Source organism: Pseudomonas sp. DF5 (assembly GCF_058148225.1).
Window position 1 is genome coordinate 114,210 of sequence record NZ_JBYVYM010000003.1, and the last position, 56,374, is coordinate 170,583.

Sequence of the window (56,374 nt, forward strand, 5' to 3'; positions counted from 1 at the left end):
TCGGTTTCGCCCAGTGCCTGGCGATGATCCCGGGAACCTCGCGTTCCGGTTCGACGATCATCGGCGGTTTGCTGTTCGGGTTGTCGCGCAAGACGGCCACTGAGTTTTCGTTTTTCCTCGCCATGCCAACCATGGTCGGCGCGGCAGTGTACTCGGGCTATAAATACCGCCACCTGTTTGTACCGGCTGATTTCCCGGTGTTCGCCATCGGCTTTGTCACTGCGTTTATCTTTGCAATGATCGCTGTCCGGGGCCTGCTCAAGTTCATCGCCAGCCACAGCTACGCGGCGTTCGCCTGGTACCGCATCGTGTTCGGCCTGGTGATCCTGGCGACCTGGCAGTTCGGTTGGGTCGACTGGACCGCGGCCAAGCCATGAGCGACGCCGCCGCACGCAACAACCCCGGGCGCAAGTCCGGGGGAGCGATTCAAAACCTGCGGTTGAAATTGCTGGTGTTCGTTGCGCTGTGCGCAGTGCCGTTGTTTGGCTCGGTGTCGCTGTGGCTGCGCGGGCTGTCGGTGATTCCCCTGGCCGCCTATGGCGTCGTCAGCGTGCTGGCGTTTTTCCTGTACTGGGGCGACAAGTACAAGGCCCGCGCCGACAGCTGGCGTACGCCGGAGAACGTCTTGCACGCAGTGGAACTGGCGGGCGGTTGGCCGGGTGCCTTGCTGGCCCAGCAAGTGTTTCGGCACAAGACCCGCAAGGTTTCGTTTCAACTGGTGTTCTGGCTCATCGTGCTGATGCATCAGGTGTTCTGGATCGACCAGTTGTTTTTGGGTGCCCAGCTGTTCGCGCTGTTCGCGCTGTTCTAAAGCTGTTTTAAAGCAGTAAGCCGATCTGCGTGCGCTTGGGCAACTTGCTCACCACCAGTTGGTGGGAACGTTGCAGCAAGCCTTGCAGCTCCTCGGTGCCCAGCGGGTAGGGCGTTTCCATGATGATCCACTGCGCCCGGGCCAGATATGGCGCCGGGTGTATACCCGGTCGGTCGCAATGACCGAGGAACAGGTCCTTGTCGACCTTGAAAGCCAGGGACTGGCCCCGCAGGTTCTGCAAGGCGAACATCTTGTTCCCGGCAATCGAAAACACCCTCACACCCCCCCACTTGTAATCCTCCCGCGCGCCGGGCAGCGCCAGGCAGAATTGCGCGACATCCTCTTCGCTCATTGGTCTTGCCTTCATAACAGTCGGTCCCCACAGGCATTGAATGATTCGATCAAATGGTCGATCCAGGCGCGTACCGCCGGCATTACCCCGCGCCGATGAGGGTAGACCGCTTGCAGCCAACCGCCCGGCAATGACCAGTCGGGCAGCAGTTGCACCAGTGAGCCGTTTTCCAGTTCCTGCTCGCAGTACATCATCGGCAACACGGTGAAACCCAGCCCGGACAGGGTACATGCCTTACGCACGAGAAAATCGTCGATGCCCAATCGAGCTTCGAATGTCATTTCACAGGCCTTGCCCTGCTGGTCGAGCATCCGCAGATGCACTAGCCGATCGGCTTCCAGTGCGCCCAATATCGGCACGTTTTTCAAGTCGTCCGGGGTCTTGATCTGCCGCTCGCGAAGAAACGCCGGGCTGGCGACCATGACAGTCTGCGCCTGACGTAAGCGGCGGGTGACCAGCAGTGGGTCTTCATCTCCCAGTTCCCGCACTCTCAAGGCGACATCGACGCCTTCGGTCACCAGGTCAACCCGGCGATTGAGCAGCAGCATCTCCAGCTGAACCTGCGGGAATTTCTCAAGGAACTTGCTGATCACCGACGGGAACATATCGTGGGCCAACCCCACCGGGCAGGAAACCCGCAGTCGGCCGCGGGGTTCGCTGGACATGCTGGCCACTGCTTCGTCGGCCATCTCGGCTTCCAGCAGCATCGCCTGACAGTGCCGCAAGTAGCGCTCGCCCACGGCGGTCAGGTTGAGTTGGCGGGTGGTGCGTTGCAGCAGGCGCGCGCCAAGGCGTTCTTCCAGTTCGGCGATGCGTCGTGATAGCCGGGACTTGGGAATCCCGAGCAAACGCCCGGCCGCTGCGAAGCCGCCGGCGTCGACCACCTTGGCGAAGTAGTAGAGGTCGTTGAGATCTTGCATGATTTAAATCCAACTGTCCTATCAGTGGGACGAACTATCGCATTATTGCCGGCTAATCAGCTATTGGTTTCGTCGGTAGGATTGTCTCCATCAGATCGCCGGGTGGCGATCCTCACCTTGGAGATCCCACATGAAATTACTGCATATCGATTCGAGCATTCTGGGTGACAACTCGGCTTCCCGTCAGTTGAGCGGCGAAGTCGTCAAGGCCTGGCAAGCCGCCGAGCCTGGCGTCGTGGTGACTTATCGCGACCTGGCCGCCGATGCCATCAGCCATTTCTCCGCCAGCACGTTGGTCGCCGCCGGCACCGCCGCCGAACTGCGTAACGCCGCGCAACAGCATGAAGCCGATTTGAGTGCGCAGGCCCTGACAGAATTCCTCGCCGCCGATGCCGTCGTGATTGCAGCGCCGATGTACAACTTCACTATCCCGACCCAACTCAAGGCCTGGATCGACCGCATCGCCGTAGCCGGCCAGACTTTCCGCTACACCGAAGCCGGTCCTGAAGGCCTGTGCGGCGGCAAGAAAGTGGTGATCGTTTCGACGGCTGGCGGTTTGCACGCTGGCCAACCGACTGGCACTGCTCACGAAGAGTACTTGAAGGTGATGTTCGGCTTCCTCGGTATCACCGACATCGAGTTCGTCCGCGCCCATGGCCTGGCCTACGGTGATGAAGTACGCAGCAAAGCCATGAGCGAGGCTCAGGCGCAAATCAGCGAACAATTGTTCGCCGCCGCGTAAGGCTTGCGTAAAGACGTCAAACGGCGCAGGCAATACCCCTGAAACTCTGTATTCTGGTCATCATGATGGCCAGATGCGGAGTTTTTTGTTTCTGGCGGCGATCAGTTTCTGGCCCAGGTTATGCAGTCGAGGGTTAATATCTGCGGTCAGGTAATAAGGTGGGGCATCCCATGGTGCGTCTTTGTGCAACATTACTGATTTGCCTGTTCGGCAGCCTGAATTCAGTGCACGCCGCGCCTGCGCCGTATCCTCACTGGAGCGTCGGCTTCCATGAGATGACGTTCCTCGATCCGCTGGACTTGCAGCCGATGCGCGCCATCGCCTTTTATCCATCCAGTGAGAGGGAACATTCCAGCAAGCTCGAGGGTTACACGGTCGAAGCCGGTGAAGACACCAAAGTCGCCATCGGACGCTTCCCGATGTTGATGCTGTCCCATGGCAATACCGGAACCCCGCTGGCCCTGCACGATCTGGCCACCTCATTGGCGCGCAAAGGGTTTGTGGTGGTGGCGGTGATCCATCCCGGCGACAACTCCAAAGACCACAGCCGCCTCGGCACCTTGAGCAATCTTTACGGGCGGCCGATCCAGATTTCCGAAGCCATTACCGCGACCTTGGGCGACCGTATGCTTGCGCCCTTCGTCAATGCCGATCAGGTCGGGGTGATCGGTTATTCGGCAGGCGGCGAGACCGCGTTGATCCTGTCCGGCGCTACCCCGGACCTGGACCGTCTGCGCCGTTATTGCCATGAGCGTCCGGACGACCACGATGCCTGCAACACCCAGGGCGAGCTGATCGTCGACCGCGATGACTTGCAGCCAGTGCCAGATCCGCGAGTACATGCCTTGTTGCTAATGGCGCCGCTGAGTCTGAAGTTCGGTCGCCAGACCCTGGCCGACGTGCATGTGCCGGTGCTTCTATACAGCGGCGATGGCGACAAACTGGTGGCGTTCGACAAAAATGCCGCAGCCCTGGCGCGCAAGCTGCCAACCGCACCGGACTTCAAATTGCTGGCCGGGGCAGGGCACTTCGTGTTCCTGGCACCGTGCAACGAAGAACAAATCGCCGCCATGCCGGCGCTGTGCACCGATGCGGATGGCGTCGACCGCAAGGATATTCACCGCAATCTGATCTCCGAAGCCGGACGTTTCTTTTCCCATGCTCTGGGCAAACCCACCCGCGCCGGCATGCAAACCGCCGATCAATAAATTACCTGGAACCCCTGTGGGAGCGGGCTTGCTCGCGAAGAGGGCCTGTCAGTCGATATCAATGTTGGCTGACCCACCGCATTCGCGAGCAAGCCCGCTCCCACAAGGGATTTACCGCAGGTTCAGGCGATGGCGCGGTGTTTCAATAACAAAGTCAAACCGAGTCCCGTTACTGACAACAACGCCGCACAAAAGAAAATCCACGCATACCCCAGGTTCAACGCCACTGCACCCATCAACGGCCCGGCAATCGCCAGCGCCAGATCGAAAAACACCGCGTAAGCACTCAAACCCGCCCCGCGACTGGAATTGGGCACCTGCTTGATCGCTTCCACCCCCAGCGCCGGATAAACCAGCGACAGGCCGAACCCGGTCAGGCCTGCGCCGATTAAGGCATAACCGGTCGAGGGCGCCAGCCACAACAGCACCAGTCCGACGGTTTCAATGCTCATGCAGGCAATGGCCGAGGTGAAACCACCGAAACGGCTGATGCTGGAAATGAACAACAGCCGCGACAGAATGAAACACACGCCGAACACCGTCAGGCAGTAAGCCGCACCAGTCCAGCTAAGACTGGCGTAATACAGGGTAATAAAAGTGGTGAGCGTGCCGTAGCCGATAGACGCCAGGCTCAGGCTCGCGCCGAAAGGGGCAATGCGCCCGAATACCGCCCAAAACGGCAGCCGCTCGCCGCGAATCACTGGCACCGAGGGTTTGTTGCGGATCAACAGCAGCGCCAACAGGGCCAGTAACGACAGCATGATCCCGAGGCTGGCGAAGCCCAATTCAGCCACCATCACCACGCCCAGCGGCGCGCCAATGGCAATGGCGCCGTATGAGGCAATCCCGTTCCAGGAAATCGAACGCGCCGTGTGCTCGACACCGACCTGGCCCATGCACCAACTGATGGTGCCGACCCCGATCAACCCTTGAGCAATTCCCAGCAGCAACCGGCCAACGATCAGGATGATCAGGCTCAACAACGGCAAACTCTGCAGCAGGGTCGACAGCAGCGTCAGCACGCCGCTCAATACAATCCCCGACAACCCATAAACAATCGCCCGTTTGGTGCCGACGCTGTCCGACAAGCGCCCGGCCATCGGCCGGCTGAGCAGGGTAGCCAGGTATTGCGAACCAATGGTCAGGCCCGCGACGATAGCGCTGAACCCCAACTGCTCATGCACATACCCCGGCAACACGGCAATCGGCAGGCCGATGCAGAGGAAGGCGATAAAGGTATAGAAAACGATGGAAACGATCTGCAGGGTGATCGCCATGGAGCTTTGCGGGGGCAGTTGCTGCACAGACATGAGAGCTCGTTCGCGGGCGGCGGTAGGAGAACTGCATCATGGCGCGGGCGTGAAATAAAAGAAAGCAGGCTAACGATGTGGATTGCAGATCAGCATAGGCCTTCAGTATTTACACCGTTTGTGAGGGACTCATCGCGAGCAGGCTCGCTCCCACAGTTGATCTGTGTCGCTCACAGGACCCAATGCGCGAGCGATCGTTTCAGCATCACGGTCCTTTGGAGTTGAAATGCAAAAAGCCCCGTCACCAGGACGGGGCTTTCCATTTGCAGCCAGAAGCCGCCTTACATCAACACACCCTGACTACGCAGGTAGTCGTCATAGGTGCCGCTGAAGTCGATCACGCCATCGGCACTCAACTCGATGATACGGGTGGCCAGGGACGATACGAACTCGCGGTCGTGGCTGACGAAAATCAGCGTGCCCGGGTAGTTCTCCAGCGCCAGGTTCAGCGCCTCGATGGACTCCATGTCCAAGTGGTTGGTCGGTTCGTCCATTACCAGTACGTTCGGCTTTTGCAGGATCAGCTTGCCGAACAGCATGCGACCTTGCTCACCACCGGAGATGACCTTGACCGACTTGAGGATCTCGTCGTTGGAGAACAGCATGCGACCGAGGGTACCGCGAACCAGTTGCTCGCCGCCCTGGGTCCACTGGCCCATCCAGTCGAACAGGTTGCAGTCGTCTTCGAAGTCGTGCGCGTGGTCCTGGGCGTAGTAGCCCAGCTCTGCGGCGTCAGTCCATTTCACGGTGCCGGCGTCCGGGGTCAGTTCGTTGACCAGGGTGCGCAGCAGGGTGGTTTTACCGATACCGTTCGGGCCGATGATCGCCACGCGCTCGCCGGCTTCAACGGTGAAGCTGAAGTCCTTGAACAGGGTCTTGCCGTCGAAGCCTTTAGCCATGCGCTCGACGATGACCGCCTGACGGTGCAGCTTTTTGGTCTGCTCGAAACGAATGAACGGGCTGACACGGCTCGAAGGCTTGACCTCGGCCAGCTGGATCTTGTCGATCTGCTTGGCGCGGGACGTTGCCTGCTTGGCTTTCGAGGCGTTGGCCGAGAAGCGGCTGACGAACGATTGCAGTTCCGAGATCTGCGCTTTCTTCTTGGCGTTATCCGACAGCAGTTGCTCGCGGGACTGGGTCGCCACGGTCATGTACTCGTCGTAGTTGCCCGGGAACAGGCGCAGCTCGCCGTAATCCAGGTCAGCCATGTGGGTGCACACGCTGTTCAGGAAGTGACGGTCGTGGGAGATGATGATCATCAGGCTGGAGCGCTGGGTCAGCACGTTTTCCAGCCAGCGGATGGTGTTGATGTCCAGGTGGTTGGTCGGTTCGTCGAGCAACAGCACTTCAGGATCGGAGAACAGCGCCTGCGCCAGCAATACGCGCAGTTTCCAGCCCGGCGACACTTCGCTCATCGGGCCGAAGTGCTGCTCGATGCCGATACCCAGGCCCAGCAACAGCTCGCCGGCACGGGACTCGGCGGTGTAGCCGTCCATTTCGGCGAATTCGGTTTCCAGCTCGGCCACGGCCATGCCGTCTTCTTCGGTCATTTCCGGCAGCGAGTAGATGCGATCGCGCTCGGCCTTGACCTTCCACAGCTCTTCGTGACCCATGATCACGGTGTCGATCACGGTGAATTCTTCGTAGGCGAACTGGTCTTGACGCAATTTACCCAGACGCACGTTCGGCTCAAGCATGACCTGGCCGCCGGACGGATCGAGGTCGCCACCGAGGATTTTCATGAAGGTCGACTTGCCGCAGCCGTTGGCGCCGATCAGGCCGTAGCGGTTGCCCGCGCCGAATTTGACCGAAACGTTTTCGAATAGCGGCTTGGCGCCGAACTGCATCGTGATGTTAGCTGTGGAGATCAATTACTTTACCTATCAATGGGTTGCGAGCTGCGCATTTTGGCGTTTGGGCCATACCTGGGGCGTTTTGGAGTTTCTCCATCTCTCCCCAGTCACCGCTAGACTTCAACCGGCGCGCATAAGTCGAGAGCAGCATCTGGACGCTTGTCCAAGCTGTTGGGCAATAAAGGCGGGATTCATGCCAGACATTCCGCATATTGTCGCATAAGTGTGACGGCAGTTGTACGGCGCGCGATAACGTGTCGCGAGCTTCTTCAGATTGGCCCCGCTGCTTGGGTCTACCTGAGGGGATGGTTCATCCTGGTGGGTGGCGAAACGCTGCGCAAATCCTTGATTACACGCCAATGTTATTTTTGTTCAGCGTTGTGTTAGGGACACCGGGCGCTGCTCTGGGTAAAGTCGGCAGCGCTTGCCCGGCCAGGTGTGTTTCAGAAGGATTGCTGAATGGCCAGCACTTGGTCAGGGTGGGCACCTGTTCAGATATTGGTTGCCCCTGCCCGGTGATTCATTCTCTACGACTAGAATAAAAAGTGTCTTCTAGTCACGGATGAATCAAATGAAGCTGATTTTGGTAGTGCTTATCGTTGGTTTGTTGGCCTGGAAACTTTCCCCTGAGCTGCAACCCTGGGTTGAAGCCAAGCTACCGCATCCGAAAGTAACCCCTACAGTCGCGACTGCGCCGAAGCCTGTTTCTGCGCCATTCAAATGTGACGGACGCCAATATTGCTCGCAGATGACCTCGTGCGCAGAGGCCAAAAACTTTCTGCAAAATTGCCCGGGAATGAAAATGGACGGCGACAACGATGGTGTGCCCTGTGAGTCGCAGTGGTGCCAATGACTTTTTTGTCGCGGGGCAAGGGGGAATAAACGAGCCTGACGGCTACAACGCTTGTAATAAGTTGTTCGTGATTGTTCCCGAAAAAATAGTCTCTACTGGCCCGATGAGAAAGACCGGGCCCACGCCATCCCATTGAACCGTTACGGTGCCGCCATCACATTCAACCTCAACGGAATGGTCTAACAAGCCACGACGAATTCCGCTGACAGCGGCGCCACAAGAGCAAGTGCCTGAACCAAGCGCAATCCCAGCCCCACGCTCCCAAATGCGCAACCGAATGTGTTGTCGGTTAATGATCTGGACGAAATGCACGTTCGTCCTGAGGGGAAACAGTGGGTTGGTTTCAATGGTTGGTCCGATTGTCGCTATATCAATGGCTGTCAGATCGTCTACAAAATAGGTGCAGTGCGGATTTCCCATGCTACAAGCTGCCGGGTCGCCGGCAAGTGGCAGAACCGCAGTATCCATTTCCAGAGCCAGGGGAATATCCGACCAGCCGAAAAGCGGCTCGCCCATGTTGACCGAAATTGCGCCGGTTGAAGTTCGTTCGCAAGTGAGCAGCCCGCGGTGGGTTCGCAGCACTATCGAATCAATATGCAATTCGCGCATCAGCAGATCCGCGGCCCCCCGTGTTGCGCTGCCACAAGCATCCAGCGCGGAGCCATCTGCATTCCAAAACATCAGGCGCGCATTGGCATCATCGCAATCAAGCACCGCTGCGAGTTGATTGAATCCGACGCCTCGGTTCCGGTTACCCAGTCGCCGAACCATGGCACTTGTTATTTGGTTGGCCGAGTTTCGCGAGTCCACAATGACGAAGTCATCGCCATTTGCATGCATTTTATGAAAACTCAGCGGCATAAATAGATCCTGGGTGAACTGGCGTTTGAAATCGATCTAGCCCCATTCGCATAACCTTTGCAAGCCGTGAGCCGGTAAAGAAAACACCAGCCCTCAAAACCGATAACGATTGATCGACTCTTGAATTAGTATTCCATCCTCTACCCAAGGAACATGGAAGTGAGAAACAAATTCGCAGCAGGTATGTTCTGTTTTCTGACGATTGTGACGGCTCAATACGCTTACTCCAGCGCTACGGATGAGTCCGCCGAAAACGCTTCATTACTCTGCAAAATTCTCGATGGCAATGACGCCTTGACCCAGGCCTCCGAATTCTCGGCCGAGGATCGGACGGTCAATATCTCGGTAGACCGTTCTCCAGAGGAAGCCAAAAAGCTTTGCCCGGAAATCAGCGCCATCGTCGAGTATCACGAGATGACTTTTACGCAAGGCTGGACTGTGCAGATCACCTCTCCAGACAGCGGTTATGACGTTGTTGCTATCTGCCCGCTGTAATGATGGTGGTTGTCCTGCACGCCAGTGATCAGGTGCAGTGGAATGTGCTGTTGCTCATCAACGCATGTGATTTCGAAACTGCCCACTATTTGAAGGTGTCGCTCACTCAGCCCGGTCGACTCTTGTTCCTTTGCCTTAGCCATTCTCGCGTGGTTCGCTGCGATTTCGTTGAGAGTTGACACGTTACATCTCCCGATGACTGACCAAGCGTTTCGCTGGAGTCCTTAAGCGTTAATGTGATTGCCGCCGCGTCAGAATTACGTCGTTCCGGGGCTGCTACGGCCGGCATGTGCAAGCCCTAAGCCAGACATGGACGCGTATTCCGCGCCACGCTTTCCATGCGACGAATGGTGTCGCCCGATGTCGTGACGGGTGACCACCCCTTCAAATTGGCTCGATCAGTTCAGGGCCATCGTTGTGCACATTGCCCACGGCTTGATCAACCTTGAACCACTCGAATGTCTCGGCTGGCTCGCCCTGCGACAGCACTATCTGCTCGGCGCGTTCTTTCGGCGTGGCCGGGTCCAGCCATTCCCGGGCCAGCTCGGGGTTCAGCGTCACCGGTTGCCGATCGTGAACATCTATCATGCCGCCCTTGCTGTCGGCGGTGATGATTACGAAGCCGTCATGTTCATCCGGCTGATGTTCATACCGTGGATACTGACCAATCGCCGCGCACAGGATCGGTGCGCGATCCTTGCGGCGGATGAGGTAGGGCTGTTTTTTCGGACCGCCCTCGTAGACCCATTCAAACCAGTTATCGATGGGGACAATTGCCCGGTGCGGCCATATCGTTTTAAAGAATGGGCCGTGGCTGACCTTCTCGACTCTGGCATTGATCGGCATCGGATGTTCTTCGGACCAGTGCGGCCGCCAGCCCCAGCGAACCTTGTCGGCATGCAACACGTCGCCTTCCTGATGGAAGAGGGCGAGTTGAGTGGTCGGCGCGGCGTTGTAGAGCTCGAATGGCTGATCACCGGCGTTGTTGATCAAGGCGTTGGGCATGCTCAGCGCCTTGACGAAGTCGTGGATGCCTCGGTACTGCGAAAGTCGTCCGCACATGGCTGAACCCTCATGCCTAATTCTGAGCTTAGACGATCCTTTAAACCGATAGGGCGTTAAGGCTGCATGAGCATTTCGGCGGCATGAGTAGACACATTTTCACAGTTGAAGGTTAACTATTGGTTACAAAGTGTGGCTAAAATGACATCTTTCGCTCCCATGTCGATTTGTCGGCATGGCTCAAGAACGCGCCATCGGGACGCAGTTGCTCACTTCTGACGTGTGACGATTTCAGTGAAACTCATTATTGCTGCTATCTATGTTATCTCCATCGCGTATGTCCACTTGCGTGGCAAGGTGCGCCACAAACCAGGCCGCCAACTAAGCGACCACTCGACGTTTCTGGCGCCGATCAATTGCTTCCTTTATATGTTCTCGAAAATCCCCAATCGGCCTTATCTCAATCCGGCGGACTTTCCCGACCTGAGTCCTTTGCAGGCTCATTGGGAAGAGATTCGCGCTGAAGGCCAGAACCTGCTCAAGGCAGGGGAGATCAAGCGCTCGAATCAATACGACGACGTCGGTTTCAACTCGTTTTTCAAAAGTGGCTGGAAGCGTTTCTATCTCAAGTGGTACGGCGATAGTCACCCCTCGGCTGCAAAACTCTGCCCGCGCACCACTGAACTGGTGCAAAGCATTGGCTCGATCAAGGCTGCAATGTTTGCAGAACTGCCACCGGGTTCCAAACTGGTCCGCCATCGCGATCCATATGCCGGCTCGTACCGTTATCACCTGGGGCTGGAAACGCCGAACGATGCCGGTTGCTACATCAATGTCGACGGTGAGAGTTATCACTGGCGCGACGGCGAGGCAGTGATGTTCGATGAAACCTTCATTCATTACGCCGAAAACACCACCCAGCAGAACCGCATCATCCTGTTCTGCGATGTCGAACGGCCGATGAAGTATCGCTGGGCGGCGGCGTTCAACCGCTGGTTCAGCCGTACAGTGATGGCGGCGGCGGGCGCTCCGAACGATGCGGGCGACAAGACCGGTGCTATCAATCGTTTGTTCTCCAGGATCTACAAGATTCGCCTGCGCGGTAAAGCGCTCAAGAAGCGTAACCGTGCTCGCTATTACCTGGAAAAGTGGGTGATTTTTGGTGGGCTGCTGGCGGTTTTCGTTTTGATCTGAGTTTTGCGTGGTGGCGCATGGCGCCTTCGCGGGCTTGCCCGCTCCCACAGTGTCTGTGACGGATATATAAATACTGCGAACGCCGCCAAGCCTGTGGGAGCGGGCTTGCCCGCGAAGAGGCTGGTATATTCACCGCAAAGCTTATGAATTCCACGGTGACGGTTCAGCCACGAGAATGCTTCGTGGCTTTTTTGTCTGTGCTCGTCTTGGCTTTTGCTGACGTTTTACCGGCACTCCTGGCACCGAGGCTGCGTTTGAGTAGTTCAGTCAGATCAATCACATCCGCGGTCTTGCGCTCCTCTTCGCCGGTAACGGCTTCGACGGTCTCGATCCGGCCTTCATTTGCCTTCTGCTCAACCAGCGCCATGATCTTGTCTTCGAAGCTGTCGCGGTATTCCTCTGGCGTCCAGTCGGCACTCATGTCCTCCACCAGCCGTTTGGCCATCTCCAGTTCGCCCTTGGCCAGGTCCGGCTTGGTCACTTCACTGCCCAGCTCCAACTGATCCAGACTGCGCACGTCGGCCGGCCAGCGCAGCATCACCAGAACCAGGGCTGACTCCAGCGGCATGAGGGCCGCCAGATGCTGACGCGTATGCAAAACCACGCGGGCGAGGGCGACCTTGCCGGTTTTGTTGAGGGTTTCGCGCAACAGCGCATAGACCTTGCCACCACGTTTGTCCGGCGCCAAGTAATAGGGTGTGTCGATGTTTTGCAGGGGGATTTGCTCGCTGTCGACAAAGGCAAAGATGTCGATGGTTTGGGTCGACTGTGGATGAGCCGAGCGAATTTCTTCTTCACTGAGCACCACGTAACGCCCCTTTTCGTACTGGACGCCTTTGACGATGTGCTCCTGGGTGATTTCCTTGCCGGTGACCTTGTTGATGCGCTTGTAGCCCACCGGCTCCATGCTGCGGCTGTCGAGCCAGTCGAAATCCACCCCGTGGGAAGACGTTGCCGAGACCAGCGCCACGGGGATATGCACCAGACCGAAACTGATTGCGCCTTTCCAGATTGCCCGTGCCATCGTCGTGTTCTCGGTAGCCCATTGATGTTCAGGTGACCTGTTGTCCGGGGGAAAGTTTCAGCCAGCTGCGACCCGGTTTTGCGGGCTGATCGGCGGCGCAGTAAACGGGTGTTACATCTTCTGAAGGAGGTTTTAGTTAACAAATCCGGACCCTGGGCGTAGCGTGGTTCTATTCATCCATGAAGCGTCGCACGCTCTTTTAGAGAGGTCTCCATGAACCGATGTGTGTTCGGCGTCATCGCACTGGCATTGAGTGGCGTGCTGAGCAGCGTGGCCTTGGCCGACGCCGCGCCGCCATCCTCGCCCTTGCTGCTGGCCCAGAACCTGCCGGGCAGCACCAATAACAATCCTTACAACAACCCGATCCGCCGGGCCAATCCCAACAGCATGCAAGGCACGCGACCCGGCATCCCGGTGATCCGTGGGCCGAGTACGGCGCCTGTGCCGCGACCACCGACCCTGGAGAATGGCGGTATCGGCAACCGCTATCCGCAGGATCGCGAGACTCCTGCCAGTCCACCGACATTCATCCCCAATCCACATCATCGAGACGCAGACACCAGCAACCGTTAAACGGCAGGACAGAGGTCTTGCCAGCCATTTTGACGACAAAAGGAATCGTACATGTTGCGTAAAACCCTCTTCGCCACACTCTGTGCCAGTGCCCTGATGACTGCTGTCGCGCCCGTTTTTGCGGCACCCGTCCAGCAACTGAAAAGTGAGGAGGGCACCCTTGAGGTCACGCCGATCGTTAAGGGGCTGGAGCATCCCTGGGCGCTGGCGTTTCTGCCTGGCCGCCAAGGGATGCTGGTGACGGAACGGCCTGGCAACCTGCGAGTGGTCAGTGTCGATGGCAAACTTTCGAGTCCGCTCGGCGGTGTGCCTCAGGTCTGGGCCAAGGGGCAGGGCGGCTTGCTCGATGTGGTGTTGTCGCCCGACTTCAAGCAAGACCGCATGGTCTATCTGTCTTACGCCGAAGGCGGCGGCGAGGGGGGCAAGGCTGGTACGGCGGTCGGTCGCGGACGGTTGTCGGAAGATCTGACAGCTATCAAGGATTTCAATGTGATTTTCCGTCAGGAGCCCAAACTTTCGGTCGGCAATCACTTCGGCTCCCGTCTGGTGTTCGACCGCGACGGTTATCTGTTCATCACCTTGGGCGAAAATAACGACCGACCCACGGCGCAGGACCTCGACAAGCTGCAAGGCAAGATCGTGCGGATCTACCCGGACGGCAAGGTGCCGAAGGACAACCCCTTTGTGGGGCAAAAAGGCGTTCGCCCGGAAATATGGTCCTACGGCCATCGCAACCCGCAAGGCGCGGCACTCAACCCCTGGAGCGGCACACTCTGGGAAAACGAGCACGGCCCCCGGGGTGGGGACGAGGTCAACATCATCGAGCGTGGCAAGAACTACGGCTGGCCGCTGGCAACCCACGGTATCAACTATTCCGGCCTGCCGATTCCGGAAGCCAAGGGCAAGATCGTCGAAGGTACTGTGGGCCCGCACCACGTCTGGGAAAAGTCCCCTGGTCTTAGCGGCATGGCGTTCTACGATGGCGATCGCTTCAAGGCCTGGCAGCACAACGTGTTTATCGGCGCGTTGGTGGGGCAGGAGCTGATCCGCCTGCAGTTCGACGGCGATAAAGTCATTCACGAAGAGCGGTTGTTGGGTGAGCTGAACAAACGGATTCGTGATGTGCGGCAGGGGCCGGATGGGTATTTGTATGTGCTGACCGATGAGGATGATGGCGAGTTGTACAAGGTTGGGTTGAAGTAATACACATAGCTGGTAAGTCAAGACACAGAACCTGTGGGAGCGTGGCTTGCCCGCGAAGAACGATGACGCGCAGTACCTGAAAAACCGCGGTGTATCCTTCGCGGGCAAGCCACGCTCCCACAGGGCTTGCGTTTTAACCCGCCGGCATTGGGGAAAGCTCCTTCGGTACAACGATGCATTTCTCCAGCCGCAGTGCGTCGGTATGGTCCTGGTAATAGGCGTGAATCAGCGCGAAACGCCGGTAACCGCTACGTTCATACAGAGTAATCGCCGCCGGGTTGTCGGTACGTACTTCAAGTCGCAGGTAGGCGCAGTCGTGCTCAATGGCGCAAGCCTCGATATGCTCGAGCAACCGCGTGCCCAGTCCGCTGCCGCGAGCCTTGGTAGCAATCGCGATCGAGTACAAGCGTGCCCGTGAAGTACCCCGGTGAAACAGCACCAGCGCATACCCCACCAATTGCTCGCCACATTGGGCCAGCAGCAACTGCCCGTGAGCCCGATTGATCATCCATCGAAAACTGCGCCGGTTGAGCCTGTCCGTGGTGAAGCATTGCTGTTCGAGTGCCAACAGCGCCGGCAGGTCTTCATTAGCTGCCAGGCGAAAAACAGGATTCATATGACCGCCGTAAAAGTTGCGTAACGAAACGGGACTTTCGAAAAAGTTCGTGCTTAATAGGAAAGGTCTTGTTCTCCAACGGATCAATCACTATGTCAGCGGTACAAGGTCATTGGCGCGAAGTATCCGAACAAAGTTTGCCGACGGCAATAACTTCTGCACACTATTTAAATACCTCGATCAGAATTTCCAGCCCGTTGATGATAATCGTCGAGCGCAAGGAAGACTGGGCGTCCTACTTTCCCAGTGAGGACATCATCACCGCTCAGGAATACCTTGAACAGACTCGCGGCAACGAGCAGGGCAAACGGGTCCAAGTGATCAACCTGTGCCGCAGCTACAAGTACCTCGGGCATGGTTATTACTGCTCGCTGCTGGCCGAAGCACGGGGGCACAAAGTGATTCCGTCGGTGCGGACCATCAGCGAATTGACCCGCAAATCCCTGTATGGCCTGGCCCTGGACGACCTGGATAAAACTCTGGAAAAGGCCCTTAGCAATCATATTTACAGCGACACCGAAGGTTTCACCCTGACCCTGTACTTCGGCCAAACATCGATCGAACCATTACAGGATCTGGCTCGCCAGTTGTTCGAGGTTTTTCCTTGTCCGATATTGTTAGTTGAGTTTCGTCGAACTAACGGTTGGCACATCGAAGGTGTAAAGTCCGGTGGCCTGTCCAAGTTGCGTGAAGATCAGGAAGATCAGTTTGCTAACGCGCTGGACAGTTTCAGTCGCAAGATCTGGCGTCTGCCGCGCTCCAGGCGATTTGCCCGTTATGACCTGGCCATTCTGCATGACCCGCAAGAAGCATTGCCGCCCTCCAATCCCAAGGCTTTGGACAACTTTGTCAGGGTCGGCAAGACGCTGGGTATCGATGTCGAGTTGATAGGGCGCAAGGACTACGCCCGAATCGCCGAATACGACGGGCTGTTGATCCGCGAGACCACAAGCGTCGACAACCACACCTACCGCTTCGCGAAAAAAGCCGAGAGCGAAGGCCTGGTGGTGATGGACGATCCGGCGTCAATCCTGCGCTGCACCAACAAGGTTTACCTGACTGACTTGCTCAAAAGCCATCAACTGGGCATGCCTGCCACTGAAATCCTCTACAAGGAACGACCGGAAGATTTCGAGCGGGTAGGTGAGCGTCTCGGGTTCCCACTGGTGCTGAAGATCCCCGACGGCTGTTTCTCAAAGGGCGTCATCAAGGTTGAAAGCCAACAAGCCTTGCTCAAGGCCACGGCGGAACTGTTCGAACATTCGGTGTTGCTGCTGGCCCAGGAGTTTTTCTACACCGAATACGACTGGCGCATTGGCGTACTCAACCGCAAGCCGATTTTTGCCTGCCAATACTTTATGTCCAAGGGCCACTGGCAGATCTATAACCACAAGGCCAAAGGCCAGGACATCAACGGCGAATGTCGCACCCTGGCGGTTCACGAAGCGCCGCGTGCGGTGGTCGAACTGGCGGTGAAAACCGCAAATCTCATCGGTGACGGACTCTACGGTGTCGACCTTAAACAGTCCGGCGACAAAGTGGTGGTCATCGAAGTCAACGATAACCCGAACATGGACGCCGGCATTGAAGATGCATACTTGCAGGATGATCTGTATACGCTGGTGCTGGAAGAGTTCGTCCGGCGACTGGAGCTTAAACGCCGCGGTCAGGCTTGGTGAGCCCCTGCACCACCAGATACAACAACGGCCCGACTGACACGAAAACCGCCGTCACCAACAAATAAGGAACCACCGACAATCCCGACTGCCCGCGCTTGCGTGCATCCCGGTACATCCAAATACCGGCAAGCGTTGCCAACAGGTACAAATCAATGACCACCTGAGCGGTATCGGGCCGCGACATCAGACTGATACCGAAGTTGAGCAACGATTGTTCAGCCTGCAGCATCACCGAAACGGTGTAGCCGGCGAAGGCGATCAGGGCAATGAGGGGCAGGGCGACAGACTTCATGGTTTCCTTCCTTGGGACGATGAGCAGAATCGCCAGCCTACAGAGCCCGTTGAAAATTGGCCATTGACTTGCCATCAGCGTCCGGCTAATTTCCAGCCATGACTTCCACCGTATTGCGCTGCCAGCCAAGCATTATTACCGCCATTCCTTATTTGGCGGGCTAGCTCACGACTGCAGCACCCAACCCGCCCTAGAGGCGGGTTTTTACTTTCTGTCTCTTGGGCTCCGATCAAAGTCAGGAGACGACCATGAACAGTACCCCCGCCCAGCAGAGTTTGCTTGAGCATTACGTGAAAAAGATCCTTGCCGCGCCGGTGTACGAACTGGCGGTGCGCACGCCGTTGCAAGCCGCGCCGGCCTTGTCTGAGGCATTGGGTAATCAGATCCTGCTCAAGCGTGAAGACTTGCAACCGACGTTTTCCTTCAAGATCCGCGGGGCCTACAACAAGCTGGTGCACCTGAGCGATGAGCAGAAGGCCCGAGGTGTGATCACTGCCTCGGCGGGCAATCATGCCCAAGGCGTAGCGTTGGCGGCCCGCGAGTTGGGGATTGCCGCGACCATTGTCATGCCCTGCACGACGCCGGAACTCAAGGTAATGGGCGTACGCAGCCGGGGAGCCGATGTGGTGCTGCACGGCGAGAGCTTTCCGTTTGCCCTCGCCTATGCGCTAGGCCTGGCGCAGCAAACCGGCCGCACCTTTGTCTCGCCCTTTGACGACCCGGACGTGATCGCCGGACAGGGCACCGTCGCCATGGAAATCCTTCGCCAGCACCAAGGCGCGCTGGACGCAATCTTCATTCCGGTAGGTGGCGGTGGCTTGATCGCCGGTATCGCCGCGTACATCAAATACCTGCGCCCGGAAGTGCGGATCATCGGTGTCGAGTCGGAACATTCCGCCTGTTTGCAGGCGGCCTTACAGGCCGGTGAACGGGTTGTGCTGCCAACCGTAGGCACATTCGCCGATGGTGTGGCCGTCGCTCAGATCGGCGCCCATGGTTTCGAGGTCTGTCGGTTTTGCGTCGATGAAGTGCTGACCGTCAGCAACGACGAACTCTGCGCAGCGATCAAGAACATCTACGACGATACCCGCTCGATCACCGAACCTTCCGGCGCCCTGGCCGTGGCCGGGATCAAACAGTACGTGGCGCGAACTGGTGCCCGGGGTCAGACCCTGGTGGCCATCGACTCCGGCGCGAATATCAACTTCGACAGTTTGCGTCATGTGGCCGAGCGCGCCGCGTTGAGCGGCGCCCTGGCATAAGGGATGGGCGGATTATTCCTGAACGGCTTTCTCGACGTGGCTCGATGCCGACCAGATCCGGTAGCGCACTTCGATGTCTTTTGGCACGTAGAGCACGATCGGCAGTTTGCTGTTGTAGCGCAGCTTGAAACCATCACCGACCACTGGTACGAAGTCTTTCTTGCTCTTGCCGTCAGGACAGGCCATCAATGTGCTCATTGGGCCGGTGACTTTTTCCAGCCGGTAGAATGGGTAGCCCCAGCCTTCGAGGTTCTTTTCCTCAAGCATGCCGCCCAGGCGCTGACGGTTGCAGTCGACGGTAAGGGTCTTGCCGGCCAGGATCTCGACTTGATAGGCGTCTTCCTGTGTTTGCGGGGCAAGGTGAATGACCTGGCGGGTAAAACCGCTCTCCGGTTTGGGGTACGGCGCGACGTCTTCGAGTGTTGTGGCTTGGGCTACGGACGACAGAACGCCAACTATCAGCCCGACGGTCGTGTTAAAGGGCAAAGTACCCATAATGCCTCCTTGCGTGTGTGCGGGGTCAGCAGATACTGAATGGATAGGCCGCATTCTCGCGGCCGCCCTCTGCCAATGCAAACCCGCCATCAGAGATGGGTTGCAAAATGCAAGTATCGAAAACAGTCCTTTCTTGCATTTTGCATGGCGCGATGTGTTGCCATCTCCACCAACTCCTTGATTTGCCGACGAGCCGCAGGGCGAAATTCCGGGCATGTTTTATGCTGAAGCTGTCTTGAGCTGACCACGGTCCCGTTGAGTCAGCGCTGAAACAAAAAAACGGTCGGACGTTGGAACGATGAAGCCCGCAAGGAAGAAAAGAACGGGTGATCTGAGCTCCGACCGACATTGATTTTTGATTGGCATCTCACAATACCGAGAGGGTGGCCATGTTTCTTTCTGCCTTGGAACTACGCAATATCGTTGAAAGCAGTTTTCTTCCGAAACGCTGCCAATGCACGCTGTCGCCGGACCTGTTGATGACCGTCAAGGTGTATTCGGACCGCGAGACTGACCATCTCGACCTGTGCGTCACCGGCATAGACGCCCATCGCCTCAACGGCTGTCGGGAGATCAATAACCTGATCGCCGAGTTACGCACCGACCTTGAGCACAAGACCCATAGCCAAGTGTTCAGCTCGACATCAAAAGCCCATTAACCGGCTGTTTCACCCAGTTCGAGCGATACGCGCCGGGTCTGGACAAACCCCAGACCCAGTGCCAACTCCACCAGGATCGCCAGTAAAATACCCGGCCCGGCATGGCCATCGAGCCATTCGCCGAAGCCCAGCGCTGCCAGGCCGAAACAGCCCACCATAAAGCCGCTACACATCGCACTTCTCGCCGCCGATGGCGGTGCCTGCCGCACGAGATAAAACATCACCCCCAGCGCACCGAACAGCACCGCACTGCGCCTGGCCACAAAACCCGCTGCGGGCGAATACTCAATACTCCAGATCGCCAGCAACCATTGCGGCATCAAACCCCACACCAGCGCCAGCAAAAAGCAAAGCGCGGCGGTGAACGTCGACAGCGTGCGAAACGAGAACGGCATGGCGAATCCTTTCGGCAGTAGAGGGGGACGCCGAAGCATAGCCTCAGAATCCCCGCAGGCCTACCGTCAAGTGCCGAATCAGAATCGTCTGTCAGCTCTGATAACTGCACGCGTCAGAAAGTTTTCGATAGGTAATTTCTGCTGGCTTGCCCGAGGTGCTATCGATGTACTTCATGTCCGCCGTGACCACTTCGCAGTCCAGCGTCGACGGTTCGGTCATGGAAATGACCTTGCCCACATTCAGAGGCATACCGTAGTGATAAGGCACGGCCTGGGAGGACGACGTATCGTTGGCCTGAGCAAAACCGGCGAATGCGGTGCAGGCGAGGGCGGTGGTCATCAGCAGTGTTCGCATGTTCATGATGGGTCTCCAGTGCAGAGGGGAAGCCAGTTCGATGCAAGAGCGTCGAACCTGCCGCACTGGGCGTCAGAGGGTGCTGAGGGAGTGCGGTCCAGTAAAGTTTTGGACCGCAGGATTAATCGAAGGTTAAGTAGCGGGCTAATGGTTGTTGCGAGCCGGTTGTATGGTCATCTATTCGAGGCGCACAACCTTGAATCCACGTCGATCTGGAGGCGTCTCTATACCAGCGGGTCCTTCCAACTGCCCCCTTCCAGCAACATAGTCATAGACCAGAAACTTCGCCGACACTTCATACCCGATATTAGGAATGACCAGCCGGATCTGCTCTCGTCCGAGGTACAGCCAACGTGGTAGCGCCTTCTCGGCAAAATCGATTCGCTCGACGGTGTGAGTGACAGGGTTCTTGCGTAAAACGACGCCTTTTAGATACGGCGAGCCGTATGCGAAGGCGAATATCAGGCTGGAAGAAACACACTTTGCCAGGAAGACTTCGCCGAAAAAGTCGAAATCCGGGATGTCGGTAAAGGCCGGTTGGATTTTGCTGTCGAGTTTCACAAACAGGCGCTCGCCTTGCGCATTCGTTTCCGCCAGCAAGGACACCTGAGTTCTATCGGCCAAAGGGCAGGTGAGGATTGTCTGGAGTGGTTGCGCGTAGGCCGGGGCGGCTAGCAGTGCCGCGATGATGTACTTCCATGGTGTTTGCATTCGGGGAAATCCCTTCGGTTGTCGGGTCCTACGTTACTGCCCGTGAGTCGTGATAAATCCTAAGAAAGCTTCGTCCCGTTCCTACAGGCTGGGGCGTGTTGTCGTCTTTCGCCGGCCGGTTTCCAGCGGTTACTGTTTGGCGTCGCTGCAAAATCAGCGAACAGGTTTGGTCACCTGTTAACGTCGCACATATTTGTGCCCTCATTCGCACTGCGGACTTCTACGTCTCGTATTGCGTTGTAATGGCGGCTGTGTGCGGGACGCCTTCGGGCGAGCCGATTTGGCGTTATCGGTTGACCAAGCCTGTGCACAGCCGCCACCCATCGTTTGGTCACGGTGCTGGCGATTACTAATTAATGCCGAGTAATTACTATGCCAACGAAAAATCCGTTTCCCGAGCGCTACCGTTCAATCAAAAGCGGCGTTACCGACTCAAATCCCTTGGTGATCGACACAGAAGCCAATCCCCAAGACATCCTCGAATCCGCCCTACAGCGCATCCGCGCCTCCAGCCAGTTACTTGAAACACTCCACTGCCTATGCTTCAAGCACGGTGACGTTCAGGACATTCCGCACATTACCCATGCGCTTTATCTGCTGACTCAGGATGGTTGCGATCTGTTGACGGTTGCTCAGCAGCGGATGATGGGGTGGAAGGCGCCGGTCTGAGGTAGGGCTGTAAGGAAGGGGAGTAGCGTTACGATTTTGAATTGACTGAATGATCAATTCGTCCTGTTCTACTGCTTTGCTGTCACCTGATTGATGCAGGCTCAATCAGGTGACCTTTCAATAAGTCTTCATCGCTTCATAGTTTGTCAGGGAAGAACGACAGTGAAGGGCGGGTTGCTTTCCATTCGGTCAGAGTTTTTTTCGATTTCTCGATCTGCTCATCTGTCATTTTAGCAGCGATTTCAGGACGTTCGTCTTTTGCAAATTCTTGCATGCCGCCTCCACCATCCAGTTCAAGTATCCAGGAAACAGATGCATAGGCTGTTACTAGATCTTCTTTAAAACCGTATTCTGGCGACTGACCTGCCAAGTAGGAACCATAACCATACACAGCGCTGACATATCCAGTCATTGCAGCTTTTTCGTTCCAATACCTGAATTGCTCCCAATCCTTTTTCCGACCCTGAATCGCAGCGTACGCCAGCATGCCTTGAGGGTTACCACCCTCCGCAGACGCCTTCATCCAGTGTTCGACCATATCCGCTCGCTTTGACGGTGTCAGTAAGAAACCTTTTCCTTCACGGTATTCGGCCGCTAGATAGTATTGTGATAATGCAAAGCCTCCCTCTGCGGATTTCTCAAACCACTTATCATCTCCGGTAATCCGATATATCAAATACATCGCCTCAGCGTCACCTTTTTCAGCTTCTTTCATGGCAGCCTCTAAAGCACTTCGGGACCATTCGAGTGGCGATTTTTTTTCAACTGGGCAGTTGTTCATCTTAACGCAAAGGTCATTGTCACGTTGAGATAATCTTATCATTGCATATATGTCACCTTGGAGGGCAGATGCTTCATACGCACTTTGGGCTTCTGGTGTTATATGTTTGTTATTTTTGCGCAAAGCTTCGCCCAAATAGTACTGAGCCTCACGGTCGCCACTTTCAGCTGCTGTTTTTAGATAGGGTACTGCAGAAATGGCTTTGAGTTGATTGTAAAGTGTAATGCCTTGTCTTTTAGCTTGCTGCAGATCTGTGAAAGTCTGTGCATGTGCTGCCACTGAAGTTATCAAAATAATAGCAATGGCTAATGTTCGATTCATGGATTATTCAGCGGCTTAGTTTGAAAGGGGGGGGGATTAAAGAGCTGGATGAGTTTTTTTCAGTTGGCCGCAAAAGTTCAAATACATCGACTCTGCGTTGCCCTGTGCCGCTTCTTAAGTTGCCAATGATTTTGCGCTTTTCAGCCATTCCACAGGGGTTTTTTGGCTTTTTTGGCAGTTGTTCATAGTTGCACAAAGATCATCTTCCATCTGGCCAAGTCTAATCATTGAGTAAATATTACCTTGCTCAGCAGAAGCCTCGTAGGCTTCTTTGGCTGCTGCATCGATATATCGTTTGTTTTTTCGTATTGCTTCGCCTAGATAGTATTGAGCTTCGCTGTCACCGGCTGTGGCGGCGATTTGTAGGTAGGGAAGTGCGGAAGCACTCTTGAGCTGATTGTAAAGCTCAGTGCCTTGACTCTTAGCAGACCGCTGCTCGCTCGTAAACTGCGCGTAAACGGGTAAGGATATTCCTGCTAAGAGAAAGGCTATAAAGCAAAATGTTCTTGCTGATCGCTGCTTCATAGTTTATCTGGGAAATATGAGAGCGGCGGGTGTGTTGCTTTCCATTCTTTCGACATTTGCTTTGCTTGTTCGATTTGTTCAGGAGTTAGTTTTGCTGCAATTTCAGGGAGTATGTCGTTTGCGTAATCTTGCATGCCGCCACCGCCGTCAAGTTCAAGCAGCATAAAAATCAACGCATATGATTTTACCGGATCATAAGGGAATCCGAACTCTGATGGGTTTTTAGATAAATATGAACCATATCCGAATACAGCACTTGCGTATCCAGCTTTGGCTGCCTTTTCGTTCCAGAACCTGAGTTCTTCAAAATCTTTTTTGTGCGCAAGAGCCTCTACATATCCCATCATGCCTAAGGGGTAGCCGCCTTCAGCAGATGATTTCATTAAGCGCTCAACGACTTCTGCTCTGCTTGAAGGAAGCAGGAAAAATCCCTTTCCATCACGGTACCCAGTTGCAAGGTAATATTGTGCGAAGGCGTACCCTTTTTCGGCCGATTGCTCTAGCCATTTGTCGTCACCAGTTAGGCGAAACATCAGGTACATGGCCTCGGCGTTTCCTTTGGCTGCTTCTTTTTCAGCAGCATCTAAGGCCATTTTTCTCCATTCAGTTGGTTCTTTTCGACCTTCGGGACAGTTCTTCATAACAACGCAAAGATCGTTCTTGTTTCCAGAAAGTCTGATCATTGAATATATATCGCCTTGAAGTGCAGATGCTTCATAAGCGCTCTGTGCCTCAGGCGTGATGTATCTTTCGACTTTTCGCAACGCTTCGCCAAGATAATATTGTGCCTCATGATCTCCCGCTTCTGCGGCGACTTTTAGATGAGGGATCGCAGTCATGGTCTTGAACTGGTTGTAAAGAGTAATTCCTTTTTCTTTTTCTTCGAGTTGCTGCTGTGAAGGTGCGGCTAGCGCATTAGAACTAATGAAGAAGGAGAATAATATTGTGTATAAAAATGACTTTAAATAAATCATGCTTGGTTTCTCGAGATTTATGAGCCGATGTATTTTATGGTTCTAATGGGGGTGTAGCTATTTTCATGAAGGTCGAGTTTACATAGGCCATCTAGGCGTTGACCCAGTTTTTTGCTCTCTCTCATATAAATCGCTCGAATCTGGTCGCTATCTTGTCTAGAGTATTTCAATACGGGGTCTTGCATAAAGTTGTCTAGTTTATGTTTGTTTTCGCAGTACGCTTGCCCTGGGTTTTCTGAGAGCTCGCCAAATTTATTCATGCTTTTGCATGCATCTTCAAACTGTTGCTGGGCCTCGATTAATGTGCCAGAAGCATTAGAGTTTTTTCCTATCCAGTTCACTATCTTGCTTATTGCTTGTTGTTGTAGTAGATATGCCTCGTCTCTTTTGTATTCGTGCTTCTCATCACTTGGATCGCCTTCCCCCGCCTTGGTCGAAGTTACGGCAAATGCTTTCGGCTCAGATGTCAACGTCATGAATATAGGACCTAAAGCTGCGGGCGTCGCTTGAACGAACCATTTTTCCAATTCCTCTGGGTTGTGATATTCAACAATTGTATGAGCAATAGGTCCTCCCTTTCCGCTACTGGTCATTGCCTCATAGAGGTTCATGATGACGTTAATCCCCATCATATAAACCATTGCAACATCCAACCCAACTGCGCCGAGTACGTTCAGCGCAGAAGCTTGCTCAGCGGCCTCCGGAGTAATCCAGCTAATAGAAGCTCCCTTGGCTTTATACAACTCACGCCGATAAATATTGATGAGTTCTACAACCGCCTCGTAACCGACCTCAAACTTGAAACTACCATTCGCACCCGGCCCAAGGACAACAGCTGCTTTCAGATTGAGGATGAATTTACCCTTATCTACTGATATTTGAGCGTTGCCTTGCAATCCCGCGCCATAGGCGGCACCTAACGACCCACTGAGGTTGGCAAGCGTTAGCCATTGGCTAGCGCTTGTAGCCTCCTTGCTGTTGTTGATTCCTGTGGCGGGGCCTGCACGCAACGCAGCCAATGCTTTAGGCGGAGCCCAATTCAAAGCCCCTGTCAGTTCGATTCCTGCTTGAACGCCGGCGAACAGATTGAAGTTGGCCTTCATGCCATTTTCAATTTGTACGTTGGCGGCCTTGCCGGACATGACTGGACCAGTTGATTTGGTGTCAACAGCTGTCAGAGCCTTGGATTTGTATTCAAGGTCTGGGGTAGGGCTGGTATCACCATTGTCGGCTTTGGTTTTGATCGTTTCTTCGTGGGTCTTCCGTTCAGCTTTTGCTTCGGCATCTTCGCGCTGTGCCGGTTTGACAGGGCTGAGAGTCGCGCCATATTTGGTATTGCCGCCTATAGGGACCAGCTCAATACTGCCGGCGAGCATGAGTGACGCACCGGCGTATCCCCACGCACGGGCACCGAAATGGAATGACATACGGCCGAGGTTCAAGGTTTGAAGTTGAGGATTACCTTCGAGATAGTAATCGACCGTCACATCCTTGGCTTTTTCGCGAGTCGGCATATCGACTTTAAGTAGCTCCACTTCGCCTCGAGCCAGGTCGAAGCTCAATGACGCGCTGGCCGACGTCTTGAAGCCTTCAGTGGCAGAGAAGGAGGGACCTTCCAGCTTCACTTCGCCATGCAGTTTTTTTTGCGGTGGCGCAAGGCAGCGGACAAATTGCGCCTGCTGGCTCTTGTCGAAAAGCCTCACTTCACCACGAACACTCTTTTTGAATACGACCTGTTTAAGATGTTCGCCCCATTCTTTTCGCGCACCGGCATCCTCAAGCTGAGTCACTTTATAGCCGTTGGTTTGCAAGAAGCTGTAAAACTTGTCGATATTGAACCAACCATTGGTATCAAACCAATCGCCGGCTTGATCTCCAATTTTTAGCGCACCCTGGCTTGCCAACCACTGGCCAAATACCTTCTGCGCGCTGTTTTTACTTGCACCACCGTTACCATTCTTTGGGATACCTTCAAGAATTTTTTTCGCGCTCTTGCCGACCTTTTTCAGGTCTTCCTCAAGAAGCTTTGGCGCACCCTTGAGGTTGAGCAAACTGAACCACTTCAACGGCGTGCCGCTAGCTGCCAATGTGCTGACTTCCCTTAGCGGAAAGCCATCCTTGACAAGCCGATCAACCGGCTGAGGCTCAAACTGTTCAGGCTCCCATAACAAGTGACGTCGAATAGGGTCAGCGGCGACTTTCTGTTGAGCCTTTTCGTGTAAGCCCTGTTTTACAACTTGTAAACGGTCCCATTCGGCACGTTCGGCTTCGACCAGTCCGGCAGGTGCCTGGGCATTTTGACCCGTCGCTTCGACCCAGTTTTTGTACTTTTCACGCAAACGGTTATTGATTTCCGATTGCTGTTTTTCCGTATCGAGATATAACTTGAACTGCTCGATACCTGTAGTGATGTCATCGCCACTGATCAGTGCGTACTCAGGTAAGGCGATCCCGTATTCCGCTACTTTGATAATCGCGTCGGTGTATTCGTGATAGGCAAACGACTTGGCTTCGCCATGCTTCCACGCCAGGTAGGCGTATGTATCACCTTCGCAGGTATATAAACACTTCTGCAGTTCATCACGCTTTTTCTTATCTGTTTCAAGGAGCTTGGCGATATCTTCCTGAGCCTGTGGCTTGATGCCACCCTCACTGATCAGCGCCTTGCGTTTCTCCAGGTAATTTTGGACGCGAGCGCGAGCCTCGATTGCCCCGGCAGCGAACAACGTGCCGTTCTCGTAGGTATGCCCCTTCTTTTCGGCGGCGGCAATAGCGATTTTTTTCAGCGCCAACCACTCGCTGCGTAACTTACGTAGCTCGCTGTAATCATCCCGGATACGGTTCTGAGTATCGATATCCGACTGAAGCTGATCTATACGTGAGCGCTGAGTATCGGTTTTTGGCGCTTCAGCCTTTGGTGCATCCTTTTCTTTTGCGCGTTTTACTTCTTGGCGGCTGCGAAGGACCATTCCTGGGTCCATTTCGATATTCGGTTCCTGAGCTTCAATCTCCTCCATTCGCTGGCGCTGTTCGCCTTCGAGAAAATTACTCAGTTTTGGCTCAAGGAAGTAATTCAGTAATCCGCTGTCATCTAATCCCTTGAGGCGCTCATCACGGGATTTACTCGGAGCAATTTGATTCTCCAGAGCGTGCATCGCCTCCTTCATCGAGGAGGCGGCGCGCTCGGGCAGTAACCAAAACTCTTCTTCGTCAGTTGCATAAATTGCGGTGCCGTACGTGTTGGAACAAGGCTTGGGCTGATCCTTGAAACTGGGGGCGCACGTTTCTGTAAAGTCTTTTGCCGGCCCCAAATCAATGGGCTTAGGGCCAGGCGCACTTGCACTTTCGGCCGTTGGAGCAGGTTGGGAAGCTGCCGTTGAAGGGGCCGCGGATTTTGCAACCGCTTCAGCCTGAGCACTCTTGGGAACGCTAAGATTCCAACCCGGCTTGATGGCATTCGGGTTTGTGATGAAAGGGTTCATCTGGCGCAGTTGCGCAACATTGGTGTTGTAGCGAGTGGCAATCTGGCCGAGTGTTTCACCAGGATTGACTGAATGATTGGTAATTTCCATGGTGCTTCCGTTCTGTTGTTGCGTCGGGTTCATTGGGGATTGGCGGATGCTGTTTGCATCAGCTGTTCAACCTTGATGAACGACTCTTCCCTGGATTGCAGGATGGCCATGGCTTCTGGCCGGGTTTCAAGCAGCGGTCCATCGACGATAGAGGCGAGCTTGAGTAAATGATCACCTTCGTAGATGTTGTTTTTAAGCAAAAGGTCCAGGTTCTCGGTAATTTCATTGATGCGATCGTCGCCTGGTTCGCCGAACGCTGCATATTGTTCATTGACCCAATACAGCCATCCCAGTCGCGCTTGAATCTTTGCTGTGTTGTCGGGAAGGTTGTAATCCTGGACGTCACCACGCCACTTCAGTTCCGATGTAGCCGTCCATGACAGCCAAGCACCGCGCTCTTTGCCGAAGTGGCTCGGGGCAGGGCTGTAAACTGCTTGCCAAGGACCGAACAATTGAACGGACGCGTCACCAGCGGTGTAGGCCAGCGCAGCCCAGAGGCTGGGTTTGTGATAGCTCAACAGGCTTTGGCCACCGGAACCGTCATTGGCTCGCAGTAACCAGCGTGCGTGCGCGAGGGCCTGGGTGGCGTCTTCTGCGACCAGCGCAATGCCTGAGTAGTTTTCTTCACACAATCGCGTGGCTTCGGCTGCCAGACGGCTACCCCACGGCGCCGTGAGCCAGAGCGGACCTTCGTCAGCGATTTCGGCAAAGTCAGTACTGCTGAACAAGGCCTGAGCATTCATCGGCTCGCCGATACGATAGAGACGAGACATCGCCTCGGGCTGGCGTCCACGATCGATGATGAAACACAGGACCTGACTGGACTGTTCCCTGGGTAGCGACTCGAATCCATAGCGAGGTGCGGCCAGCAGGGTGTTCATGGCGTTTACATGCATGTGCAATCCTTACGGCTGCAGGCGCCGTTGCTCTGTTTGCCGCACAATGGCGTGATACCCGACTCGTTGAGACGGCTGGGGAGAGGGGTCTTACCCGCTGTATCCGCATCCGCCACCTTCATCGGCCCCGGCAACAATGGTGCAGCAGGCGTACCCGCACCCGGCCCACCCCCGGAATTCACCTTCACCTCAGCCCCACTAATCGTCACACCCCCCGCATCAATCTTCACAAAGCTCCCGCCAGCCTTAGCCGTGAGCTCCATGCCACCCTCAACCACCACCTTCTCCCCGGCGTGGTAGTGAATCTCCTGACCCGCCTCGACAAACTGCGCCGTGCCGATCTTCACATGCTGGGTCACGCCCACGGTGAGGTGATCATCCGCCCGTGCTTCGGTCTTGCGGTCCAGATGGGTAATCCGGTGCTCTTCCACCTTGAACTCGCTGAACACGTTGGCCTCGACCGTGTCGTGCCGTTCATTGCCGACGCGGATTTTCTGGTCGTGCTCGATGTTTTCATCCCAGTCGCGCTGGGCGTGCAGGTAGATCTGTTCCGCGCCTTTCTTGTCTTCGATGCGAAACTCGTTGTAGCCCTTGCCGCCCGGCGAGCTGAGGGTTTTGAAGGTGCTGCGGGTTTTGTTCGCCGGCAGGTCGTAGGGGACGACGTTTTCCTTGTGGTACAGGCAGCCGGTGATCAGCGGCTGGTCGGGGTCACCTTCGAGGAAGGTGACGAGCACTTCCATGCCGACCCGCGGGATGGCGATGCCGCCGTAGGCATTGCCGGCCCAGCCGCTGGCGACGCGCAGCCAGCAGCTGGTCTTGTCGTCGGCCTGGCCGTCGCGGTCCCAGTGGAATTGCACCTTGACCCGGCCGTATTCATCGCAGTGGATTTCTTCCCCCGGCGGGCCGGTGACGATGGCGGTCTGGCTGCCCAGCACTTGCGGTTTCGGGTGTTCCAGGGCCGGGCGGAAGTGCGCGTCCCACGGGGTGGCGAGGAAGCGGTTGCGGTAGCCCTGGTGGAAGTCGTCCTTGTTGTCGGTGACGTCGCTGGTGGTGTTCTCGCCGAGCACTTGTGGCTGTTTGCCTTCGTGGACGATTTCCAGCAGCAGCCAGAGGTCGTTCCATTCGGCGCGCGGGTGTTCGCTGAGAGCCAGGAAGTGGCCGCTGACCAGGGTCGGCTCGTCGCCTTTGCCTTCGGCCAGTTGGTAGTCGCTGCGATGGCGTTCCAGGGCTCGGGTCGCCAGTTGCTTGCCGCGCGCGCGGTCGGTGAAACGGCCGGGGTAGTCGTAATCTTCCAGGTCCGGGGCGAATGCGCTTTTGGCCGCGCTTTCCGGCAACAGGCGCGGTTTTTCGAAGTCGTAGTCGCGGCGGCTGACGCGGGTGGTGCGGGTTTCCAGGCGCAGGTTGAAGCGCTTGATCACCGGTTTTTTGGCGGCCATGCCGGAGTCCTGCTGGTAGCTCACCGGCGCCAGTTTGCGGAATACCGTCTGGTCATCGCCGAACACCAACTTGTGACCGCTGGCCGAGTGCTGGAAGTGGAAGTGGATGCCTTCCTCCTCACACAGGCGCTGAATGAAGTGCAGGTCGGATTCGTCGTATTGCACGCAGTACACGCGCTCGGGGTAGATCGCGCCGAGCTGGAAGCTGTAGGCGTCGGCCAGGATGCCACGGGCTTCGAGCACCTGGGCGATGATCTTCGGCACGCTCAACTGCTGGAAAATCTGCTGGTCGTGGTTGTGCCGCAGGTAGGCCAGTTGCGGCACCAGGCTGATGCTGTAGCGGGTCAGACTCTTGCCGGAATCGCCTTGCTCGATGCGGTACACCAGACCATGGATCTTGCCCTGGCCGGTGGCGCCGAAGGTCAGGCAACCGGGCTTGTGCAGCAGCTCTTCGAGTGTCAGGTCGGGGCGGGCGCTGACCAGTTCGATGTCGAAACAGAACGGCTGGTTGAGGGCTTCGCGACCGACGAAGCTGAGCACCTGAAGGTCGACGGAAACGCCTTCGAGAGTGAGGGAGATATGGGTTGCGTTTGCGTCCAGCATGCCTTGAATTCCGTCCTTTGAAAAAGCAGGGGCGGATGTTGCAGTATTAAAGAGCCACATTCAAGGTTGGAATGCCGTAGGTCCGGGGCTGACGGGTATCGGGTATTCCCCTATAGCCGATGTTTTCCTCGATGAGTACAGGCCGGCTCAAGGCAATGGGTCGTTACTCCAGATAAAAGAAGGTCCACGAACGGGGCCTTCTTCTATTACTCAGTCGAAGTCCACCGGCAGGCCCTGAAATCAGGACCTGCAAATAGCGGTAGAGGCATGGGGCGCGAATGTCAGCCCAACTGCTGCCGATACGGCAAATCCGGCCCGGTCTTGCTGCAGGTCAACGCGGCGGCGCTCACCGCAAACCTGAGCATCCCGTCAATCTGCTCACGACTCAGCCGCTGCACCCCCTCAACCGAATCCAGCTGCTGCTCGGTCAGCCAGGTAATCAACGCTGCCTGGAAGGTATCACCAGCCCCCACGGTGTCGGCAATCTTTACCGAACAGGCTGGCACCGACCATGTGCCATGAGCCCGGCTGAACACCGTCGCCCCCTGACCGCCACGGGTCAGGAACACCAATTGACAGCGATGCTCCAGCCAGCCTTCGATCACGCGCTGCGGATCCTGCTCTGGGTACAACAGGCTCAAATCTTCGTCGCTGACCTTGATCAGATCCGCCAGTTCCACCAGCGTGGCGATCCGCGAACGCCACAATTCGATGTTCGGCTCGGGATTCAGGCGCACGTTCGGGTCGAGGCTGATCAGGCGTTTGCCACTTTCGCGCTGCACCAGCGCCAGCAAGGTATCGGCAATCGGCTGCACCACCAGTGAGAACGAGCCGATGTGCAAGCCGCGCACTTCAGGCCCCAGTTCTGGCAGGTGCTCCAGTTTCAATTGCCGGTCAGCGCAGCCTTCGCCGCGAAAGCTGTAGTGAGGCGAGCCGTTGGCACCGACCGCCACCATCGCCAGCGTGGTCGGCGCGGCAAAGTCCACGAGGTAATCCGGGCGCACGCCTTCATCCTGCAGCACTTGCTGCAAGCGGCGGCCGAGGTAGTCGGTCGACAGTCCGGCAAACAGCGCGGCATCCACGCCCAAGCGGCACAAACCCACCGCCACGTTGAACGGTGAGCCGCCGGCAATTGCCTTGAAATTCACTTTGGATGCCAGGCCGCTGGCATCGTCTTTGCTGAAGAAATCGAACAGCGCTTCACCACACACCAGATACATAGTTGCTCGCTCTTTAAAGGGTTGCGACATGCTGTTGATAGCGTTCATAGGCCTGCTGACAGGCCTGTACATTTTCTGCAATCGGCAGGGTTTCACTGGCCAGGTCGAGCTTCACGCAGCGCTCGCACAAGTCCGCCAGGCTGTCTTCGTGGCCGTTTGCCCAAGACTTGCACCACGCGGCCTGAATCGCTGCGCCAAGCGCCGCGGCCTCGCTCTGTTCGGTACAAATCACAGGCGTATTCATGATGTCGGCAACAATCTGGCGCCACACCGGGCTCTTCGAACCACCGCCGATCAGGCAGATGCTGCGGCTTTGTAAGCCATTGTGGCGCAGCAGGTCCAGCCCGTAACGCAAACCGAAAGTGGTGCCCTCCACCACGGCGCGGCACAAGTTGGCCCGGGTCAGGTTGGTCATGGTCAGTCCCAGCAGGCTGCCGCTGGCATGGGGTAGGGCGGGAACGCGTTCGCCATTGAGGAATGGCAGCATGCACACGCCTTCAGCACCGATTGGCGCCTGCTCGACCATGGCGTTGAACTGCTCGATATCCAGTTCGAACAACTCGCGAATGGCGCCGGTGGCATTGGTCAGGTTCATGGTGCATATCAGCGGCAGCCAGCCGCCGCTGGAGGAGCAGAACGTTGCGACCGAAGCGTCCGGGCTGACGTGCGCTTGCTCGGCATAGGCGTAGACCGTCCCCGAAGAGCCGAGGCTCATGGTGATCGCGCCGGGCTTTATGTTGCTGGTGCCGATCGCGCCCATCATGTTGTCGCCACCACCGCTGGAGACCAGTGCCTCGGGGTTGATGCCCAGGTGCTCGGCGATGCCTGGCAGGATCGTGCCGACCGGTTGGTGGGCATCGATCAGCTCCGGGAGCGCGGCTTGCAGGCGCCCACTGGGGTCGATGTCGCGCAGCAGCTGCAAGTCCCACTGACGGGTGCGCACGTTGAAATAGCCGGTGCCCGACGCATCGCCGTACTCGCTGCAACTGCGGCCGGTGAGCCAATGGTTGAGGTAGTCATGGGGCAGCAGGATGCGGGCGATCCGGGCGAAAATCTCTGGGTGCTGTTCTTTGGTCCAGAGCAGTTTGGACACGGTGTAGCCTGGCGCGATGACGATGCCGAGGCGTTCCAGCGAGCCTTTTTCACCGCCCAGATGGGCGAGCAAGCGGTCGTTCTCCGGGGTGGATTCGGTGTCGCACCAGAGCTTGGCCGGGCGCAGCACCTGGCCGTGATCGTCGAGCAGTACCAGGCCATGTTGCTGGCCAGAGACGCCGATGCCGAGGATGTCCTGACCATCGACATCCGCGGCGAGCAACGCGCGACGGGTGGCCTGGGTAAAGGCTTCCAGCCACTGGGTAGTGTCTTGCTCGCGACGGCCATTGGGGCCGCTGATGAGGCTGTGGACAGCGGCACCCTGGCCGAGGACCTGACCGCTGTGCGCGTCGAGGATCACGGCTTTGGTGCCCTGGGTGCCGCAGTCGATGCCCAGGAATAGTTGTTGGTTTGCCATGGAAGATCCTTGGTGTGTCAGTCGATCTCGGTGAGCCCATTCGCGAGCAAGCCCGCTCCCACAGTAGATCTTCAGTGAACGTAGATTTTGTGTACGACAACGATCCAATGTGGGAGCGGGCTTGCGCGCTAAGACGGTAGTAGATTCACCACCGTACTTACGCCAACACCCGCTCCAACGTCTGAGTCACCCCAACTTCCCGCAAGCTGTTGCAGCACCACTCGAACGCCGCGACAAACTCCGGCGAACGCGGGATCGCCGTGCCGAAAATCTCCTCGACTTCCAGCAGCCGCTGGGTGATCAACGCATCATCAGCCACCAACGCCTGACAGAAGGCCGCTCGCGGATCGGGAATTGAATAGGTATGGCCGTTCTCATCCACGCCTTTGAGGTACAGCGTCCACGCCGCCACCACCAGCGCCGCACGTTTGGTCTCGCGGCCATCGGCGATCAAACGGTTGAGGGTCGGCACGGTGAATTTCGGAAACTTCGACGAACCGTCCGAACATACACGCTCCAGCTGATCGGCAATCGCCTGATTGGAAAAGCGCGCCACCAGGGTGTTTTTATACTCGGTCAAATCGATGCCCGGCACCGGCGCCAGTTGCGGCGTCACGTCCAGGTCCATGTAGGCGCGCATGTAGCGCACGAACAGCGGGTCGTTCATGGTTTCGTGAACGAAACGGTAACCCTTCAAGAACCCCAGGTAGGTCAGGGCCAGGTGACTGCCGTTGAGCAGTTTGATCTTCATCTCTTCGTAAGGCGTGACGTCGTCGGTGAACTGCACGCCGACCTTTTCCCAGGCCGGGCGACCGTTGACGAACTTATCTTCCAGCACCCACTGCACAAACGGTTCACAGACCACTGGCCAGGCGTCGTCGACGCTGTGTTTGTCGTGCAATTGCAGGCGATGCTCGATGCTGGTCATCGGCGTGATGCGGTCGACCATGGCGTTGGGGAAGCTGACGTTGCGCTCAATCCAGTCGCGCAGGTCGGCATCGCGCAGGTCGGCGAACGCGAGCAGGGCTTTACGGGTCACCGCGCCGTTGTGCGGCAGGTTATCGCAGGACATCAGCGTGAACGCGGGCGTGCCGGCTGCACGCCGTTTGGCCAGTGCGGCGCAAAGGAAACCGAACACGGTTTTCGGCGTGTTCGGATTGGCAAGGTCGTGCTGGATTTGCGGCAGGTGCGCCATGAACTCGCCGTTGCTGTCGTCGATGCAGTAGCCGCCCTCGGTGATGGTCAACGAGACGATGCGGATCTCGGGGCTGGCCAGTTTATCGATCAGCGCCTCGGCGCCGTCTTCGGCCAGCAGCATGTCGCGGATGGCGCCGATGACTCGCACTTCGGTGTCGTCGGTATCTCCCAGTTCGAACAAGGTAAACAGGTAATCCTGCTCTTTGAGATCGTCCCGGGCGCGACGATCTTCGGTGCGCAGACCAACGCCGCAGATGGCCCAGTCCAGTGCTTCGCCGGTGTTCATCAAAGCGTCGGTGTAGTACGCCTGATGGGCGCGGTGGAAACCGCCGACGCCAATGTGCGCGATGCCCTGGCGGGTGTCGCTCAGGGTGTAGGCGGGCAGGGCCACCTCGGGGGCGAGGCGGTTGAGGTTGGACTTGTTCAGTTTCATCGCATGTTCTCTGATATCAGGCTGCGGCGCGCAGTGGACGGGTCAGCGCCACGCCGTCGGCATCGAATAAATGGCAGTGTTCGGCGTCCAGGTGCAGGCTCAGGGTTTCGCCATAACGGCTGGCCAGATCGCCGCGAACGCGCATGGTCAATGCTTCGCCGGACGACGTCAGCACATGGCAGAAGGTGTCGCTGCCCAAACGTTCGCTGACATCGGCGGTGACTTGCAACGTGCAGTCGCCAGGTTGCGCCAACTCCAGGTGTTCCGGGCGAATGCCCAGCGTTACCGCACCGCCGACGCTCAGGTTGGCAGCGCTCAGCGGCAGAGTGATGCGGGTACCGGCGTCCAGCAGCACTTCGCAGCCCTGGCTTTCAACACGGGTGACTTTGCCTTTGAGGAAGCCCATTTTCGGTGTGCCGAGAAAACCTGCGACAAACAGGTTGGCCGGCTGGTGATACAGGTCCAGTGGCGAACCGACCTGCTCGATCTTACCGCCATTGAGCACCACGACTTTGTCGGCCATGGTCATGGCTTCGACCTGATCGTGGGTCACGTAGATCATGGTGGCTTGCAGTTCTTTGTGCAGGCGCAACAGTTCCAGGCGCATCTGCACCCGCAGGGCGGCGTCGAGGTTGGACAGCGGTTCGTCGAACAGGAAAATTTTCGGGTTACGCACGATGGCCCGGCCGATCGCTACGCGCTGACGCTGACCGCCGGACAGCTGTTTCGGTTTACGTTCGAGCATCGGCCCGAGTTCCAGAATGCGCGCAGCTTCGCCGACCTTCTTCTCGACTTCGGCTTTTGCTACACCGGCCAGGTCGAGGGCGAACGACATGTTTTTACGCACGCTCATGTGCGGGTACAACGCGTACGTCTGGAACACCATCGCCAGGTCGCGCTTGGCCGGGCTGACTTCGGTGATGTCGCGGCCATCGAGCTCGATGGTGCCGCCGCTGACTTCTTCAAGGCCGGCGATCAGCCGCAGCAGGGTGGACTTGCCGCAGCCCGACGGGCCGACGAACACCACGAACTCCTTGTCGTTCACTTCCAGGTCAATGCCTTTGATGATGGAAAAACCTTCGAAGCCTTTTTGCAGATTCTTGATTTTCAGGTTGGCCATGATGGCGCTCCTTTATGTTTATTCTTTGAGGGCTATTTCACTGCGCCAAACGACAGGCCGCGGACCAGCTGTTTCTGGCTGATCCAGCCGAAGATCAGGATCGGTGCGCAAGCCAGGGTCGACACCGCCGACAACTTGGCCCAGAACAAGCCTTCAGGGCTTGAGTACGAAGCGATCAGTGCGGTCAGTGGCGCGGCTTTGGACGAGGTCAGGTTCAGCGACCAGAACGCCTCGTTCCAGCACAGGATCAGCGAGAGCAACACGGTGGAGGCCAGGCCGCCCTTGGCGATCGGCAATAGCACCCGGACCATTTCCTGCCACAGGGTGGCGCCGTCCAGGCGTGCCGCTTCGAGGATGTCCTTGGGGATGTCTTTGAAGTAGGTGTAAATCATCCAGACCACGATCGGCAGGTTGATCAGCGTGTAGATCACGATCAGCGCGATTCGTGTATCCAGAAGGCCGAAGCTCTTGGCCAACAGGTAGATCGGCATCAGCACGCCCACCGGCGGCAGCATCTTGGTGGAGAGCATCCACAGCAGCGTGCCTTTGGTGCGCTGGGTTTCGTAGAACGCCATGGAATAGGCCGCCGGCACCGCGATCAGCAGGCACAAAGCGGTGGCGCTGAAGGAAATCACTACCGAGTTCCAGGCGAAGCTGAAGTAATCACTACGCTCATTGATGTGCAGGTAGTTCTCCAGCGTTGGCGTGAAAATGAACTGCGGCGGCGTGGCGAACGCGTCGATTTCGGTCTTGAAACTGGTCAGCACCATCCAGAAGATCGGGAAGAAAATCACGATCGCGATGGCCCAGGCCAAGGTGCCGAGCAGCAGGCTTTGCAGGCGGCGGGATTGTTGAAGAGTCATGGCACTGGCCTCAAGCTTTGTCTGTTAGGTTTTTGCCGATCATGCGCACCAGCACGATGGCCGCGATGTTGGCAATCACCACCGCGATCAAGCCACCAGCGGACGCCATGCCGACGTCGAATTGCACCAATGCCTGGTTGTAGATCAGGTAGGCGAGGTTGGTCGAGGCGTAACCGGGGCCGCCGTTGGTGGTGGTGAAGATTTCGGCGAACACCGACAGCAGGAAGATGGTTTCGATCATCACCACCACCGCAATCGGCCGCGCAAGGTGCGGCAAGGTCAGGTGCCAGAAAATCGCGATCGGGCCGGCACCGTCAAGGCGCGCTGCTTCCTTTTGTTCCTGGTCGAGGGACTGCATGGCAGTCATCAGAATCAGGATCGCGAAGGGCAACCATTGCCAGGACACAATGATGATGATCGACAGCAGCGGGTAATGTGCCAGCCAGTCCACCGGCTGCGCGCCGAACAGCTTCCAGATGTAGGCGAGAATCCCCGAGACCGGGTGAAAGATCAGGTTCTTCCAGATCAGCGCGCCAACAGTGGGCATGATGAAAAACGGCGAGATCAACATTACCCGCACGATGCCGCGACCGAGAAACTCACTGGCCTCCAGCAAGGCGCTGATCAACACACCGAACACCACGCTGATCAGCAACACACTGCCCACCAGCAACAGGGTATTGGTGGCGCCGGGCAGGAAACCTGAATCGCTCAGGAAGTAGCTGAAGTTCTCCAGCCCCACGAATTCGTTTTCGCCGGGGTAGAGCAGGTTGTAGCGGATCATCGAAAAGTAAACGGTCATGCCCAACGGCACGATCATCCACAGCAGCAGCAACGCCACCGAGGGGCTGACCAGAAACCAGCCGGGGTTGGTCAACCGGCTTTTACGCACCGGTTGCGGGATGTCCATATGAGCTTTGACAGTGGTTGAAGTATTCATGGCGATCAGAACCGATTGAGAACAAACAGATGAAGATCAACCGTAGGAGCGAGGCTTGCCCGCGAAGGCGATTTGTCTGACACACCGCTTTCGCGGGCAAGCCTCGCTCCTACAAGTGCGCGGGGTTATTTGGGATAACCGGCGCGCTTCATCTCACGTTCGGTGGTTGACTGGGCGGCGGTCAGGGCCTGGTCGACTGTGGTCTGGCCGATCAACGCGGCCGAGAACAGCTTGCCGACCTGAGTGCCCACGGCCTGGAATTCAGGAATGGTCACCAGCTGGATACCGATGTAGGGCACGGGTTTTTGCGACGGTTGGCTTGGATCCGCAGCTTTCAGCGATTCCAGCGTCACCTTGGCGAACGGCGCGGCATTCATGTAAGCCTCGGTGTAGGTGGAGGCGCGGGTGCCTGGCGGTACGTTGGCGATGCCGTCTTTTTCCGCGACCAGGGCACCGTACTCCTTGGACGTGGCCCAGGCGCTGAAGGTTTTCGCCGCTTCCTTGGCCTTGGAACTGGTAGGGATAGCCAGTGCCCACGAATACAGCCAGGCCGAACCATTGTCGGTGACCTGATGCGGTGCGTAAGTAAAGCCCACGTGGTCGCTGACTTTGCTCTGGGTTTTGTCGGTCACGAACGAGCCGGCCACACTGGCATCGACCCAGATCGCGCACTTGCCGCTGTTGAACAGCGCCAGGTTCTCATTGAAACCGTTGCTCGATGCGCCGGGCGGGCCGGACTTTTTCATGGTGTCGACGTAGAAATTCAGCGCATTTTTCCACTCAGCACCGGTGAATTCCGGCTGCCATTTCTCATCGAACCAGCGCGCGCCATAGGCGTTGGCGACAGTGGTGATCAGCGCCATGTTTTCGCCCCAGCCAGCCTTGCCCCGCAGGCAGATGCCGTACTGTTCTTTATCTTTATGGGTGAGTTTGCTGGCGAATTCGCCGATCTGTTCCCAGGTCGGGCGTTCCGGCATGGTCAGCCCGGCGTCCTTGAACAGGTCGGTGCGGTAATAGGTGATGGAGCTTTCAGCGTAGAACGGCAGGGCATAGAGCGAGCCCTTGACCGAAAGACCTTCACGCACCGAAGGGAAAACGTCGTCGAGGGCGTAGTTGGCCGGCAAGTCCTTCATCGGCTCCAGCCAACCCTTGGCACCCCAGAGTGCGGCTTCGTACATGCCGATGGTCAACACATCGAACTGCCCGCCCTGGGTGGCGATGTCGGTGGTCAGGCGTTGGCGCAGGACGTTTTCTTCAAGCACCACCCAATTGAGTTTGATGTCCGGATGCTCGGCTTCGAAGGTTTTCGAGAGCTTTTGCATGCGGATCATGTCGCTGTTGTTGACGGTGGCGATGGTCAGGGTCTGAGCGCCGAGGCTGACGCTGCTGAGGGTCATGCAGGTGAGGGCAAGCAGAGCTTTTACCGAAGGTTGCATCGTGCACTCCTTTTCTGCACCCGGGGGTTACAGAAGGACAGTTATTGTTTTTGTGTCTTCCTGCGCAGGGAAGAATGTGCACCGATTACAGCCTTCAATTGACGGGCTGACAAATCATCCATCGCACTGTGATCGATACTTTTTTGCACTGGGCTTTGGCGGGGGAGATGCAAGGACAGGCTTTGCAGAGGCGAGCGGTCATTGAATTTGTACAGGTTTCATCGGCCTCTTCGCGGGCAAACCTCGCTCCTGCAGAAGCGAGGCTTGCCCGCGAAGGCGATCTAAAATTCAGCCGAGGTTTTGCTCAGTCAACCGCTGCACCGCCAGCCGCCGATAGTGCGACGGCGTCATGCCCTTGAGCTGCTGAAAACGCCGGTTGAAGTTGGAAATATTATTGAAGCCCGACTCGAAACACACATCGGTCACCGTTTTGTCGCCATCGGCCAGCAGCTCGCAGGATTTGCTGATGCGCAGGCGATTGACGAACTCGATGAAGCAGCGTCCGGTGGCCTGTTTGAACACTCGGCTGAAGTAGGTCGGCTTCAGGCCCAGATGCTCGGCCACCTCTTCCAGCGTTAAATCCCTGGCGTAATGGGCAAAGATGTAATCCACCGCCCGGTTGGTACGGTCGATATTGTGTTCATCGGCCAATTGCGGCGTTGTGGCACCGGACAGCAACTGGTAGTCATCGGACGCCGCCAGCAACTCCAGCAGAATGAAAAAATGCCCGAGCCGGGTCATGCCGTGGGTGTCGGCGATGCGCTGCATCAAGGTCATGGCCTGGCGGATGGTGCGCTTGCAGCGAAACTCGATGCCGTACTGCGCGCGCTCCAGCAAGGGCGCAATTGTCTTGAGTTCGGCGAACACCTGATAGCCGCTTTCGAACAGCTCGTCAGTGAAGTTGACCAGCATGTCGCGCTCGGGCACCACTTCGTCTTCGGCCACCTGGCTGATCCAGTTGTGGGGCAGGTTGGGGCCGGTCAGGAACAGTGTTTCCGGGTAGAAGTTACCGATGTAGTCACCGATGAACACCTTGCCGGAGCTGGCGATGATCAAGTGCAGTTCGTATTCCTTGTGGAAATGCCAGCGCACCAGGGGGCAGGGGAATCCGTGTTGGCGATAGATGATGGACAACCCGTTGTGGTCGTCCATCAATTCGTAGGAAGGATCGGTGACTCTGGCTGTTCGGGTCATGTCAGGGCGCTTTGATTGTTATCGCCCCTTGATCATGCCTCTTTCGGGATGCCTAAGGCCAGCTTGCAACGCGACTGTGCTCAGGCGGGGGCATGCAAGGCGTCACCGTACACCGCTTTCATGCTGGTGGCACTCCAGCAGTAACGAACGATTTCGGACTCGTCGAAAAAGTCGGTATTGATGATGCTGCAACGCGTGACCCAATCCCGGGTAGGATTGAACCACTCATTGATCTGTTTTTGGATGTACTGAGGAGATAACGTTGCATTGATCAGCTCATCGAGGACTCGATGGGATTGGTAGCCATTGTGGTGGAAATAGAAGATCGACTGATCAGCACCCTCGGTGTAACCCAAGCGGATATCGAATGCCCGTGCGCCATTGGACAGCTGCCATGCAAATGAACCGTTTTGACACGTCGTCCAGTTGCCGACGAGTACCTCATAATTAGGCGCCTGTTTATCCATGCCGGCGTTATGGGCGCCGGGCCAGATAACATCAGTCAGTTTTATACGATTGATGTCGAGGACATTGCTCATCCACTTTTGTTTATCCAGCATGATTGCAGTGTTGTGGGTCATGACAGTTCCTTGTCGTTGAATCGTCACCGTCATGGCGGCGACGAAATTCATGTGGCGGATGTGGCGGCATGCCATATCCCTGTGACTCGCCTGCGTAGAAAGGCTTTCATGACCCAGCATAGAAATGCACGACAGTATTTCCAGTCGCGGAAATACTTGCACAAGAAATAGTTAGTTGGCTCGCTTGCCCGCTTTACTCAGATTCGCAGTTAGGCAATAAGAAACGATGTTGCTTTCTTCAATGAAGTCAACATTGATGATGTTGCACCGTATTGCCCAGTCGCTTTTAGTCGGATCAAACCACGAGTTAAGCTCATCGTGAATATCTACCGGACCACCGAGAGCGCTATAACTGGTCGCGGACAGGGACCAGGGTGCCCATGTGCCTGGTGGGTATTTCAGCACGTTTATAATGTGCTGCTTCAACTCGGCGACACTGGTGGTGGCGATGCCAGACCATTGATGCTCGATTTGCTGAATGAACAGGTTCTTGTCAATTTCCCAGTGCCAAGGCGCAGCAACCACAACGCGTTGGGTGTCGCTGAGACGTTTGAGTTGGCCGAGGCTCAACGAGCGATTCTGGTTGGGAATCAAGCGGCGCCCAAGAAAGTGGATCACCATCTTATTGAAGTAAGCGTAATCAAAAGCATCCCCACTCAACTCATGAAAGTCCAGGATGATGAATTCATTGGGGTTTTCTTGAAGAAATGTTTCTACGTCTCTGAAAAGGTGTCCTAGCGTGCGACCGTTACGGTAGCCGTTGTGATGAATGCAGAACTTGCCAAGCCCTGGCGCGTTGGTTTCATACGTCAAACGGATATCAAGCACTCGGGAACCGTGGTGCAGTTGCGAGTAAAACGATTCGTGTTGACAGGCCAGCCAATGGGCGCCCGGGATCAGTGGCCAGGACGTCTTCCAGTCGCTGCCGGCATTATGGGTGCCTGGCAGTGTCAATTCGGCGAGCGACAAAGTATCGATTGCCGGCGTAGCGCTCATCCAGTGTTTATGTGCATAGTTGTTTTGGGTAATGTTGACCATTTAATGCATCCTTGCATAGTTTGGTAGGTATTATCGGTGGGTCAAAGTTGGTGTTTGTTATTCGCTTCGGTCGATACCTTATAAAATCAAAGAGAAAAGTTATCAATGGATTGAGCAATGCAAAATATGTGTTGTTAGTGTACTGGAATCAAACCGGGTTTCGATTTTTTGCCTCGATCCATTGCGCCATGTATTGCGTGCTTTTGTGGTGGTGATGACGCAACATGCTGCCCATGAAGTTATCACTTCGAAGTTGTGCGAGGTGCTGTCGGCAATATAACAACTTCTCGATCAATGCCGGGCCATGTTCCGACCGTTGATAACGGTCAGCCAGTAACTTCTGCCCATTGAGTTGGGTCTGCGTCCAAAGTGATTCATCCTTGTACAGCCGCACCGCACATTCAGCCAGTTCCCGTGCCGTGCGAGCCACGGCACCAGGCCAGGGATGATTGCCGTGCATCGCTTCGGCCCCGATGGGGGTTGTCGCCGTAGGGGTGCCACACAACATGGCGTCGACAATCTTGCCTTTGATGCCTGCACCGAAGCGCAGCGGCGCCAGGCACACACGTGCCGCCGACATCACCTGCAACGCATCTTCTGCCCAGTTCATGATATGAAAACCCTGCGCCGGGTTGTGCAGCGCCGTGGCCTTGGGCGGCGTGTAAGCGCCGTAGATATGCAACTGAGCCGTTGGCAGTTGCTCGCGGATCAACGGCCAGAGGGTTGTTTTCATCCAGAGCACCGCATCCCAGTTCGGCGCATGTCGGAAATTGCCGATGCTGAGAAAGTGCGCCCGATCTTCAAAGGCTGTCGGCGGCACACTCGCAGGTTCGACCATCAGCGGGCACCAGTGCAGCAAATTGCGCGGCAGCTTGAACTGCTCGACCAGCAATTCAATCTCCACATCAGAGATCATCAGGTTCAAGTCGCAACGATACAGCGCAGCAATTTCCCGTTTGGCGAGATCGGTATCGGCCATGAGCTGGAACTCTTCACGCAAGGCTGGCGCGAACAGCTCACTGAAATCGTTGGCGTCGTTACTGGCTTTCAAGCGTTCCTTGAGCCGCTGATGCCGTGCATGCCGAAGGCTTTGCAGGTCAGAGGTCTCAAGCACGCGCAAGGCGTCGGGGCAGTGTTTTTCGACTCGCCAGCCGAACTGTTCTTCCATCATGAACTGGTCGAACAGGACAATATCCGGTGCGAGGTCACTGATAAACGCATCGAAGCTGCTGTTGTTCAACTCGATCGGCACTTCGCGGATACCCAGCGCGGCCAGGTCCGCACGATGCTCACCGGTGCCGGCCGGACTGCTGAAGGTAATGTCCCAGCCTTGCTGCAAGAACGTATCTAGAATTTGCATGACATGCCCGCTGGCCGCCGATGAGCGGGGCTCGGGCCAGACGTAACCAATGACCAGGACTTTGGTTGGGCGGGGTTGACTCATGAAATGGAAGTCCTTGATGCAGGCTGCGGCTGGGGAATAAAAGGGGCGGCATTAAACCATAGCCCGTTCCATTTTTTCCCCTGTTCGTCCGGGGGCGCCCCTTGTTTCAGGGGCGAGCCGGGCTCGAGAGCGTCATGAGCGAAGGTCGGGTGATGAGCTGCAATGCGTCAGGTATCGGAGTGATTCTTCAAGTTGCCCCGGCATCGTGGAGTTAATTTATTGCCAATTATGTTTTTCACCTTGTCGCGCAATTGATCAATCGAGAATGGTTTGCCGATCACATGCATGTCTTCAGGCACCTCAATACTTTCGGCATAGCCGCTGGCGAACAGAATCGGCAAATCGGGACGCAGCATGCGCGCCTGCTTGGCCAGTTCCCGACCATCCATGACCGGCAACCCCACATCGGTCATCAGCAAGTCGATCTGCTGGTCCTCATCGTTGATGAAAGCTAGCGCTTCTTCACAGCCGTCGGCCTCAAGTACCCGGAATTCCAGTTCCTCCAGCACATCGACGATCAGCGTGCGCACGATGGCATCGTCTTCGACGACTAGTATGGTGGATGGGTTGGTGGACATAGTGGGGCTCTCAAAGGTTGGATTTGCGGTAGCGCCGATCGAAATCGCCGAGCCCTTGAATCAGTAAGGGACGGATCACGGCAAGTTCCCGATGTGCTACAAAAAACAATAGCCGCACAAGCGCTGCACAGAATAACCACTCCTTTGCCCCAGAGCAGCCAAATGCAGGATATTGCCGAAAAACATGTCAGAAAAATGGATCGCCTCGGCCGTTTTGGGGCAGACTCGATGGCTTCAATAGTTCGACAAGGCTTCCCATGACCTCTGCGCCTTCGGTTGATGAGCAACGATTTCGTAAACTCCTGAGCCGCAACGTCAGCCTGCCATTGGGTGTCGGCGTCATCAGCTCGGTGTTCTTCGTCGTGCTGATTACCTATCTGCTGTCGGTGATCCAGTGGGTCCAGCACACCGACCGGGTGATCAATAATGCCAATGAAGCGGTAAAGCTGACCGTCGATCTGGAAACCGGAATGCGCGGTTTCCTGCTCAGTGGCGACGAGCATTTTCTTGAGCCCTATGAGACGGCCAAGCCAAGAATAACCGTCGCCCTCAACACCTTACTTGAGCTGACGGCGGATAACCCGGTGCAGACCGACCGCCTGCACCGGCTCCAGGCCTTGCAGACGGAATGGGCCAATTACGCGCAATCGATCATCGATTTGCAGCGTGCAAGCGGTGATTACCGCAGTGTCATCAAGGCCGGGCGCGGCAAGCGGCTGACTGATGAGATCCGCAAGCAATTCGAAGATGTGATCGACATGGAGCAGCAGTTGCGGGCCACGCGCAACGAAGAAGTGCGAAGCACGACGATCTGGAGCATCGTCCTTTATCTGTTGTTCGTGGCCGGTATCAGCGGGTTGCTGGCCTATATTGGCCGTCGGGATCTGCTCAATTTGTCCCGCAGCTATGGTGTCAACCTTGCCGCGCAGGAAGCCAGCGCCCGGCGTCTGGAACAGCAAGCCTGGTTGCGCAATGGCCAGACCGAACTGGCGGAACAAGTCTTGGGGCAGCTATCGCTCAACCTGTTGGGGCGCAACATTCTGCAGTTCTGCGCGCAATACCTGGGCAGCGCCGTTGCGGCGATCTATGTCCGTGAGGAGCATGGTGGCTTGAAGCGCATCGCGTCTTACGGTTTCTCCCGTGAACAGGAAGCGCTTGAGCAGCAGATTAACAATGGCGAAGGGATTGTCGGCCAAGTGGCGCAACAGGCACGCCTGATTCGTCTTGATGAGGTGCCAGGTGACTACTTCAAAGTCAGCTCCGGCCTGGGCGAAGGTTTGCCACGCAGTGTATTGGCGGTGCCGACCAGCGATGACGATCGGGTCAATGGGGTGATCGAGTTGGGTTTCCTGCGGTCGCTGACGGATCGTGACGTCGAGTTGCTCGAACTGATTGCCGGCAACATCGGCACCTCGATCGAAGCAGCGCGCTATCGCCAGCGCTTGCAGGAAGTGCTGGCCGAAACCCAGCAACTCAACGAAGAGCTGCAGGTTCAGCAAGAAGAACTCAAAAGCGCCAACGAAGAGCTGGAAGAGCAGTCGCGGGTTCTCAAGGAATCCCAGGCTCACCTGGAAACCCAGCAGGTCGAGCTGGAGCAGACCAACGAGCAACTCGCCGAGCAGGCGCAGATCCTGGCCGAGCAACGCGACGCCATGGACCTGAAGAACAGCGAACTGAATCAGGCCCAGCTTGAGCTAGAGGCCCGCGCCGAAGAGTTACAGCGTGCGAGCAAGTACAAGTCCGAGTTCCTCGCCAACATGTCCCACGAGCTGCGCACGCCGCTGAACAGTTCGTTGATTCTGGCGAAATTACTGGCGGAGAACCCGCAGGAAAACCTCAGTGCCGAGCAGGTCACGTTCGCCGAGTCGATCTACTGCGCCGGTAACGACTTGCTCAACCTGATCAACGACATTCTCGACATTTCCAAGGTCGAGGCCGGCAAGCTTGAGGTGCGCCCGGAAAACACCAGCGTCGCGCGTCTGGTGGAAGGCCTGCGAGGAATGTTCGAGCCGTTGGCTGCGGACAAGAAACTGGATTTTGAAGTCGAATTGCGTGCCGACGCACCGCTGATGCTGTTCACCGACCGTCAGCGCCTGGAGCAGGTGATCAAGAACCTGCTGTCCAACGCGGTGAAATTCACTGAAAAGGGCACAGTCGGCCTGATCGTTGCGGCTCAGCCGGGCGAGGGCATTGCCTTTATCGTTCGAGATTCCGGGATCGGCATTGCGCCGGATCATCAGGAAAGCATTTTCGAAGCCTTCCGTCAGGCAGACGGCGCCACTAACCGCCGTTTCGGCGGCACCGGCCTGGGCCTGTCGATTTCTCGTGATCTGGCCACGTTGCTGGGCGGCTCCATCAGCCTGACCAGCACGCCAGGGCAGGGCAGTGTGTTTACTCTGGTCTTGCCGCAGCACTACATCGAACCGGGCGATACGCCTGTCGAAACGATGAAAGCCACGCCAGTGGCCATGCCGGCTCTCATATCGAAAAACGCGGTGATTGCCGCATCTGTGCCGCTGATTGCCGAAGTCGATATCGCGCGTTTCGATGATGACCGCAACAAGGCTCCGTTCGCCACTCGTTGCATCCTGGTGGTGGAAGATGAACCGGACTTTGCGCGCATCCTCTACGATCTTGCCCATGAACTGGGTTATCAGTGCCTGGTGGCCCACGGCGCCGATGAAGGCTACGAGCTGGCCAGGCAATTCATCCCCGATGCGATCCTGCTGGACATGCGTCTGCCGGATCATTCCGGCCTGACGGTATTGCAGCGCCTGAAAGAACACGCCGAAACCCGGCACATTCCCGTGCACGTGATCTCGGTCGAAGACCGTGTCGAGGCCGCCATGCACATGGGCGCCATCGGTTACGCGGTCAAACCGACTACGCGCGAGGAGCTCAAGGAGGTGTTTGCCCGCCTCGAAGCCAAACTGACCCAGAAGGTCAAACGCATATTGCTGGTCGAAGACGACGATCTGCAGCGCGACAGCATCGCCCGGCTGATCGGCGACGAGGACATCGAAATCACTGCGGTCGGCCTGGCGCAGGATGCACTCGATTTGCTGCGCACCACGATTTTCGACTGCATGATCATCGACCTGAAACTGCCGGACATGCTTGGCAACGACTTGCTCAAGCGCATGTCCATCGAGGACATCTGCTCGTTTCCGCCAGTGATCGTCTATACCGGGCGCAACCTGACCCGGGACGAAGAGGCCGAACTACGCAAATATTCGCGCTCGATCATCATCAAGGGCGCGCGTTCACCCGAGCGGTTGCTGGATGAAGTGACACTCTTTTTGCACAAGGTCGAAGCCCGGTTATCCCATGAGCGCCAGACCATGCTCAAGACCGCCCGCAGCCGCGACAAGGTGTTCGAGGGGCGCAAAGTGCTGCTGGTGGACGACGATGTACGCAACATTTTTGCCCTGACCAGTGCGCTGGAGCAGAAGGGCGCGGTCGTGGTGATTGGCCGTAACGGTCGTGAAGCAATTGAGCGATTAAATGAGGTCGAGGACATCGACCTGGTGCTGATGGATGTGATGATGCCGGAAATGGATGGTTTCGAAGCCACCCTCGAAATCCGCAAGGACCCGCGCTGGCGCAAGCTACCAATCATTGCGGTGACGGCCAAGGCAATGAAGGATGATCAGGAGCGCTGCTTGCAGGCCGGCTCCAATGACTACCTGGCCAAGCCCATTGACCTGGATCGCCTGTTTTCGCTGATACGTGTGTGGTTACCGAAGATGGAACGCCTCTAATGGAGCGCAGCGAAATCGAACTGAGGTTGTTGATCGAAGCGATCTACCTCAAATACAGCTACGATTTTCGCGATTACTCCGGCGCGTCGATCAAGCGTCGGGTCAACCATGCATTAAGCCAATTCGAGTGCAATACCATCTCGGCGCTGCAAGAGAAGGTCCTGCACGACCCAACCGCGTTCATGCAGCTGCTGCAATTGCTGACGATTCCGGTCAGCGAAATGTTTCGCGACCCTTCGCACTTCCTGGCGCTGCGTCAGGAAGTGGTGCCGCTGCTCAAGACCTATCCGTCGATCAAGGTCTGGATTGCCGGTTGCAGCACCGGTGAAGAAGTTTATTCGATGGCCATCCTGCTGCGTGAAGAAGGCTTGCTGGATCGCACCATCATCTATGCCACCGACATCAACCCGCGCTCGCTGGATAAAGCCAGGCAGGGGATTTTCTCCCTGCAGAATGTTCGGGCCTACACTCACAATTATCAGCAGGCCGGTGGTCAGCGTTCGTTCGCCGATTACTACACGGCGGCCTACGACTACGCGATTTTCGACAAGAGCCTGTGCGACAACGTGACGTTCGCCGATCACAGCCTGGCCACCGATAGCGTGTTCTCCGAAACTCAATTGATTTCGTGCCGTAATGTACTGATTTATTTCAACAAAAAGCTTCAGGATCGAACGTTTGGCTTGTTTCACGAATCTTTGTGTCATCGGGGCTTTCTGGCGCTGGGCAGTAAAGAAACCCTGGATTTTTCGGCCTATGGCAATCAGTTTGAGCCATTGATCAAACAAGAAAGGATCTACCGCAAATCATGAACCGTGCAGGTATTCCTTGTGTAGAAGCTATTGCGATCGGTGCTTCGGCCGTCTGCTGGTCGAACGGGAACGAATCCCATGCCACATAACATCCAGGCCAAGCTACTGATCGTCGACGACCTGCCGAAGAACCTGTTGGCGCTCGAGGCATTGATCAAGCGGCAGGACCTCATCGTCTACAAGGCCTTGTCCGCCGATGAAGCCTTGTCGCTGTTGTTGCAGCATGAATTCGCGCTGGCCATTCTCGATGTGCAGATGCCCGGCATGAACGGCTTCGAGTTGGCCGAGTTGATGCGCGGCACGGAAAAAACCAAAAGCATCCCGATTGTGTTCGTCAGTGCCGCTGGCCGTGAGCTCAACTACGCGTTCAAGGGCTATGAAAGCGGAGCCGTGGACTTCCTGCAAAAACCGCTGGATGTTCACGCGGTCAAGAGCAAGGTCAGTGTGTTCGTCGATCTGTATCGCCAGAGCAAGGCGATGAAGCAACAGGTCGAAGCCCTGGAGCAAAGTCGCCGCGAACAGACGGTGCTGCTCGAACAGTTGCAGAACACCCGGAATGAATTGGAGCAGGCGGTGCGCATGCGCGATGACTTCATGTCCATCGTCGCGCACGAAGTCCGTACGCCGCTCAATGGCCTGATCCTCGAAACCCAGTTGCGCAAGATGCACTTGGCCCGCAATAACGCTGCGGCGTTCACCCTGGGCAAAATGCACGCCATGGTCGACCGCGACGAGCGGCAGATCAAAAGCCTGATCCGCCTGATCGAAGACATGCTCGATGTGTCACGGATCCGCACTGGCAAGCTGTCGATCCGCCCCAGTCGGTTTGACCTGGTGCAATTGGTACAGAATTTTTTGCAAAACTTTGCACCACAGATCGAGGCCGCGGAGTCGTCAGTCAATTTGACCGCTGACCAACCTGTGATGGGCGACTGGGACGAGTTTCGTATCGAACAAGTGATTTCCAATCTGCTGACCAATGCCTTGCGCTATGGCACTAAGAGCGCGATCGACGTACGCGTGTACAATCACGACGGGCAAGCGCGGGTTGAGGTTCAGGATCGCGGTATCGGGATCGGTGAAGAGAATCAGCAGCGCATTTTTCAGCAGTTCGAGCGGGTTTCTACCAAGGCCGTTGTGGCGGGGCTGGGCCTGGGGTTGTTTATTTCGCAGCAGATTGTCGCCGCCCATGGTGGCTCCATTACCGTCGAGAGCCGGATTGGCGAAGGCGCCTTGTTTCGCGTTTGTCTGCCGCTGCAGGAAAACAGCCCGATGAACGCAACCTCTGATTGACCACATGGTCGTATCAGCAGCTATTGACCGAACAAAGGTTTTCCATGAGTGAAGATGCACAAGATGTGGTACTGATCGTTGAGGATGATCCTTCGATTTTGATGGTGCTGTCCGCTTATTTGTCGGGTGAAGGTTACCGGGTGCTGCAAGCCGAAAACGGTGAGCAGGCCTTTGAGATCCTGGCGAGCAAACCGAACCTGGACATGATGATCACCGACTTCCGCCTGCCTGGCGGGATTTCTGGCGTGCAAATCGCCGAACCTGCCGTGAAGCTGCGACCGGAACTCAAGGTGATCTTCATCAGCGGTTACCCGCAGGAAATCCGCGAGACCGACAGCCCGATCACCCGCAAGGCACCGATCCTGGCCAAGCCATTCGATCTGGATGTATTGCAACAGATCATGCAGGACATGCTTTCCTGAAGCTGCGTCGGCGGTTGTGTCGCACGGCAGCTTCTGCGCAGAGTCCTTCAGGTTCTGATCATTTCCCGCACCTTCGCTGTCAATAGGTCGAAGGTGAACGGCTTGGTGATCATCTGCATGCCGGGATCAAGAAAACCACCGCGTACGGCGGCATGTTCGGCATACCCGGTGATGAACAATACCTTGAGGTCCGGTCGATACTGCCGACCGATTTCCGCCAGTTGCCGGCCGTTCATTCCCGGTAGCCCCACATCGCTGATCAACAGGTCGATACGCTGACCGGAATCGAGAATCGGCATCGCGCTGTCGGCATCACCCGCTTCAACGAAGGCATAACCCAGTTCGCTCAATACCGCACTGACAAGGACTCGCACCGCAGGGTCGTCTTCGACGATCAGCACGGTTTCGCCTTCCCGGGCGTAAGGTGCGTGTTGCAGACCGATTTGTGGATCTTGAACGAGCTCACCACGAAAGCGCGGTAGAAACAGACTGACCGTGGTGCCTTTTCCGACTTCACTGTGAATGGTGACATGGCCGCCGGACTGTTTGCTGAAACCGTAAATCATCGACAACCCCAGGCCCGTGCCCTGGCCGATGGGTTTGGTGGTGAAGAAGGGGTCAAAAGCGCGGTTGATGGTGCTTTCCGGCATGCCGTAACCGGTATCGGTGACGCTCAGGGCGATGTAATCACCGGGTGCGAGGTTGTTATGGGCTTGGGTGAACTCCGCATCCAGATGCTGGTTGGCGGTTTTGACCAGCAGTTTTCCGCCGTCGGGCATGGCATCCCGGGCATTGAGTACCAGGTTGAGCAGGGCGCTTTCGAGTTGGTTGGGGTCTGCTTCGGCCACCCACAGCTGGTCGTCCAGTTGCATTTCCAGATGGATGCTTTCGTTGATGCTGCGCTGTAACAGTTCATCCATGGACGCCACCAGGACGTTCATCTGCACGGGTTTTGAATCCAGCGACTGGCGTCGGGAGAACGCCAGCAGTCGGTGAGTCAGGCCTGCGGCGCGGTTGGCGGACGTGACCCCCAGGTCGATCAGGCTGTCCAGATCCTCGGTGCGCCCCCGGGCCAGGCGTCGACGCAGCAGTTCCAGGCTGCCGATGATGCCGGTCAACATGTTGTTGAAGTCATGGGCGATGCCGCCGGTGAGTTGGCCGACCGCTTCCATTTTCTGTGATTGTCTGAGGGCTTCTTCGTTGTGGCGCAATTGTGCCGTGCGTTCTTCGACCTGCTGTTCGAGGGTTTCCAGGATATTTTGCAGGCGCAACTCGCTTTGGCTCAGATCAACCAACCGGTCCCGGGCTTCATACTGTCGTCGACGCCCGCGCAACGCCGTGGTGACCAGACTGATCAGGGTCACCGGATGAAACGGCCGCTCAAGAAACGTCACGTTGCCCAACTGGGGGCCGAGCCGCGAAGCAGGGTTCTGCTCCGGGCCTCCATGGTGGGTCAGTAGTACGATCGGCAGGTCAGACCATGCCGGTTGCTGCTCGATCAGGCTGAACAGCGGTTCGAGGTCGGCGCCCAACAAGGCCTCGGACGCAATCAGCAACAATCCGGCCCCATGCTCCAGTTCGCGGCACAACGCGGCAAGATCCCGGGTGATGATCCCGACGAACCCGGCTTCGTTGAGCATCGTCAGCGCGATCTGGCTGTCGCGTCCCAGCGGCGCAAGAATGATTGCGCGCTCGGACATCGCCGCCATGACGGTCATTTGAGATCTTCCCGAAGCAACGGATTACTCGCGCCCATGTAAGTCGGCACGCCGCGCAACACACCCTGGAATGCATCTAAAGGTTCGCCGATGGTTATGCCCTGGCTGCTGATGCGGTATTCGCGAATGGTCGATTCATGGCTGCCGGTGCGTTTCTTGATGATCGAGATCGCCCGGCGAACCTTGCCCAGGGCCTCGAAGTAGCGCAACAGAATGACGGTGTCGGCCAGGTAGGTAATATCGACGGGAGCCTGCATGTCCCCGACCAGCCCATGCTGGGCGACGGTCATGAACGTCGCGGCGCCCTGGCGGTTGAGGTACAGCAGCAACTCGTGCATGTGCAGCACCAGCGCATTTTCCTCGGGCATCGCGGCCTGATAGCCGTTGATGCTGTCGATCACCACGGTTTTGATATGGCCCTCATCGACACAGCGGCGAACCCGGTGGGAGAACTCGCCGGGGGACAATTCGGCGGCGTCCACTTGTTCGATCATCAGGTTGCCGGTGTCTTGCAATGCCTGAAGGTCGATGCCGATGTTTTTCATCCGCTCGAACAGCAATCCCAGTTCTTCATCGAAAATGAACAGCGCGGCCTTCTCACCACGGGCCACCGCCGCAGCCGCGAAGATCATCGAGATCAGCGATTTGCCGGTCCCGGCGGGGCCGAGGATCAACGTGCTGGAGCCGGTTTCGATGCCGCCACCGAGCAGGGCGTCCATTTCCGTGATGCCACTGGTCAACTGCTGGCGGATATAGCTCCCGCGGTGTTCGGCCGCGACCAGGCGCGGAAACACATGCACGCCGTCGCCCATGATGGTGAAGTCATGGAAGCCACCACGGTACTTCTGGCCGCGGTACTTCACCACGCGGATACGTCGGCGTTCTGCACCGTAGTTGGGCGTCAGCTCTTCGAGACGAATGACCCCGTGAGCCACGCTGTGCACGGTTTTGTCCAGGGATTCGGTGGTCAGGTCATCCAGCAGCAACACCGTGGCGTCGTAGCGCACGAAGTAATGCTTGATGGCCAGAATCTGTCGGCGGTAGCGCAAGGAGCTTTGGGCCAACAGGCGGATTTCGGACAGGCTGTCGAGCACCACGCGAGTGGGCTTGATCCGTTCGACCACTTCGAAAATCTGTTTGGTGGCTTCACCCAGCTCCAGGTCCGAGGAGTACAGCAGGCTCTGCTGATGCTCGGCATTGAGCAGGCTTTCCGGTGGCGTCAACTCGAAGATATGGATGTTCTCATCCAGCTCCCAGCCGTGGGACAACGCTCCCTGGCGCAGTTCGCGTTCGGTTTCCGATAGCGTGATGTACAACGAGCGTTCGCCGGCCCGGGCGCCGGCCAACAGAAAATGCAACGCGACGGTGGTTTTGCCGGTTCCGGGTTCACCCTCCAGCAAGAACAGATGGCTGCGGGACAATCCACCGGCCAGAATGTCATCCAGACCTTCGATACCGGTGCCGGCTTTTGCGCTGATCAACTCGTTAGATATGGTCAAAAAATGCCCTCTCGTGACTAGGGGAAGCGAGGCAGCAGGCTTGAAGTGCCTGAAATAGACTGCCTGATCACTTGACCCCTGGCCGCGGTGGCGGTTCAACCTTTTCACTCTCTGATTTGTAGCAGCTACCGAAGGCTTCTACAGAACGATCGTTTACAGTCCTTGCTGCAACGCCGGATCATCCGGATTGAGCTGCTCGAGCTGCGCCAACAGAATCTGCACGTTCTGCAACTGTCCACTTTCCTTCCAATAGTTGATCAGCAGCACCCGCGCCTTGCGATCGGCAGGGTGGCGCTGGACGATTTCCTGCAGCTGTTTCTGTGCGGCCTCCAGCTCTTGCTCGTCATGCAGCGTGGTGGCGAGGTCGTAGCGGTAATCCTTGTTGTCGGGCTCAAGTTCCACGGCTTTGGACAATCCGAGTAACGCGAACTCATTTTGCCCGTGATGCAGCAGCCAGAGCCCCAACGCGTGTTGCAGGTAGGCCGAATCGGGCTGGGCCTTCAGCTGCTTCGCCAACAATTGCTGGGCGGCATCGCTTTGGCCCTGTCGATCCAGCACGTCAATCTGCATCACCAGTGCCGGCAGGTTGCCGGGCGCCAGTTGCAACGTGCGCTCCAATGCCAGCTGCGCGTCCTTCAGCTCGGCATTGTGCAAATGCAGGCGCGCCAGTTGGTACTGGGTGTCGGCGCTTTCCGGCTGGTGCTTGAGAACCTGTTCCCAGGCATCGATGGCTTGCTCCAGGGGGCCGAAATATAACCCCAGCTCATCCGGGGACAGCCCCAGCAAGGCGTTGACCGCCGCAAACCGTACGCTTGGGTCGCTGTCATCGAGCATGGGGCCGAGCAACAGACTGCGCTGTCCGTTGGGCACTAAACCGCTGATGCTTTTGATCGCCGCGATGCGCACATCCGCGGAAGGATGTTTCAGGTCCGCATCCGCCAGTTTCAAGGCTTGAGGGCTTGGGTAATTGGGCAATTCGGCATGCAGCCAGACGCGGCGCTTGTCGGACAGGTCAGGGCGGCCCAATTGCTGGTAAAGAACCCGCGCCGCCCCCGGTTGACCCGTGCGTGCCTGGGTCAGCGCTTCGCTGTAGCCACGTCGGATCGTTTCTGGCACTACAGGCGTGGTGCTGCGTAAAAAAAACCAGGCGAGGGCGAGGGCGAGCAGTGCGCAGAGGCTGATGAGCAGATAGCGGCGGGACTGAGGCATGCAGGAATCCGGGAGCTGACAGGCTTTTGCAAAGTGACCAGCTTCGGTCAGGCCGGGCTGTGAGTCAAACCATTGCTCAGTTAAGCACGTAGTCGTCTGGCTCAAGGGCCGGCGGCAAGTCGGTTTGCCCCAACGCTGCCGGTACTTCGCGCTCCAGTGTGCGCAACATCGCTTTGCACGGCAGATTGTTCTCATCGAGGCCGAAAAGGCCTACAGGTTCTGTCGACACTGAAACCCGTCGAGGCGCTGAAGCAATGACTACGCTTGCAGGAGATGACTCGATGAGCGCTCCCATGCAACCGCTGCTTCAATACTTCAAGGCCATTCTCAACCCCGGACGGGATGTGCAGCTGTTTGCCCTGAGAACCATCGTGGCCGGGTTGCTGACGCTGTACCTGGCCTTTGTGTTCGACCTCGACCAGCCCAAGTGGTCGATCATGGCGGTGATCATCGTCAGTCAGCCCTTGGGCGGCATGGCCCTGGCCCGAAGTTTCGGCCAGATCATCGGCACCACGTTGGGCGCGGCGGTCGCGGTGTTGATCATGGCCATTTTCCCCCAGGCGCCGCTGCCCTTCATCATCACCCTGGCCTTGTGGTTGGCGCTGTGTACCGCCGGCGGCACCTTGTTGCGCTACACCAGTTCCCAGGCGTTTGTCCTGAGCGGTTACACGGCGGTGGTGGTGGCACTGCTGGCGCAACCCGATCAGGAGGGTACGTTCCTGCTGGCAGTCACTCGCGTGACAGAAACATTGCTGGCGGTGGCCTGCGTGTGCGTTGTCAGCCTTCTGACGGCGCGACCGGAGGCGGTGGCCAAGGGTTACTTCGCCAAGATCGATCAAGTGATCAAACTGCTCGCGACTCACGCGGCAGCGGTGATTCGAACCGAGGAAAGCGAGGCCGATTTCCACAAGCGGCAAATGCAACTGTTGGGCGAGATCAGCGCCCTTGAAGGGCTGCGTCGACATTTGTACTTCGATGCACCACGGTTGCGCAGCGCCAATAGCCTGGTGCAATTGCTTGGCAATCAACTGGTGCTGCTGACTTCGCGGCTGACGGCTTTGCGTCACCAGCGGCAATTACTCACCGAACGTTGGGAAGGCGCGCTGCCGGAGGAGATACAGCGTTTGCGCGCCGAAGAACTGACATTTCTTGATGAATTGGCTGTGCAAGGGCGCTCATTGTCGAGCGAGGCACGGCAGCATTTTTTGGTGCTGCAACAGCGTTTCGATGACCAGGCCTACAAGGCCGAACAGCTCACCGAGACGATGCCCGCGACACTGCGCTCATTGGCGTGGGCACTGCGCTGGGAGCAGGCACGGATGCTGGAGCAACTGGGGCAGATTCTGGAACTGAGCGATGCGATCCAGGAAGGGCGTGAAGCCAGCTGTGTGTTCCGCGGCCAGGAAAACCCGTTGCATCTGGACTTCACGCTGGCGGCAATGAACGCAATCCGGGCATTTACCG

The 56,374-nt window shown here is 56.9% G+C and carries 51 protein-coding genes and 4 pseudogenes (2 of these 55 only partly in view); 18 read left to right on the top strand and 37 right to left on the bottom strand.

The genetic code is table 11. From position 1 onward, the window contains the following. Both AC30D7_RS03935 and AC30D7_RS03940 read left to right on the top strand, forming a co-directional pair. Positions 1 to 377 carry the final stretch of an undecaprenyl-diphosphate phosphatase gene (locus AC30D7_RS03935; protein ID WP_019579207.1) on the top strand. Its footprint begins 454 nt before the window's first position, so only the last 377 of its 831 coding nucleotides appear in the window; the start codon falls outside the window, past its left edge; it ends in the stop codon at positions 375 to 377. Beyond that, positions 374 to 811 (top strand): DUF1294 domain-containing protein, encoded by a 438-nt coding sequence (locus tag AC30D7_RS03940; protein ID WP_490133135.1) that lies wholly within the window; start codon positions 374 to 376, stop codon positions 809 to 811. The genes AC30D7_RS03935 and AC30D7_RS03940 overlap by 4 nt, the downstream gene beginning before the upstream one ends. Before the next feature lie 7 nt (positions 812 to 818). Here AC30D7_RS03940 and AC30D7_RS03945 read toward each other — a convergent pair whose 3' ends face one another. After that, positions 819 to 1,178: an MmcQ/YjbR family DNA-binding protein gene (locus AC30D7_RS03945; protein ID WP_490133136.1), complete on the bottom strand. Its 360-nt coding sequence runs from the start codon at positions 1,176 to 1,178 to the stop codon at positions 819 to 821. Next, positions 1,175 to 2,083, bottom strand: coding sequence for a LysR substrate-binding domain-containing protein (locus tag AC30D7_RS03950; protein WP_019649947.1), 909 nt, complete (start codon positions 2,081 to 2,083; stop codon positions 1,175 to 1,177). The genes AC30D7_RS03945 and AC30D7_RS03950 overlap by 4 nt, the downstream gene beginning before the upstream one ends. Before the next feature lie 130 nt (positions 2,084 to 2,213). On the opposite strand from AC30D7_RS03950, the gene AC30D7_RS03955 reads away from it, so the two are divergent. Continuing rightward, the gene (locus tag AC30D7_RS03955; protein WP_490133137.1) at positions 2,214 to 2,825 is read left to right on the top strand and encodes an FMN-dependent NADH-azoreductase; all 612 of its coding nucleotides are present in this window, start codon (positions 2,214 to 2,216) and stop codon (positions 2,823 to 2,825) included. 170 nt (positions 2,826 to 2,995) lie between these two features. Continuing rightward, complete coding sequence (locus AC30D7_RS03960; protein ID WP_490133138.1) at positions 2,996 to 4,033, top strand: alpha/beta hydrolase family protein; 1,038 nt, start codon at positions 2,996 to 2,998, stop codon at positions 4,031 to 4,033. Positions 4,034 to 4,155: 122 nt separating this feature from the next. Here the strand turns inward: AC30D7_RS03960 and AC30D7_RS03965 are convergent, their stop codons facing one another. The 3 genes and pseudogenes from AC30D7_RS03965 to AC30D7_RS03975 form a co-directional block, all read right to left on the bottom strand. After that, positions 4,156 to 5,343, bottom strand: a complete 1,188-nt coding sequence (locus AC30D7_RS03965) for an MFS transporter (RefSeq protein ID WP_490133139.1) — start codon at positions 5,341 to 5,343, stop codon at positions 4,156 to 4,158. Between the two features lie 281 nt (positions 5,344 to 5,624). Continuing rightward, on the bottom strand, positions 5,625 to 7,214 hold the full coding sequence (locus AC30D7_RS03970; protein ID WP_490133140.1) for an ABC-F family ATPase: 1,590 nt from the start codon (positions 7,212 to 7,214) through the stop codon (positions 5,625 to 5,627). After that, a pseudogene (locus AC30D7_RS03975) lies at positions 7,198 to 7,469 on the bottom strand (hypothetical protein); the annotation flags it as partial. The gene AC30D7_RS03970 and the pseudogene AC30D7_RS03975, both read right to left, overlap by 17 nt. A 298-nt stretch (positions 7,470 to 7,767) precedes the next feature. Here AC30D7_RS03975 and AC30D7_RS03980 point away from each other — a divergent pair. Further along, positions 7,768 to 8,049 carry an excalibur calcium-binding domain-containing protein gene (locus AC30D7_RS03980; RefSeq protein WP_490133141.1) on the top strand — a complete coding sequence of 94 codons (282 nt, stop codon included), beginning with the start codon at positions 7,768 to 7,770 and terminating at the stop codon, positions 8,047 to 8,049. A 42-nt stretch (positions 8,050 to 8,091) separates the two neighbouring features. On the opposite strand, the gene dapF is transcribed toward AC30D7_RS03980, so the two are convergent. Further along, entirely contained in the window at positions 8,092 to 8,910 is an 819-nt protein-coding gene (gene dapF, locus AC30D7_RS03985) for a diaminopimelate epimerase (RefSeq protein ID WP_490133142.1), read from the bottom strand. Between the two features lie 153 nt (positions 8,911 to 9,063). On the opposite strand from dapF, the gene AC30D7_RS03990 reads away from it, so the two are divergent. After that, positions 9,064 to 9,405, top strand: coding sequence for a hypothetical protein (locus AC30D7_RS03990; protein WP_490133143.1), 342 nt, complete (start codon positions 9,064 to 9,066; stop codon positions 9,403 to 9,405). Here AC30D7_RS03990 and AC30D7_RS03995 read toward each other — a convergent pair. Next, positions 9,375 to 9,587, bottom strand: coding sequence for a hypothetical protein (locus tag AC30D7_RS03995; RefSeq protein ID WP_490133144.1), 213 nt, complete (start codon positions 9,585 to 9,587; stop codon positions 9,375 to 9,377). The genes AC30D7_RS03990 and AC30D7_RS03995 overlap by 31 nt on opposite strands. A gap of 202 nt (positions 9,588 to 9,789) precedes the next feature. Next, a complete protein-coding gene (locus tag AC30D7_RS04000) occupies positions 9,790 to 10,467 on the bottom strand; it encodes an SOS response-associated peptidase family protein (protein ID WP_490133145.1) in 678 nt (225 codons plus the stop codon). A gap of 234 nt (positions 10,468 to 10,701) precedes the next feature. Between AC30D7_RS04000 and lpxO the strand changes: the two genes are divergently transcribed. After that, complete coding sequence (gene lpxO / locus AC30D7_RS04005; RefSeq protein WP_490133146.1) at positions 10,702 to 11,601, top strand: lipid A hydroxylase LpxO; 900 nt, start codon at positions 10,702 to 10,704, stop codon at positions 11,599 to 11,601. A gap of 163 nt (positions 11,602 to 11,764) precedes the next feature. On the opposite strand, the gene ku is transcribed toward lpxO, so the two are convergent. Beyond that, positions 11,765 to 12,625 (bottom strand): non-homologous end joining protein Ku, encoded by an 861-nt coding sequence (gene ku, locus AC30D7_RS04010; protein WP_490133147.1) that lies wholly within the window; start codon positions 12,623 to 12,625, stop codon positions 11,765 to 11,767. A 213-nt stretch (positions 12,626 to 12,838) separates the two neighbouring features. On the opposite strand from ku, the gene AC30D7_RS04015 reads away from it, so the two are divergent. Beyond that, positions 12,839 to 13,198 carry a hypothetical protein gene (locus AC30D7_RS04015; RefSeq protein ID WP_490133148.1) on the top strand — a complete coding sequence of 120 codons (360 nt, stop codon included), beginning with the start codon at positions 12,839 to 12,841 and terminating at the stop codon, positions 13,196 to 13,198. 51 nt (positions 13,199 to 13,249) lie between these two features. After that, entirely contained in the window at positions 13,250 to 14,401 is a 1,152-nt protein-coding gene (locus AC30D7_RS04020) for a PQQ-dependent sugar dehydrogenase (protein ID WP_490133149.1), read from the top strand. Positions 14,402 to 14,570: 169 nt separating this feature from the next. Here AC30D7_RS04020 and rimI read toward each other — a convergent pair. Beyond that, positions 14,571 to 15,017 (bottom strand): annotated as a pseudogene (rimI, locus tag AC30D7_RS04025) (ribosomal protein S18-alanine N-acetyltransferase); the annotation flags it as partial. A 200-nt stretch (positions 15,018 to 15,217) separates the two neighbouring features. On the opposite strand from rimI, the gene AC30D7_RS04030 reads away from it, so the two are divergent. After that, positions 15,218 to 16,696, top strand: a complete 1,479-nt coding sequence (locus AC30D7_RS04030) for a RimK family ATP-grasp domain-containing protein (RefSeq protein ID WP_490133276.1) — start codon at positions 15,218 to 15,220, stop codon at positions 16,694 to 16,696. On the opposite strand, the gene AC30D7_RS04035 is transcribed toward AC30D7_RS04030, so the two are convergent. Next, entirely contained in the window at positions 16,671 to 16,988 is a 318-nt protein-coding gene (locus AC30D7_RS04035; protein WP_490133150.1) for a DUF2834 domain-containing protein, read from the bottom strand. The two genes, AC30D7_RS04030 and AC30D7_RS04035, sit on opposite strands and share 26 nt — an antisense overlap. A 248-nt stretch (positions 16,989 to 17,236) precedes the next feature. Between AC30D7_RS04035 and ilvA the strand changes: the two are divergent. After that, positions 17,237 to 18,232, top strand: a pseudogene (gene ilvA, locus AC30D7_RS04040) (threonine ammonia-lyase, biosynthetic); the annotation flags it as partial. Between the two features lie 30 nt (positions 18,233 to 18,262). Here ilvA and eco read toward each other — a convergent pair. Next, positions 18,263 to 18,745: a serine protease inhibitor ecotin gene (eco, locus tag AC30D7_RS04045; RefSeq protein ID WP_490133151.1), complete on the bottom strand. Its 483-nt coding sequence runs from the start codon at positions 18,743 to 18,745 to the stop codon at positions 18,263 to 18,265. 389 nt (positions 18,746 to 19,134) lie between these two features. Here eco and AC30D7_RS04050 point away from each other — a divergent pair, with 389 nt between their 5' ends. Continuing rightward, positions 19,135 to 19,404: a DUF1652 domain-containing protein gene (locus AC30D7_RS04050; protein ID WP_490133152.1), complete on the top strand. Its 270-nt coding sequence runs from the start codon at positions 19,135 to 19,137 to the stop codon at positions 19,402 to 19,404. Here AC30D7_RS04050 and AC30D7_RS04055 read toward each other — a convergent pair. From AC30D7_RS04055 to AC30D7_RS04065, 3 genes are all read right to left on the bottom strand, one after another. Beyond that, complete coding sequence (locus tag AC30D7_RS04055) at positions 19,401 to 19,799, bottom strand: hypothetical protein (RefSeq protein WP_490133153.1); 399 nt, start codon at positions 19,797 to 19,799, stop codon at positions 19,401 to 19,403. The genes AC30D7_RS04050 and AC30D7_RS04055 overlap by 4 nt on opposite strands. A 91-nt stretch (positions 19,800 to 19,890) precedes the next feature. Beyond that, entirely contained in the window at positions 19,891 to 20,160 is a 270-nt protein-coding gene (locus AC30D7_RS04060; protein ID WP_018926051.1) for a DUF2790 domain-containing protein, read from the bottom strand. Positions 20,161 to 20,331: 171 nt separating this feature from the next. Beyond that, positions 20,332 to 20,865 carry a hypothetical protein gene (locus tag AC30D7_RS04065; protein WP_490133154.1) on the bottom strand — a complete coding sequence of 178 codons (534 nt, stop codon included), beginning with the start codon at positions 20,863 to 20,865 and terminating at the stop codon, positions 20,332 to 20,334. Between the two features lie 372 nt (positions 20,866 to 21,237). On the opposite strand from AC30D7_RS04065, the gene AC30D7_RS04070 reads away from it, so the two are divergent. Further along, a complete protein-coding gene (locus AC30D7_RS04070; protein WP_490133155.1) occupies positions 21,238 to 21,534 on the top strand; it encodes a hypothetical protein in 297 nt (98 codons plus the stop codon). Between the two features lie 136 nt (positions 21,535 to 21,670). Here AC30D7_RS04070 and AC30D7_RS04075 read toward each other — a convergent pair whose 3' ends face one another. From AC30D7_RS04075 to AC30D7_RS04160, 18 genes are all read right to left on the bottom strand, one after another. After that, a complete protein-coding gene (locus AC30D7_RS04075) occupies positions 21,671 to 22,636 on the bottom strand; it encodes a tetratricopeptide repeat protein (protein WP_490133156.1) in 966 nt (321 codons plus the stop codon). 114 nt (positions 22,637 to 22,750) lie between these two features. After that, a complete protein-coding gene (locus AC30D7_RS04080) occupies positions 22,751 to 23,161 on the bottom strand; it encodes a hypothetical protein (protein WP_490133157.1) in 411 nt (136 codons plus the stop codon). Then, entirely contained in the window at positions 23,158 to 24,135 is a 978-nt protein-coding gene (locus AC30D7_RS04085; RefSeq protein ID WP_490133158.1) for a tetratricopeptide repeat protein, read from the bottom strand. The genes AC30D7_RS04080 and AC30D7_RS04085 overlap by 4 nt, the downstream gene beginning before the upstream one ends. Positions 24,136 to 24,152: 17 nt before the next feature. Next, entirely contained in the window at positions 24,153 to 27,707 is a 3,555-nt protein-coding gene (locus AC30D7_RS04090) for a LysM peptidoglycan-binding domain-containing protein (protein ID WP_490133159.1), read from the bottom strand. 29 nt (positions 27,708 to 27,736) lie between these two features. Further along, on the bottom strand, positions 27,737 to 28,603 hold the full coding sequence (locus tag AC30D7_RS04095; RefSeq protein WP_490133160.1) for a DUF4123 domain-containing protein: 867 nt from the start codon (positions 28,601 to 28,603) through the stop codon (positions 27,737 to 27,739). Next, complete coding sequence (locus tag AC30D7_RS04100) at positions 28,594 to 30,642, bottom strand: type VI secretion system Vgr family protein (RefSeq protein WP_490133161.1); 2,049 nt, start codon at positions 30,640 to 30,642, stop codon at positions 28,594 to 28,596. The genes AC30D7_RS04095 and AC30D7_RS04100 overlap by 10 nt, the downstream gene beginning before the upstream one ends. Positions 30,643 to 30,923: 281 nt before the next feature. After that, on the bottom strand, positions 30,924 to 31,862 hold the full coding sequence (locus AC30D7_RS04105; RefSeq protein ID WP_490133162.1) for a carbohydrate kinase family protein: 939 nt from the start codon (positions 31,860 to 31,862) through the stop codon (positions 30,924 to 30,926). Between the two features lie 13 nt (positions 31,863 to 31,875). Further along, positions 31,876 to 33,372 (bottom strand): xylulokinase, encoded by a 1,497-nt coding sequence (gene xylB / locus AC30D7_RS04110; RefSeq protein WP_490133163.1) that lies wholly within the window; start codon positions 33,370 to 33,372, stop codon positions 31,876 to 31,878. 157 nt (positions 33,373 to 33,529) lie between these two features. Then, positions 33,530 to 35,002, bottom strand: a complete 1,473-nt coding sequence (locus AC30D7_RS04115; protein WP_490133164.1) for a mannitol dehydrogenase family protein — start codon at positions 35,000 to 35,002, stop codon at positions 33,530 to 33,532. Positions 35,003 to 35,018: 16 nt separating this feature from the next. Continuing rightward, the gene (locus AC30D7_RS04120; protein ID WP_490133165.1) at positions 35,019 to 36,122 is read right to left on the bottom strand and encodes an ABC transporter ATP-binding protein; all 1,104 of its coding nucleotides are present in this window, start codon (positions 36,120 to 36,122) and stop codon (positions 35,019 to 35,021) included. A 32-nt stretch (positions 36,123 to 36,154) separates the two neighbouring features. Continuing rightward, the gene (locus AC30D7_RS04125; protein ID WP_201148111.1) at positions 36,155 to 36,985 is read right to left on the bottom strand and encodes a carbohydrate ABC transporter permease; all 831 of its coding nucleotides are present in this window, start codon (positions 36,983 to 36,985) and stop codon (positions 36,155 to 36,157) included. Positions 36,986 to 36,995: 10 nt separating this feature from the next. Beyond that, a complete protein-coding gene (locus AC30D7_RS04130) occupies positions 36,996 to 37,925 on the bottom strand; it encodes a carbohydrate ABC transporter permease (protein ID WP_019579063.1) in 930 nt (309 codons plus the stop codon). Between the two features lie 125 nt (positions 37,926 to 38,050). Next, positions 38,051 to 39,361 (bottom strand): ABC transporter substrate-binding protein, encoded by a 1,311-nt coding sequence (locus AC30D7_RS04135; RefSeq protein WP_490133166.1) that lies wholly within the window; start codon positions 39,359 to 39,361, stop codon positions 38,051 to 38,053. Positions 39,362 to 39,649: 288 nt separating this feature from the next. Beyond that, positions 39,650 to 40,555 (bottom strand): helix-turn-helix domain-containing protein, encoded by a 906-nt coding sequence (locus AC30D7_RS04140; RefSeq protein WP_490133167.1) that lies wholly within the window; start codon positions 40,553 to 40,555, stop codon positions 39,650 to 39,652. An 80-nt stretch (positions 40,556 to 40,635) separates the two neighbouring features. Then, the gene (locus tag AC30D7_RS04145) at positions 40,636 to 41,136 is read right to left on the bottom strand and encodes a hypothetical protein (protein ID WP_490133168.1); all 501 of its coding nucleotides are present in this window, start codon (positions 41,134 to 41,136) and stop codon (positions 40,636 to 40,638) included. A gap of 171 nt (positions 41,137 to 41,307) precedes the next feature. Continuing rightward, a complete protein-coding gene (locus AC30D7_RS04150) occupies positions 41,308 to 42,174 on the bottom strand; it encodes a PI-PLC domain-containing protein (protein WP_490133169.1) in 867 nt (288 codons plus the stop codon). A gap of 148 nt (positions 42,175 to 42,322) precedes the next feature. Continuing rightward, the gene (locus tag AC30D7_RS04155; RefSeq protein ID WP_490133170.1) at positions 42,323 to 43,618 is read right to left on the bottom strand and encodes a glycosyltransferase; all 1,296 of its coding nucleotides are present in this window, start codon (positions 43,616 to 43,618) and stop codon (positions 42,323 to 42,325) included. Between the two features lie 167 nt (positions 43,619 to 43,785). After that, positions 43,786 to 44,196 (bottom strand): response regulator, encoded by a 411-nt coding sequence (locus AC30D7_RS04160; RefSeq protein WP_490133171.1) that lies wholly within the window; start codon positions 44,194 to 44,196, stop codon positions 43,786 to 43,788. 257 nt (positions 44,197 to 44,453) lie between these two features. Between AC30D7_RS04160 and AC30D7_RS04165 the strand changes: the two genes are divergently transcribed. The 4 genes from AC30D7_RS04165 to AC30D7_RS04180 all read left to right on the top strand — a co-directional run bounded on the left by AC30D7_RS04165 (position 44,454) and on the right by AC30D7_RS04180 (position 50,484). Further along, the gene (locus AC30D7_RS04165; protein ID WP_490133172.1) at positions 44,454 to 47,957 is read left to right on the top strand and encodes a response regulator; all 3,504 of its coding nucleotides are present in this window, start codon (positions 44,454 to 44,456) and stop codon (positions 47,955 to 47,957) included. Beyond that, the gene (locus AC30D7_RS04170; protein ID WP_490133173.1) at positions 47,957 to 48,769 is read left to right on the top strand and encodes a CheR family methyltransferase; all 813 of its coding nucleotides are present in this window, start codon (positions 47,957 to 47,959) and stop codon (positions 48,767 to 48,769) included. Before AC30D7_RS04165 ends, AC30D7_RS04170 begins: the two co-directional genes overlap by 1 nt. A gap of 78 nt (positions 48,770 to 48,847) precedes the next feature. Further along, positions 48,848 to 50,062, top strand: a complete 1,215-nt coding sequence (locus AC30D7_RS04175; protein ID WP_490133174.1) for a hybrid sensor histidine kinase/response regulator — start codon at positions 48,848 to 48,850, stop codon at positions 50,060 to 50,062. Between the two features lie 44 nt (positions 50,063 to 50,106). Further along, a complete protein-coding gene (locus AC30D7_RS04180; RefSeq protein ID WP_018926027.1) occupies positions 50,107 to 50,484 on the top strand; it encodes a response regulator in 378 nt (125 codons plus the stop codon). A 47-nt stretch (positions 50,485 to 50,531) separates the two neighbouring features. Here AC30D7_RS04180 and AC30D7_RS04185 read toward each other — a convergent pair whose 3' ends face one another. From AC30D7_RS04185 to AC30D7_RS04200, 4 genes and pseudogenes are all read right to left on the bottom strand, one after another. Then, complete coding sequence (locus AC30D7_RS04185) at positions 50,532 to 52,202, bottom strand: ATP-binding protein (RefSeq protein ID WP_490133175.1); 1,671 nt, start codon at positions 52,200 to 52,202, stop codon at positions 50,532 to 50,534. Further along, positions 52,199 to 53,701 carry an ATPase domain-containing protein gene (locus AC30D7_RS04190; RefSeq protein WP_490133176.1) on the bottom strand — a complete coding sequence of 501 codons (1,503 nt, stop codon included), beginning with the start codon at positions 53,699 to 53,701 and terminating at the stop codon, positions 52,199 to 52,201. Before AC30D7_RS04190 ends, AC30D7_RS04185 begins: the two co-directional genes overlap by 4 nt. Before the next feature lie 153 nt (positions 53,702 to 53,854). After that, positions 53,855 to 54,910: a tetratricopeptide repeat protein gene (locus tag AC30D7_RS04195; RefSeq protein ID WP_490133177.1), complete on the bottom strand. Its 1,056-nt coding sequence runs from the start codon at positions 54,908 to 54,910 to the stop codon at positions 53,855 to 53,857. Positions 54,911 to 54,986: 76 nt separating this feature from the next. Further along, positions 54,987 to 55,115: pseudogene (locus AC30D7_RS04200) on the bottom strand (bestrophin family protein); the annotation flags it as partial. 76 nt (positions 55,116 to 55,191) lie between these two features. Between AC30D7_RS04200 and AC30D7_RS04205 the strand changes: the two are divergent. Next, positions 55,192 to 56,374: the 5' portion of an FUSC family protein gene (locus tag AC30D7_RS04205; RefSeq protein ID WP_490133178.1), read on the top strand. 965 nt of this gene lie beyond the right edge of the window; only the first 1,183 of its 2,148 coding nucleotides appear in the window; it begins with the start codon at positions 55,192 to 55,194; its stop codon lies off the right edge, out of view.

Excerpts from the sequence above, each read along its gene's own strand:
- AC30D7_RS03940 (WP_490133135.1), top strand. The coding sequence starts at position 374 with ATGAGCGACGCCGCCGCACGCAACAACCCCGGGCGCAAGTCCGGGGGA.
- AC30D7_RS03945 (WP_490133136.1), bottom strand. The coding sequence starts at position 1,178 with ATGAAGGCAAGACCAATGAGCGAAGAGGATGTCGCGCAATTCTGCCTG.
- AC30D7_RS03950 (WP_019649947.1), bottom strand. The coding sequence starts at position 2,083 with ATGCAAGATCTCAACGACCTCTACTACTTCGCCAAGGTGGTCGACGCC.
- AC30D7_RS03955 (WP_490133137.1), top strand. The coding sequence starts at position 2,214 with ATGAAATTACTGCATATCGATTCGAGCATTCTGGGTGACAACTCGGCT.
- AC30D7_RS03960 (WP_490133138.1), top strand. The coding sequence starts at position 2,996 with ATGGTGCGTCTTTGTGCAACATTACTGATTTGCCTGTTCGGCAGCCTG.
- AC30D7_RS03965 (WP_490133139.1), bottom strand. The coding sequence starts at position 5,343 with ATGTCTGTGCAGCAACTGCCCCCGCAAAGCTCCATGGCGATCACCCTG.
- AC30D7_RS03980 (WP_490133141.1), top strand. The coding sequence starts at position 7,768 with ATGAAGCTGATTTTGGTAGTGCTTATCGTTGGTTTGTTGGCCTGGAAA.
- dapF (WP_490133142.1), bottom strand. The coding sequence starts at position 8,910 with ATGCCGCTGAGTTTTCATAAAATGCATGCAAATGGCGATGACTTCGTC.
- AC30D7_RS03990 (WP_490133143.1), top strand. The coding sequence starts at position 9,064 with ATGGAAGTGAGAAACAAATTCGCAGCAGGTATGTTCTGTTTTCTGACG.
- AC30D7_RS04000 (WP_490133145.1), bottom strand. The coding sequence starts at position 10,467 with ATGTGCGGACGACTTTCGCAGTACCGAGGCATCCACGACTTCGTCAAG.
- ku (WP_490133147.1), bottom strand. The coding sequence starts at position 12,625 with ATGGCACGGGCAATCTGGAAAGGCGCAATCAGTTTCGGTCTGGTGCAT.
- AC30D7_RS04015 (WP_490133148.1), top strand. The coding sequence starts at position 12,839 with ATGAACCGATGTGTGTTCGGCGTCATCGCACTGGCATTGAGTGGCGTG.
- AC30D7_RS04020 (WP_490133149.1), top strand. The coding sequence starts at position 13,250 with ATGTTGCGTAAAACCCTCTTCGCCACACTCTGTGCCAGTGCCCTGATG.
- AC30D7_RS04030 (WP_490133276.1), top strand. The coding sequence starts at position 15,218 with ATGATAATCGTCGAGCGCAAGGAAGACTGGGCGTCCTACTTTCCCAGT.
- AC30D7_RS04035 (WP_490133150.1), bottom strand. The coding sequence starts at position 16,988 with ATGAAGTCTGTCGCCCTGCCCCTCATTGCCCTGATCGCCTTCGCCGGC.
- eco (WP_490133151.1), bottom strand. The coding sequence starts at position 18,745 with ATGGGTACTTTGCCCTTTAACACGACCGTCGGGCTGATAGTTGGCGTT.
- AC30D7_RS04050 (WP_490133152.1), top strand. The coding sequence starts at position 19,135 with ATGTTTCTTTCTGCCTTGGAACTACGCAATATCGTTGAAAGCAGTTTT.
- AC30D7_RS04055 (WP_490133153.1), bottom strand. The coding sequence starts at position 19,799 with ATGCCGTTCTCGTTTCGCACGCTGTCGACGTTCACCGCCGCGCTTTGC.
- AC30D7_RS04060 (WP_018926051.1), bottom strand. The coding sequence starts at position 20,160 with ATGAACATGCGAACACTGCTGATGACCACCGCCCTCGCCTGCACCGCA.
- AC30D7_RS04065 (WP_490133154.1), bottom strand. The coding sequence starts at position 20,865 with ATGCAAACACCATGGAAGTACATCATCGCGGCACTGCTAGCCGCCCCG.
- AC30D7_RS04070 (WP_490133155.1), top strand. The coding sequence starts at position 21,238 with ATGCCAACGAAAAATCCGTTTCCCGAGCGCTACCGTTCAATCAAAAGC.
- AC30D7_RS04075 (WP_490133156.1), bottom strand. The coding sequence starts at position 22,636 with ATGAATCGAACATTAGCCATTGCTATTATTTTGATAACTTCAGTGGCA.
- AC30D7_RS04080 (WP_490133157.1), bottom strand. The coding sequence starts at position 23,161 with ATGAAGCAGCGATCAGCAAGAACATTTTGCTTTATAGCCTTTCTCTTA.
- AC30D7_RS04085 (WP_490133158.1), bottom strand. The coding sequence starts at position 24,135 with ATGATTTATTTAAAGTCATTTTTATACACAATATTATTCTCCTTCTTC.
- AC30D7_RS04090 (WP_490133159.1), bottom strand. The coding sequence starts at position 27,707 with ATGGAAATTACCAATCATTCAGTCAATCCTGGTGAAACACTCGGCCAG.
- AC30D7_RS04095 (WP_490133160.1), bottom strand. The coding sequence starts at position 28,603 with ATGCATGTAAACGCCATGAACACCCTGCTGGCCGCACCTCGCTATGGA.
- AC30D7_RS04100 (WP_490133161.1), bottom strand. The coding sequence starts at position 30,642 with ATGCTGGACGCAAACGCAACCCATATCTCCCTCACTCTCGAAGGCGTT.
- AC30D7_RS04105 (WP_490133162.1), bottom strand. The coding sequence starts at position 31,862 with ATGTATCTGGTGTGTGGTGAAGCGCTGTTCGATTTCTTCAGCAAAGAC.
- xylB (WP_490133163.1), bottom strand. The coding sequence starts at position 33,372 with ATGGCAAACCAACAACTATTCCTGGGCATCGACTGCGGCACCCAGGGC.
- AC30D7_RS04115 (WP_490133164.1), bottom strand. The coding sequence starts at position 35,002 with ATGAAACTGAACAAGTCCAACCTCAACCGCCTCGCCCCCGAGGTGGCC.
- AC30D7_RS04120 (WP_490133165.1), bottom strand. The coding sequence starts at position 36,122 with ATGGCCAACCTGAAAATCAAGAATCTGCAAAAAGGCTTCGAAGGTTTT.
- AC30D7_RS04125 (WP_201148111.1), bottom strand. The coding sequence starts at position 36,985 with ATGACTCTTCAACAATCCCGCCGCCTGCAAAGCCTGCTGCTCGGCACC.
- AC30D7_RS04130 (WP_019579063.1), bottom strand. The coding sequence starts at position 37,925 with ATGAATACTTCAACCACTGTCAAAGCTCATATGGACATCCCGCAACCG.
- AC30D7_RS04135 (WP_490133166.1), bottom strand. The coding sequence starts at position 39,361 with ATGCAACCTTCGGTAAAAGCTCTGCTTGCCCTCACCTGCATGACCCTC.
- AC30D7_RS04140 (WP_490133167.1), bottom strand. The coding sequence starts at position 40,555 with ATGACCCGAACAGCCAGAGTCACCGATCCTTCCTACGAATTGATGGAC.
- AC30D7_RS04145 (WP_490133168.1), bottom strand. The coding sequence starts at position 41,136 with ATGACCCACAACACTGCAATCATGCTGGATAAACAAAAGTGGATGAGC.
- AC30D7_RS04150 (WP_490133169.1), bottom strand. The coding sequence starts at position 42,174 with ATGGTCAACATTACCCAAAACAACTATGCACATAAACACTGGATGAGC.
- AC30D7_RS04155 (WP_490133170.1), bottom strand. The coding sequence starts at position 43,618 with ATGAGTCAACCCCGCCCAACCAAAGTCCTGGTCATTGGTTACGTCTGG.
- AC30D7_RS04160 (WP_490133171.1), bottom strand. The coding sequence starts at position 44,196 with ATGTCCACCAACCCATCCACCATACTAGTCGTCGAAGACGATGCCATC.
- AC30D7_RS04165 (WP_490133172.1), top strand. The coding sequence starts at position 44,454 with ATGACCTCTGCGCCTTCGGTTGATGAGCAACGATTTCGTAAACTCCTG.
- AC30D7_RS04170 (WP_490133173.1), top strand. The coding sequence starts at position 47,957 with ATGGAGCGCAGCGAAATCGAACTGAGGTTGTTGATCGAAGCGATCTAC.
- AC30D7_RS04175 (WP_490133174.1), top strand. The coding sequence starts at position 48,848 with ATGCCACATAACATCCAGGCCAAGCTACTGATCGTCGACGACCTGCCG.
- AC30D7_RS04180 (WP_018926027.1), top strand. The coding sequence starts at position 50,107 with ATGAGTGAAGATGCACAAGATGTGGTACTGATCGTTGAGGATGATCCT.
- AC30D7_RS04185 (WP_490133175.1), bottom strand. The coding sequence starts at position 52,202 with ATGACCGTCATGGCGGCGATGTCCGAGCGCGCAATCATTCTTGCGCCG.
- AC30D7_RS04195 (WP_490133177.1), bottom strand. The coding sequence starts at position 54,910 with ATGCCTCAGTCCCGCCGCTATCTGCTCATCAGCCTCTGCGCACTGCTC.